The organism is Lysinibacillus sp. FW12 (assembly GCF_050817245.1).
GTDB classification, from domain to species: Bacteria; Bacillota; Bacilli; order Bacillales_A; family Planococcaceae; genus Lysinibacillus; species Lysinibacillus irui.
Genome location: NZ_CP139094.1, coordinates 3,804,263 through 3,861,933, shown reverse-complemented (window position 1 = coordinate 3,861,933; position 57,671 = coordinate 3,804,263). Strand labels below are relative to the sequence as shown.

Sequence of the window (57,671 nt, the reverse complement as noted above, 5' to 3'; positions counted from 1 at the left end):
TTATCGTGAAGATATGACCGCTATTTTTCCAAATGAAGCCTTGATGGAGGCTCATTTACGTCGTGCAATTGAATTTAATGAGTTAAGCCTTCATCTGCAACCACAAATGGATTTAGCAAATAATAGCATCAATAGTTTTGAAGCCTTATTAAGATGGAACAATCGTAAATTTGGTTTTGTATCACCAGCACAGTTTATTCCAATTGCAGAGGCATCGGGCTTAATTATTGAAATAGGGGATTGGATTATTGATGAGGTTTGTCGTTACCAAAGCGAATGGCAGACAAAGGGCTACCGTCCTGTACGAATAGCGGTTAATATATCACCAAAACAATTTAGAAAAGAAAACTTTGCGCGAAAAATTAAAGAAGCGTTGAAGAAATATGATGTTCCTCCAGAATTACTAGAGGTAGAAATTACGGAAAGTTCAATGACCAACGTCCATGAAACATTTTCAATTCTTACAGAGTTAAAGCAATTAGGTGTTTATGTATCAGTGGATGACTTTGGAACAGGCTATTCCTCATTAAGCTACCTTAAACGTTACCCGATTGATATTATTAAAATCGATCAATCATTTATTGCCGATATTGCAAAAGATGATAAAAACGAGGCCATTATTAAAGCAATTATTTCGATGTCTCATAATTTAGGATTAGAGGTCATTGCTGAAGGAATTGAAGAGCCGACACAAGTCGACTTTCTAAAACGTCATCGTTGTCAAAAGGGACAAGGCTATTTATACAATAAACCATTACCAGTTGAAACAATTGTGCAACAATATTTTGTAAGCTGATAAGAAGTAGCACTTCATCATAAAATGGATGAAGTGCTACTTTTTTTACTTATTGCTCTTGAGACCGTTCAAGACAATTGTTGTAAATTGGGACATTTCTGAAGCAAGATCGAAATCTTCGCTGTGTATTAACCAATCATAAACATTGGCGCGCATACAACGTTGAATGATTGCTTGGATGTTAGGAATTGATATATCTTGTCTGAATTCTCCTTGTTGAATACCCTCTTCGATATATGTATTCATAATTTGAAAAATTTTACGTTGAGGGTTAATTAAATAATGATCTTGCTGCACTTGGTTTGTCATTGCAGCTGTATACACAGTACGCAATAAATCCTTACCAACAACATTAGTTAAATACTTCATTTGTTCTTGATACACTAGCAGTATTTTTTCACTTGCTGGTAATGCTCCATCAATATTTTTTTCAACAGTACTATAAAAATGATCAAGCTCCTTAAATTTTTCTAAAATAACATCATATTTAGAAGGGAAGTGTGTATAAAATGTACCTTTTGAAACATTGCATGCTTTTGTAATTTGTTCAACAGATACATGCTCATAACCATATTTATTAAATAAATCTAAAGATGTTTTTAATAATCTTTCACGTGTTTCTAATGCCTTTTTTTGTCTGTTTGTGAGTACTTCCATTGCTGCTTATTACCTCCACTATTAAATATTGTGAAATATTTTATATAAAAAATATTCAGAAAATATTAAATTTTTAATTGACGAGATGGATTTCTATTGATTATGATTTAATTGACCGAAGTCAATGACCGTGGTCATTATAGGTATCTCGTTACTAATGTTACTTTAAAAAATGAAAGTTGGCTAGTGCATCAACAAGCTTTTCTATTGTATTTTCAAGGATTGGGGGAGGTCTAAATGAAGGAGAAATTAGGTTTTATCGGCTTAGGCAATATGGGTTTACCGATGTCTATTAATCTATTAAGAGCAGATTATGAGGTATATGGTTATGATACAAATGCACAGGCAATGGAACAATTCGTAGCAGCGGGGGGCATCGGGCTTGAGTCAGCTAAGGAAATTGCCAAACAATGCGATGTAATTATGACCAGTTTGCCTACCCCACAAATTGTTGAATTGGTTTATCAGTCAGAGCAAGGCATTTTACATCATGCAAAGAAAGGTAGCTTACTAATTGATTTTAGCACTGTAAATCCCGAATTGAATGATTCGTTACATACAGAAGCAAAAGCTTTGGGATTACGATATTTGGGAGCACCTGTAAGTGGTGGGGTCATCGGGGCTGTAAATGCAACATTAACAATTATGGTTGGTGGTGACACAGATGATTATAAAAATGCCGAAAGAATATTCGGAATATTCGGAAAGAATATCTATCACTTGGGCACATCTTCAAGTGTAGGCACACGCATTAAATTACTGAATAACTTAATGATTGGGTTTTACACAGAGGCAGTCGCTGAAACCATTGTACTTGGCGAAAAAATGGGTATTCAGGCAGACACACTATATGAAGTTTTAAGCAATAGCTATGGCCAAAGCCGTATATATGAACGCAATTATTTGGAGTATATGAAAAATGATAATTATGAGCCTGGCTTTTCAACAAATCTACTATTAAAGGATTTGAAGTTAGCTAAGGAGATGGCAGATGAAGCAGGTGTATCACTGCGAATTGGTGAAAAATTAGTGGATCTTTACAGTGAAATTTCTCAGCAAGGCTATGGAGAAAATGATATGTCTGCAGCTTATTTAAGCTTAAAAGAAACATGTAAAATAGAACAATTATAAGAGGAGGAAAAAATATGACGACAGCACAAGAGGTTAAAACATTAACACATTTTATTGGAGGCAAATTGGTTGAAGGGAAAAGTGGACGATTTGGTTCGGTATTTAATCCAACAACAGGTGATGTTATTGCTAAGGTGCCCCTTGCGACAGTAGAGGAAACGCGAGATGCAATCGAGCAAGCTCAAGCAGCATTTCCAACTTGGCGAGATACATCAGTGGCAAAGCGTGCAGAAGTTGTGCTAAGGTTCCGTAATCTTATTACTGAAAATATGGAGGAGCTATTACACATTATTTGCACTGAAAGCGGAAAAACGATTGAAGATGCCAAAGGTGAAATTACACGGGGACTTGAATCTGTTGATTTAGCCATTGGTGCACCTCACTTAATGAAAGGGGAATACTCTGTTAATGTTGGAGGTCAAATCAATGCCTATTCTGCAACATACCCATTAGGAGTTGTAGCGGCAATTTCTCCATTTAACTTCCCAATCATGGTACCCCTAGCACAAACGAGTATGGCGATTGCTGTAGGAAACGCTGTTGTATTAAAGGCTTCCGAGCGCGTGCCAATGACTGCGTTGTATGTTAGTGAGCTGTGGAAGAAAGCCGGTTTGCCTGATGGTATTTGGACAGTCATTAATGGTGATAAAGATGCGGTCAATGAACTTTTAGAAAACCCGACTGTGCAAGCGATTTCATTCGTCGGCTCAACACCAGTAGCTAAATATATTTATGAAACAGGATCAAAGTACGGAAAACGTGTAACTGCTCTTGGTGGTGGTAAAAACAATATGGTCGTAATGCCAGATGCGGATCTTGAACAGGTTGCTAGTGCCTTTATTGGTGCAGCTTATGGAGCAGCATCCCAGCGTTGTATGGCGATATCTACTATCATGCCTGTAGGAAAGGATACTGCTGATCGCCTAGTGGAGATTCTTAAGGGGAAAATTTCTAATCTGAAAGTAGGCCCATATACAAACCCTGATTCAGATTTTGGCCCTGTTATTTCTCAGCAATCAAAAGAAGCAATACTTGCTGCCATTGATCGAGGGGAAGCTGAGGGAGCCTCCGTAATTTGCGATGGTCGAGAGCTTGACATTGTCAAAGAGTCTAAAGGATTTTATGTAGGTCCAACATTATTAGATCATGTAAAGCCAGGCATGGAAGTTTATGAGCAAGAAATATTTGGTCCAGCACGTAATGTTGTTCGTGTTGATTCATTGGAGGAAGCTATTGCCCTTATTAATAAGCATGAGCTAGGTAATGGTGTCACTATCTTTACTAATGATGGGTTAGCAGCTCGTAAATTTACGACGGAAATTGATGTTGGTATGGTAGGTGTCAATGTACCAATTCCTATTCCAGTAGGCTACCATAACTTCGCAGGCTTTAAAGGCTCTCGTTTTGGTGAGGGGCATATGTTCGGTCCGGATCAAGCGCGATTCTTTACAAAAACAAAAACAATTTCAGAGCGTTGGATGGCGGGCAATGCCTCCACTGCATCAACATTTGCATTCCCTAGCAATAACGACTAATACAAACAAAGAGCTGTAGAAACATACAGCTCTTTTTCTAAAAAAGGGGAAGGGTGGGGTGTAAATGTTAGAGTATCTTGGTCTTTTTGGTAGTTTAGCATTGTTAGTTTACTTAACGATGAGAGGTGTAAATTTACTTATTTCAGCACCGTTGACAGCACTGTTAGCAGCCATCACAAATGGTCTTGCGTTTTTTCCTCAAACAGCAGAAGAAAATCAGGCCAACTTCTTAACAAGCTATATGGATGGATTCACAGGGTTTGTTGGTTCTTGGTATTTAATGTTCATGGCAGGTGCCATTTTCGGTAAAGTCATGGAGGACACTGGCGCAGCAGATAGTGTCTCTAAATGGATTGTTGAAACAATTGGGGTGAAATATACCACCTATGCTGTCGTATTAGCTGCCGCAGTACTCACATATGGAGGAGTTTCCGTTTTTATCGTAGCGTTTTCCGTTTATCCAATGGCTATCAGTTTATTTAAACAAGCCAACTTTCCACGACGTTTTATTCCTGCTGCACTAGGTCTGGGTTCTGTCACTTTTACGATGACATCAGCAGGCTCACCTGAAATTCAAAACTGGATACCCATTTCCTACCTTGGTACCACACCATATGCAGGGTGGCAAGTTAGTATTGTTGTCGCTATTTTCATGGCTGTTGGTGGCTCACTTTGGTTGAATTGGATGATTAAGCGGGCTGTTAAAAATGGAGAAATTTTTATTGCACGTTCAACAGATCCAGTAGCAGATGAAAAGCGTAAGCTTCCGAGCCCGCTTCTGAGTCTTGTGCCGTTATTAGTTGTTTTAGTAATTTCTTATATTTTTCACGATTCCCTAGGAACCTCGGCTTTAATTGTGGCATTAACAAGTGGTTGTATTGTGGCGTATATAGTGAGCTTTAAATATGCAAAATCAGTTGGAGCAACGTTAGCAGCAGGCGCAATGGGTGCTATTATTGCCATTGCGAATACAGCTGCTGTAGTTGGCTTTGGAGGGGTAGTAAAAGCAACACCGTCTTTTATTGCAACAGTAGATGTTATGACGAATATCCCTGGTAGTCCGTTAATCGGAGGTGCACTAGCCATTGCTGTTATTGCTGGTTTAACAGGTTCCGCATCTGGAGGACAAACCATTGCGATGCCTTTACTGGCACCACATTATATCGATATGGGTGTAGACACAGAAGCGTTGCATCGGACAATCGCTATCGCATCAGGTTCCCTTGATTCATTGCCACATGGTGGATATGTTGTGACAACCATCAATTCGGTATGTAATGAAAAGCATAAGGATGCCTATATGCCATTTGGAGCATTGACCGTAATTATCCCGATTATAGGTACAATCATTGCGATCATATTATTCTCATTGGGTATGTAGATGTAGGAGGGATGTAGTATGCAAGGAAAAACGGTTTTCATTACCGGGGCAGCTCGTGGCATCGGTCTTTCTATGGCTCAAGCATTTGCTGAACAAGGAGCAAATGTAGTGATAACGGATAAAGATGAACATTTATTAAAAGAGGCAGTTGTACAAAATCCCACTTTAACTGCCTATACATGTGATGTAACAGAGGAACAGGCTATAAAAAAGGCTATCGATTTTACGATAAGTCATTTTTCAACAATAGATATTTTAATCAATAATGCAGGTTTTCAACACGTCTCTCTAATTGAAGAATTTCATACGGAGATTTTTGAGGCTATGCAAAAGGTAATGGTCGTAGCACCCTTTGTCGCGATGAAATATGCATTACCACATATGAAGAAAAATCAATTTGGACGAATTATTAATATGGCATCCATCAATGGCGTCATAGGGTTTGCTGGTAAAGCAGGTTATAATGCTGCAAAGCATGGTGTCATTGGGCTTACCAAGGTAGCTGCACTTGAGGTGGCGACTAATGGAATCACGGTAAATGCCATTTGTCCGGGATATGTTGATACAGAATTAGTACGTAATCAGTTTAGTGATTTAGCAAAGACACGGGGTATTCAGGTAGAGGAAGTGCTTGAACAGGTGTTATATCCACTAGTACCGCAAAAAAGGCTACTGGATGTCTCAGAAATTACGGCACTAGCTTTATATTTAGCAGGTGATACAGCAAAGGGGTTAACTGGTCAGGCCATTTTATTAGATGGCGGCTATACAGCTCAATAGCTTAGGAGGGTTGAAATATGATTCAAACAAAAACAATCTTTACGGTTCATTCGCCAGGCACAATCGTATATGGGCGAGACTCATTTGAAGAAGTGGGCGAATATGCAAAAAAATTAGGCTCCAAGGCATTAATCGTTAGTGACCCAATCATGGATAGCTTAGGTTTTGTTAACCAATGTCGTACGCTATTAAAGACCCAAGGGGTGGAAGCGGTTTCATATTTAGGGGTAGTAACGGAGCCCGATGATACGTACGTAGCAGAGGGATTACAATTATTGCAAAACGAGAACTGCGATGTCATTCTGTCGGTTGGTGGGGGAAGCTGTATAGATACGGCCAAGGCAATTGCAGTAGTGGCTACAAATGGTGGCTACATAGGGGATTATATGAAGATGGCAAAGGTTGCAGAGCAAGCACCAATTCCTCACATAGCCATACCTACGACGGCAGGTACAGGATCGGAAGCAACAGATGCAACCGTTATTACCAATACGAAGAGTGATGTAAAAATGATGATTAAGCAGCAAGCCTTTATGCCAACGGTTGCGATAGTCGATCCTATTTTAACGCTAACATCACCGCCCGCAATTACTGCGGCGACGGGTATTGATGCATTAAGCCATGCAATAGAGAGCTATTTATCACGTTTAGCACATCCCTATTCTAATGTGCTTGCATTATCTGCTATGGAATTAATCGTTAATAATCTAGTAAAAGTCTATGAGCATGGGGATGATGTTGATGCGAGAGAAGCTATGTCATTAGGCTCTATGCAGGCTGGGCTGTCCTTTTCTAATGCGTCCGTTGCTTTAGTGCATGGCATGTCACGTCCAATTGGTGCACTCTTCCATGTTCCACATGGTATTTCAAATGCGATGCTTTTACCAGCAGTTCTGGACTTTTCAAAAGAATCATGCATAGATCGTCTAGCAGATTTAGGTCAGTTTTTTAATGAAACAAAAGAACCCTTATCGCAAGAAGAGCTTGCTCAGCTAGCTATTACGTCCATTAAAGAAATGTGTAAGCATATGAAGATTGGGAATTTAAAGCAATGGGGAATAGAGGAACAAGCTTACTATGATGCCATCCCTAAAATGGCAGAGGACGCAATTGCAAGTGGCAGCCCAAGTAATAACCCAAAGGTACCGACAAAGGAAGAATTAATGGAACTATATAAAATTGCTTATACGTATGAATTTTAATATATGGGGGCTATTCAGTTTACTAGAATAGCTCTCTTTTTTAATAGACAGAAAAATAAACTAGCGATCTGTAGAATTAATATGACATATTCGAGAAAATATAGTAAAATTTTAATGAATCATCATTCATTTTTGATAAAGGGGGAAATGGGATGTTACAAGGGAAAACCATTATTATTACAGGCGGATCAAGTGGTATGGGGCTTTATATGGCGAAGCAATTCGTTGCTGAGGGAGCGAATGTTGTCATCACAGGGCGCAACGAAGAACGACTAGCAGAGGCTAAAAAATTTATTGCTGAGGCTGGTCCTGCTATTGAGACATTCCAAATGGATGTACGTGTGCCAGAGCATGCTGAGGCAATGCTTGCATTTGCTGTTGAAAAATTTGGTCAAGTTGATGGGCTTGTGAATAATGCTGCAGGTAATTTTATTGTCCGTGCAGAGGATTTATCACCAAATGGCTGGAAGGCTGTAGTAGATATTGTGTTAAATGGGACATTCTTCTGTTCTTCAGTTGTCGGTAAGTATTGGATTGAACATAAGATTAAAGGATCTATTTTAAATATGGTGGCAACTTATGCTTGGAATGCTGGAGCGGGTGTTATCCATTCAGCTGCGGCAAAAGCAGGGGTATTGTCATTGACAAGAACATTAGCTGTCGAATGGGGAAAACAGTATGGCATTCGAGTTAATGCGATTGCACCTGGCCCAATTGAACGAACAGGTGGGGCTGATAAGCTTTGGGAATCAGAAGCAGCAGCGGCTCGAACATTAGATTCTGTTCCATTAGGTCGCACAGGCACACCTGAAGAAATTGCTGATTTAGCTACGTTTATGATGTCTAACAAAGCAAGTTATATGAATGGAGAATGTGTCACACTCGATGGTGGGCAATGGCTCAATCAATATCCTTTCTAATAAATGTTGTGCATAATAGAGAGCTTGGTTGACGCATACTAAGGGGAAAGAAAGGAGTTTTGCCTATGGGTATGTGGTTAATACCAGCTATCATTGCCATTGTGATCATTTCTGCTATTTCTTTTGTCTCCACATTAAAAATTGCAAAAATGACTTCTGAACGGAAATCTGAAAATGATACCCCGGTTTCCGAAACAGTGGAAGAATATGCAACAATGTTGAACCCCATTGTTTGGGTATATGCAATTTTTTTGCTTTTTTTAGGTATCATGATTTTTTATTACTGGAGTAAGGCGGGCTATTAAACACCATCATCTTCATTCAGTAAAGAAACAGCTTAGCTGAATGAAGATGTACTTAGTTTTTGTTGTTAGGCTAAAATAATTCATTATTCGTGAAAAACTCTTCTAGTTCTGATCATGGTCATACATAGAAAAATTGTGATATGATGAAAGAGAAGGACTGTTCTACACAGTGAGGACAGAAAAGGAGAAGAAGTTCATGATTTCAACTAACAGCAAAGACTTATTAGCAATGCCAATTAGTGATTTTATCATTTCCTCTGAAAAAGTTGCGCATGTACAAAGTGGAAATAGTGCGGAACATGCACTCCTTGTACTAACACGTACAGGGTACTCGTCCATACCTGTATTAGATTTGAAATATCGACTTCAAGGTTTACTAAGCATGAAAATGATTACTGAATCGATTCTTGGACTTGAGCATATTGAATATGAAAAGCTACCTGATATTAAAGTGGACTCAATAATGGAAAAAGAAATCGCTGTTTTAAAGTTAACGGATACGTTCCAGCGTGCTTTGGATTTAGTTATTAACCACGCCTTTTTATGTGTAGTGGACGAAGAAGGAACATTTGCAGGGATATTAACAAGACGTGTTATATTAAAGCAATTGAAAAAATATATTTATCAAAAAGATTAGTAGCTTAGGGGGACTCAGATGAAAATCATGAGGCCCTCTTTGCTTGTATTGGAGGTTTACAGATTGATGGCAACAGAGGCAGAAATTTTAAAAATTTTAGCTGAAGAACGCAATATGCGAAAAGCAGCAGAACGTCTATTTTTATCCCAACCAGCTCTATCTCAACGTTTGCAAACAATTGAAAAAGACTGGGGTGCACAGTTATTTATTCGTTCACAAAAGGGGTTAACAGCAACACCAGCTGGCGAGCAGGTAATTGCGTATGCAAAGGAGATGCTAACTAAAAAGGAAGAGATTTTTGAAACGATTCAATCCTTAACAACAAAGGTAAATGGGACATTGAAAATTGCCTGTGCCTCTATTGTAGGCCAAAACTGGCTTCCCAAAATTTTGAAGGACTTTGTATCAAAATATCCTGAGGCAAAAATATCTCTTATGACTGGTTGGAGTTCTGAAATTGTGAAAGCACTTTATGAGGGTGAAGCACATGTTGGCATTGTACGAGGGCAGGTTGACTGGAAGGGAGAAAAGATTCATCTTTTTAGAGATACGCTTTATTTAGTGGATAAAGAGGTTAAGACTATTGAAGATGTTCTAAAGACAGACCGTCCATTTATTCAATATAAAAGTGATTCCAACTACTATCAAGAAATTCAACAATGGTGGCAACAGCATTTTGCTTCAAATCCAAGGAAACAAATTTTAGTGGATCAAATTGAGATTTGTAAGCAAATGGCTTTAAATGGTATTGGATATGCTATACTACCCTCCATTACGTTAAATGACCATGATGCAATTCATAAAATCCCTCTAACAAATGATGAAAAAGAGTTTGGTCTTACGCGAGATACTTGGCTAATTGGCTATGAATCCTCCTTTGAATTAAGACAGGTAGAGGCGTTTGTTGAAGTAGTGCAGGATCATGCTCGTTGTTTGTTTGATTATACAAATTAGGAAATAAGGCAGTTCCAAGCTCTTTCGGGATTGCCTTTTTTTCATTATAGAGGACCTAAATTTCTTAAGAGTTTATGAATATTCATGAAGATGTCATAAGAAATGGAACAAACTACAATTTAAATCGTATAATTATGTAACCATCTATTTACATAAAAAGGGGTTGAGCTTTTGAAAAAGACAAAAATCACGGCACTGACCTTATTAATTATGCTTGTAATTAGCTTTATGTTGCCTTCAGCACAAGCAAGTGCTGCTGCTACACTAGAGGTAAAAGCAACAGCAGGTATTTCAGGTAAAGCTAAATATCAATCAGTAGTGCCGCTACAAGTTACGGTAAAAAATAATGGCGCAGATTTTTCAGGAGATATGGCGATTAATTCTGCCAATTCCTATGAGGCTGCATCAGCAATGGTCGTTCCAATTGATATAGCAGCAGGAGAAGAAAAGACATTTACTTTCTATCTGGATGGTTTAGCTGACTATAGTTATTCGGAGGCAGATCTATTTGCTTTTTATGAAGGGAGTATTGAAAAAGGAAAAAAGATTGCCTATAAAGGGACAAAACGTCTACAATCTAACTTTTTAGATCCCTCTTCAACATTTATTTATACACTGACGGATAAAAGTGATCGACTTTCAGCATTTTTACGTTTATCCACTTTTGTCGCTCAAAGTAATGTAGAAGTATTTAATATTAATCAATTAAAAGATTATACATTCCCAGAAGATTCACAGGGACTTGCTATGGCGAATGTAATTGTTGTAGATGAAGTGGCAATCGCCGATTTATCACAAAAACAACAAGAATCCTTACTAAAATGGGTACAAGATGGCGGTACATTACTCTTAGGGGCTGCTGATCAAATCGATGCAACAGCAGGGATTTTAAAAGACTATTTACCATTATCATTATCACAAGAGATGACTTCGATTTCTGCAGAGGCATTAACAAAATTGTCTGGTGGCGGTATTTTTACACAGCCTATTTCAGTTTACGCTGCTAAAACTAATGAAGGAGGTCTACCCGTACTAACTGAAAACAATGCAGTGTTAGCAGCAAAGAAAGCAGTTGGTAGTGGAGAAGTTATTCAAACAGCCTTCTCGTTAGGAGATCAACCACTTTCGTCAATGGATGGCTACGCGGCACTTATAGCTAAAATGATTGATGTTCAGAGCATTTCACAGCAAGGGATGATGAGGCAGGGTCAATCACCATTTGACCAAATTTCTTATGAGCTTCGTAACATTAATGAGTTATTCCCATCCTTTGAAGTATCAGTAGGCTATATGCTAATCGTCATTATTCTTTATATTTTAATCATTGGTCCAATTTTGTACTTTGTCCTAAAAAAAATGGATAAGCGTGAGCATGCATGGTGGGTTATTCCATCCATCTCTATTGTTCTTTCAATTGTTCTCTTTATTGTTGGGGCGAAAGATCGAATTGTTCAGCCACAAGTTCAACAATCTGCATTTTATAAGGTAAATGAGGATAGTAGTGTAAATGGATATTATGTGGAATCTATTTTAACGAATCGTAGTGGTGATTTTGTAGTCAATGCAGATAAAAACACGACTGCCGTTGCGTTAAGAAGTTACAATAATTTTACTGGCACGATGGGAGCTCTACATGAGTCTTCCTATATTAAAGAAAATGCCAATGGTTCAACGCTAACATTACGTGACTTAAGCTATTGGTCCGTGCAATCCTTTGCAGGAAAATCGTCAGCTCAAAATATCGGCAAAATGGATATTGATATCACATTAAAAAATGAAAAGCTGTCAGGAACGGTTAAAAATAATTTCCCATTTGCATTAAAGGATGTCACATTAATCTCTGGTGTGAAAGAAGTAAAATTAGGTGATATTGAAGCGAATGGAACTTTACAGGTTGATAAGGAACTGAAAACAACTGTTCTTCAAAAGCCATCTTCATTTAATAGTTACAACTATAGTTACCCATCGACGAAGGATGAGGTAGATCCAATGCGTATTGAACGAATGAAAACGATGGCGTTGCCACTCGTAGAAAATGATAGACAGCCGATTCTTACTGCTTGGACAGATCAAGCTATTGTAGGGGTTGAACTTGAAACAAGTGCCAATATGTCACCAATTACAATGCTTGTTCAACCATTTAAAGGGAAGGTGGAGCTATCAGGTCCATTTACGATGAAGCGCAATAACTTTAACTATACATTAGCTCCACTATCTGCAAGTGGCTATTATGAAAAAATTGATGAGGAATTGAACCAATGGTATCTATCAGATGGTTTATACGAAGTAACGATGGCAATGCCAGATCAATTTATGGATGCTGTTCAATCACTAAATGAACTGACCATTTCTAATAAGGATGTTAAGCGTATGCAGCTGTCGATATGGAATAATGAAACGAATTTGTACGAGCCTTTAGTGGATACAAAACAAGTATTTTCGGATAACATTTCAAAGTACTTTAACCAAGATGGGGAGCTTCGAATCGAAATCAAATATGGTCCTGATCCATCAGGAGAGCAAACGAAGCTACCAGATATAGAGCTGAAAGGAGTGGCAAAATAATGATTGAAATTCGTGACTTAACGAAACGATACGGCTCCTTTACAGCATTAGATCATTTAAACCTTTCCTTAGAAGAGGGTGTAGTATTTGGTTTTGTTGGTGCCAATGGAGCAGGGAAATCAACAACATTCTCTATTTTAGCTACATTATTATCACCTACTTCTGGTGATGCACTGATTAATGGCAAAAGTGTTGTGAAGGAACCGAAAGAAGTAAGAAAGCAAATTGGTTATATGCCTGATTTCTTTGGTGTATATGATCAGTTAAAAGTAGATGAATATCTAGATTTTTATGGTGCGAGCTACGGTATTCAACTGGCAGAACGTCAAGTGCTAATTCCTCAACTATTAGAGCTTGTGAATTTAACAAGTAAACGCTATGAATATGTAGATTTATTATCTCGTGGGATGAAGCAACGGTTATGTCTTGCCCGTGCCCTTATCCATGATCCAAAGGTATTGATCTTAGATGAGCCTGCATCAGGATTAGATCCTCGTGCACGTGTAGAGATGCGTGATATTTTACGAAATTTAAAGTCAATGGGGAAAACCATTTTGATCTCTTCGCATATCTTACCAGAGCTTGCTGAGATGTGTGATGAAATCGGGGTTATTGATAATGGCAAATTAATTGCGCATGGCAATGTAGCTGCAATTCAAGCCCAGTTACAGGGAGAAAAGCGGATTGTGCTGAAAATAACAGATCGACTAGAAGAAGTCCGTGCATTTTTAGAGGAAGATCCACATGTTTCATCTATTGATGTGATCGACAATCGTTTAGAAATTGCCTTTAACTATCGCGGTACAAATGCCGAACAGATAGCATTACTGAAGAAGGCAATGCTTGCTGATTTACCGATCTATGCATTGAATGAAGAAGAAAAAGATTTAGAGGATGTCTTTATGGCTATTACGAAGGGAGCGGACAATCAATGATGGAGAGATTTTATAATCCAGTACTCGTAAAAGAATTGAAGTTACGCTTCCGTTCTTTTAAAAGTTTCTCAGGTTTAATGTTTTATTTAGCAGTACTTTGTATTTTCATTGCAGGATTTTTATTGCTTACAACGGAGTTTACTGGCAAGGGCTTCTTTAGACCAGATACAAGCTTTATGATGTTTGCTGTACTAACAATTTTACAAATGGCATTAGTTCTTTTTATTACACCGAGTTTGACTGCAGGTGCTATTAGTAGTGAGCGTGAAAAACAAACATTAAATATTTTACTAACAACAACACAAAGTTCGACACAAATTGTAGTTGGAAAATTATTATCTTCCGTAGCATTTCTAGTATTGATGCTGGTGGCAGGATTGCCACTATATAGTTTAGTATTTTTATTCGGTGGTGTTTCACCTTCACAGCTGATTTCCATATTCTTATTTTATTTAGTCACTGTCGTAGCAATAGGTAGTATAGGTGTTATGTTTTCAACGATTACCAAAAGAACGATTGTTGCCATGATTGCCACATATGGCTCTATCATCTTTTTAGGAGGTATTACAGCATTCTTCTTCTTTTTAACGAAGGCCTTTCATCAGATGGGGAACGCTGTTGGTACTAGTACCTCCTTTATGACTTATTTTTGGGCATCCATCAATCCAGGTGCCTTAATGTTAACGCTAATTTCACCAGAGATGGGAGATGCGTTAGCTGAACTTTCTGGTGTGAAATTACCTGTCTGGATTACTTATTTAATCGCTTATGTATTCATCATTGTGCTTTGTTTAACGATAGCGATCAAAAAATTACGTGCCAATATGAAAAGTAACCGATGAGGAGGAATAGTTATGGAGCGGCGTAAGCAATTACGAAAATATATTCAGCGTGCAAAGTCGAGTTTAACTTTTGAAAGAAGCCTTCCTATTGCACAATATGGCTTGTTTTTTGCATTGCTTTCGGGTGCTTCTCTCGTCCTTATTTCACGATTATTTGTCTGGCCATATTATCGTCAAATAGCGATTGGTGTTTTTGTTACCGTTATGATTGTAACTATTGTTTACATATGGTGGAGACGTGTTAACGAGAAAGAGGCTTTGCATACACTCGATCAATATTTTTCACACAATGAGTTAGTTACAGCGCTATCATTTAAAAATGATCAGGACCCCCTTGTTCAATCTTTATTATCTAAAGCCATAGAGAATGTTGAAAAAGCTTTTGCGGATTTTAAGGCTCGAAAGAAAAATATGTTTCGTCCTAAAGCGTTTATCGGTCTATTTATTACAATAGTTGTCCTAGCTATTCTTTATATGTTCCCGGCAGCTACACAAATAGAAGCGATAGAGGTTGAAAAAGAACGAGCTGTAATTGAAGATATGAAAAAAGAAGTTGCAGAACTAGAGAAAAAGGCACAGACAAAAGAAGTAAAAGAGCAATTGCAAGAACTTCAAAATACTTTAAAAGAGACTGAAACAGCAGAAGAAGCTTTACGAGAAGTTGTCAAAAAACAAAAGGAGCTAGCATTAAAGGAGCAGCAATTAAAGGATAAACAAACAGCTAGTCAAGATGGCGCTACAGAAGATCAAGAATTATCGAAGGATGAGATTGAGCAGCTAAAAGAACTTGCTCAAATGCAGCAAGATCTAACAGAAAATGCAAATGCCACACAAACAGCTATGAGTAAGCTTGGTAAACCAGCAAGTAATTCCTTACAAAATGCGATTGCCAATGCTAGTACCGGAAACAGTAACAATCAACAATCATCAAGTAATTCTCAACCAAGTAATCAGCCAAGTCAGTCTGGTCAAAATAATGCCCAAAGTAGTTCCCAACAACCAATTGGTAAGGGTCAAGGCCAAGGCCAGGGTCAAGGCCAAGGACAGGGTCAAGGCCAAGGTCAAGGACAGGGTCAAGGCCAAGGCCAAGGCCAAGGCCAAGGCCAAGGTCAGGGTCAAGGACAGGGCCAAGGTCAAGGAGCAGGTAGTGGTCAGGGTAGTCGAAATCTATTAACGACACCGAATCGGGTTGGAGGATCCAGTGAAACATCTGTGGATGGTGGAACACTAGGAGATGGTACGCATGTTTCTGAACAACAAGGAAATGGCCCCATAACAAAGGGCTCCATTCGACCTTATGAAGAGGTAATTGGTTCCTATAAAGACAGCTATTTAGAAAGCTCAGAGCGTTTACAGTTACCGAAGGATTTACAAAATGTCGTGCAATCTTATTTCACGTCAATTGAGTCGCAGTAGGAGGAAAAGAAATGGCATTTACAGAGCAACAGTATGTTGAAATGAGTACGAAATTACAACAAGTTAAAGAAGAAATTCATCGTTTCATTGTTGGGCAGGAAGAAGCAATTGATTATACATTGTTTGCAGTACTAGCGGATGGTCATGCATTGTTAGAGGGTTTACCAGGTTTAGGGAAAACGATGTTAATTCGTACAATTTCTGAAGTACTTGATCTGTCGTTTTCACGTATTCAATTTACACCAGATCTTATGCCAGCAGATATAACAGGAACGAGTATGATTGAACGTACACCTGATGGTAAGCAGCAATTTACATTTCAACCGGGGCCAATCTTTAGTCAGATGGTGTTAGCCGATGAAATAAATCGTGCAACACCAAAAACACAAAGTGCTTTGTTAGAAGCAATGGGAGAGAAAACGGTGACGATTTTGGGGGATACGAAAAAAATGGCGAAACCTTTTTTCGTATTAGCAACGCAAAACCCAATTGAGATGGAAGGAACTTATCCATTACCTGAAGCGCAAATGGACCGTTTCCTTTGTAAAATTCTTGTACCATACCCTGAAAAAAATGAACTTATGGAAATTATGAAACGAACGACAGGCGCTCAAGAAATTGATTTACAGAAGCTCATGAATACAGAGGCTCTTATCGAAGCACAACAAATGGTGAAGGAAGTAATGGTTGCCGATGAAATGTTAGAATATGCAACTGACCTAGTGGTGGCTACACATCCTGAAAGACCAGATGCTCTTGATGAGGTTAAACAATATGCTATGTATGGCAGTGGTCCACGTGGATTGCAAAGCTTAATAAAATTGGCAAAAGCTAGAGCATTGATGAATGGACGTTTCCATGTTTCTGTAGCAGATATTAAATCCGTGGCAAAACCAGTTTTACGTCATCGGATGTTGTTGAATTATGAAGGGGAGGCTTCAGGAAAAACAACAGATGATGTAATTGATGTTATTTTAGAAAAAGTTCAGCAAGGTATAAGCAAGTGACAGAGAAATACTTATTGCCCGAAGACTGGTTAGCGAAAATCAGTCGTTTCCAAGTAGCGACGGCCTCCAAACTACGTGGGCAACATAAGGGCTCACACCGTTCACAGCGCTTCGGGGCCTCCCTCGATTTTTCAGATTTTCGAGAATATCATTTAGGTGATGATGTTCGTCAAGTAGATTGGAACGTTTTTGCGAGAACAAATAAATACTTTATTAAAAGGTTTCTAGATGAACAAGAGAAGCGTGTCCATATATTGCTAGATACTACCAAATCGATGGGAGAGGAAGCCAAATGGCTATTTGCTCGTCAAATAGTGGCGTCCCTCGGTTTAATGGTACTAGGGCGAGATGATCGCCTATCCTTTTCATTTGTCCAACATGAAGGAAAACCGCCATTTCGACGTAAGGGTGCAATGTATCGCCGTGCTTTTTTGCAGGTAGTGACTGAGATAGAGGAAGCTAGTTTCTCTAGCAGTTTCGCCCAGGGGGCATTAAAAGCTTTACCTAAAGATAGTACTGTGCTATTCATTATCACAGATGGGCTAGAGCCAATTGAGGAATGGGAACAGCTGTTAAAAAGGTTACCACGATATGCAGGCGATGTTCGCATGTTGCAAATTGTAACCCAGGAGGAGCTTTCACCCAATTATTCCGGTGATGTCCGCCTCCTAGATCGTGAAACAGGTAAAGATGTCAATGTAACGATGTCCTCTAAAGTTCTAGAAACCTATCATGCAAGGCGATTATTACATGAAGAAGAGTTAGAGGCCATTTGTCGTCGCTTTGGCGTTCGAAAAATACAATTGAAAGTGGAAGATGGTTTTCAACATGCGATTTTCCAACAATTATTAAAAGCACATTGGATTAGGTGAGGTGAGCCGTATTGGGCTTTAGTCAAATTATATTTAGCTGGACGGCCATCATCCCGGTCATTGTCCTACTTTATTATTTCTTTCGTAAAAAGTATACAGATCAAACTGTCTCTTCAACTTTATTTTGGTCTGAAATTATGCAGGAAACCCGTGTATCGCCTTATTTAAAGCATTTACAAAAAAATGCTTTACTTTATTTACAGCTGCTTGCCTTATTGCTGCTTGTATTGGCACTCATGAATCCGTATGTTAAAAAATCTACGATTGTTGGTGCACAAACGATATTTATCGTTGATACTTCAGCTACGATGCTAGCAGGTAAAGATCAATCAACCTTTGATACACATAAACAGGAAATGTTGTCATTAATGAGCGAGCTAAATGGGAGACCTGTCACATTAATAACAACTGGTGCTACTCCACAAGCCGTTTTACAGCGAGAAACAAACACAAATGAAATTGAAAAAGCGATTAAAAATTTACAAGTAACCTATGAAACCGCAGAAATAAACAAGGCACTTGATGTTGCACAGGCATTTGTTGGTGATACGCCAACTTCTATTTATGTTTTTACAGATACACTTAATAAAAAACAATTACCGATGGACAAAGACTCAGTGAAATGGCTAGTAAGAGGGGCTCCAAAGGACTTAACAAACATCGCTATTACACGATTTGCTGCTACGACAGATGGACAGGTTACGATGGCACTTGTACAGCTACATAACGATACACCTGACGAGCAAAAGGTAACACTAGCTTTGCAAAATGCTGAAGGGAAAGAGGTTGTAGCAGAAAGTGTAGTTGTGCCTCCCAATGAAGCTATTACAAAAACATTCAAAAATTTACCTTTAACAAAGTCAATGACTGCACTTATCGATGCAAAAGATGATTATCAGGTAGATAATCAACAAACCGTTCTACTTCAAACCGAAACTTCAAAAATGGTTGTTGATCAAAGCATGCATCAGTTGATACAAAAAGGCTTTCAAACCGTGAGTAGTGGGGTGAAAATCGTTCCATCACTGCAAGTAGCAGACAATCTGGATGCGAATGTGATTACGAACCAAACGGCTTTATTGGAGAAAATGGAAAAGCCTCTTGTGTTATTTGGTCGTGATGATGCTGAAAAGATGGAAGTAAAGGGCACAATAAGTATTCAAAGTGACGCCTTATTTGCATTTAGTGAACTAAAGGATGTTTTTGTAAGTGCTATTTATCCTGGATTTGCAGATTATCAAACTATTGCTTCTGTGGGGGATGAGCCTTTCATTCAACGTTCTCCGAAAGGGGATATCATTGTTTTAGCCGATATTGCTGATACAGATTGGCCATTACATCCATCATTCCCGCTATTTTTATGGAGTATTGAACAGCAATTATCAGAATCTGTTGGTTCCCTTGGTATTTTCACACCAAATGAGCAGCGTGCGGTTGCTTTAGCACAAGGAGACTGGAGTGTTTATTCACAAGAAGATGAGTTTCAATCATCTATCACGAATGGCATGCTAATTGCACCAAAACAACCAGGTATTTATATGGTTCGTTCAAATAATGAGGAAAAACATTTTATCGTGCAATTACAAGCACAAGAACGTGTCATTGAACAAGGGACAAGCTTTACCTTAGGTGACATCCCAGACAATGGGAAGGAAGAAATATCAAAGGCATCTTTCGTACCTTGGCTTATTATTATTATTTTAATATTGCTTGTTTCAGAGTGGGAGGTGCAACGACGTCGTGGATTTACGAATTGATTGGCCATTAGTATTGTTGCTATTACTTCCATTGTTCTTCTATTTTGGATGGACTTATTTTCGTGAAAGGCAGCGACTAAAAAAGAGTCATGTTGTTGTGCTTGCTATTCGCATAATCGCAGTAGGGTGCTTAGTTTTTGCGTTAGCTGGTCCCTATCTATTATTGCCCATAAAAGAAGAACAAATTGTGTATTTAATAGACCGTTCTGCTTCTATGAATGGTACAGAAGATGAGATGGTTCAGTTTATACAGGAAAGCCTACAATCGAAAAAGGATCAACAGCTTGCAGGGGTGTATTCTTTTTCTTCCACTTTACAAACAGAAGCCATATTATCAAAAACGCTAAAGGAAGTACCGAAGCTTACTGAAATAAAAGCAACCGATCAAACGAATATTGAACAAAGTCTCCAACTGGCAACTGGTATTGTTAATCCAAAAAAAGCAACTCGTTTAGTGCTATTAACTGATGCTAATGAGACAAAAGGAGATGTCTTAGAATTCGCTACAAGGTTAAAAGACTCTAACATTAGTGTAGATGTTGTACCTTTTAGTCAGCCTGTTGTGCATGATGTTTCGCTAAAAAGCTTTGTATCCCCTCAAGTTGCTTATGTAGGGGAGCAGCAACAATTAGTGACAGAGATTTATGCAACAGCAGCAGGTAAAGGTGAGCTGCTATTATATGAAAATGATGAGCTTATTCATCGTGAGTCTATTGAGCTTAATGAAGGTACGAATATGTTTACCTATAAGCACGCAGCGACTGCTGAAGGACTAGTAAAATATGAGGCTGTTGTACAAGTAGGACAGGATGCTATTTTTGAAAACAATAAGTTAACAAGTGTCACAATGGTGCAAAGTGAACCACATTTACTCATTGTCAATGGTTACGAAACAGCCTCACCTATCGCAGCAGCACTTGGTAGTCAATCCATAGCCTTTGATGTTATCGAGCCTAAAAGTTTACCAAATGAACTGTCCAGCTATTTGCAATATAATGCAATCATTTTTGACAATGTTCCTGGCCATTTAGTAGGTGAGGCAAAAATGAGTGTTATTGAGCAAGCTGTCAAAAACTTTGGTGTAGGTTTCACCATGGTTGGAGGGGAAAACAGTTTTGGTTTAGGGGGCTATTTCAAAACGCCAATTGAAACTTTATTACCTGTAGAAATGGAAATAAAGGGAAAAGAGCAACTACCTTCATTAGGATTAGTCATTGTACTCGATCGTTCTGGCAGTATGTCTGGGTCCAAGCTCGAGCTTGCTAAGGAAGCTGCTGCACGTTCAGTAGAAATGTTGCGCGATGAAGATACATTAGGATTTATCGCCTTTGATGATCGGCCATGGGAGATTATAGAGACAGCGCCTCTGAGTAGTAAAGAAGAAGCAGTAGATACGATTTTATCCGTTACACCAGGTGGCGGAACAGAGATTTATAGTTCACTTGCAAAAGCCTATGAAAATCTTGCAGATCTAAAGCTGCAACGTAAGCATATTATTCTCTTAACAGATGGGCAATCACAGTCAGGGAATTATGAAGATTTAATTGCTGATGGGAAAGAGAACGGTATCACATTATCGACTGTTGCGATTGGTCAAGATGCCGACGCAAACTTACTAGAAGCGCTAAGTGACATGGGCAGTGGTCGTTTCTACGATGTTATTGATGAGCAAACCATTCCTTCTATTTTATCTCGTGAAACAGCTATGATTTCCCGTACCTATATTGAGGATAACCCATTTTATCCAGCAATCTATAATGCGGCAGGTTGGAATACACTGTTTGCTAATGGTGTCCCTCAAATGAATGCATATATTGGGACAACAGCTAAACAAGGAGCTACCGTCATTGCAGAAAGTGAGAAGGAAGATCCTGTGTTAGCACAGTGGCAATACGGTCTAGGTAAAACATTCGCCTTTACATCCGATTCTACCGGAAAATGGACAGGAGATTGGGCAAGATGGCAGGATTGGGGGACATTTTGGCAAACACTTATTTCACAAATGCTTCCTAGTTATAATGATGTTGCCTACGATGTGAGATTGGAAACAGATGGTTCCTTTATGATTACAGATCCTACAAATGAAGCAGCATTTTTAGATATTGTAGCAGTTAATGAAGCAGGTGAAGAGCTAGAAACACAACTTGAAACCATTTCGACCTCTCAAGTTCGAGCTACTGTACAGGCTGAACCAGGATTAATTTTCTTCCGTATAGCTGATGAAAAGCAGGCCATATATCAAGCAGGACTAAGCGTTCCTTATAGTGCTGAATATGAACTACTTCCTGTAAATGAACATTTAGTAGAAGAATTAACCAAACAAACTGGTGGATCTGTCTTAAAGGAACCACAAGAAGTTTTCCGTGACTTTGCAAAAAAAGGAGCGGACCGTCAAAACATTGCCTCATGGCTTCTCCTAGCAGGCATGCTACTATTCTTTATTGATATTACAATAAGGCGTTTTGGCTGGAGCTTCCTCACAAAACCGAAGAAAAAAGAACAGCTCGTTGAGGAAAAACCTGTACAGGCAGAAGACACCAATGTTGCCCAATTATTAAAGGGTATGAAAAAAAGATCGTAATATAGTAGAAGCAGTACAAAACGAAACAGTTTTGTACTGCTTTTTTATATTCTTTGAGGTGAATGAAAAAGTAGTCCTCGATTGAGCGGTGAGGGCGAGTTCACTGCAAAGAAGTGTAACTGCATAGAGTTGAGGAAAACGCACCAAGAAGGGGGATCCTCGCTCGAAAAGTGGGGGAAAGCGCTCCAAGGGGTGTTGTATCCGCTCCAAAAGTAAGGGAAAGCGCTCCAAGAAGTGGTGTATCCGCTCCAAAAGTAAGAGAAAGCGCTCCAAGAAGTGATGTATCCGCTCGAAAAGTAAGGGAAAGCGCTCCAAGGAGTGGTGTATCCGCTCGAAAAGTAAATGGAAAGCGCTCCAAGGAGACAGGTCTCCGCTCGAAAGTAAGGAGAAGCGCTCCAAGGAGTGGTGTATCCGCTCGAAAAGTAAGGGAAAGCGCTCTAAGGGTTGGAGTATCCGCTCCAAAAGTAAAGGAAAGCGCTCCAAAAAGTGGTGTATCCGCTCATAAAGTGAAGGGAAGCGCTCCAAAGAGTGTTGTATCCGCTCCAAAAGTAAGGGAAAGCGCTTCAAGGGTGTTGTATCCGCTCCAAAAGGAAGGAGAAGCGTTCCAAGGGTTGGAGTATCCGCTCCAAAAGTAAAGGAAAGCGCTCCAAAAGCAAATGTCCCCGCTCTAAAAGAACAAACAAAGTTATCATCAGATATAATGGAATTTCTCCATCTAATACTATATAAAAACACAGAACCCGTTCACTCAATAAAGTGAAGAATTAAAGCTCTTTACTAGGACGGTCTTCCGCAAACTGTTAGCAATCACTACGCCTAAAAGAGCACCAATAGTACTGGATGTTAAAAAGGCTGGCATGAAGAATAAGGCAGCTACGGAGGTCCCCATTAGTAACTTTGCATAAGGTACAGCGATCAGTGAAGCAAGAATTCCTGTTCCAATGATTTCGCCAATGCCAGCTAACCACATTTTACTGCTGTATTTATAAGCGAGAGCAGCACATAATGCGCCAATAACACTGCCAGGGATCGCTAATAATGATCCTGTCCCTGTAAGGATTCGAATGATGGCAGTAACAAAGGCAATTAGGACTGTAGGAACTGGCCCTAATAGAATTGCACCTACCACGTTAATTGCATGCTGGATGGGAAAGGCACGTGCAATTCCTGTCGGGATGGAGACAAAGGTAGAGCCTGCTACGGCAATAGCTACTAATAAAGCCATGACCGTTAATTTACGAATTGACATCAAGTTCACTCCTTTTGATAAAGTTTCACTAGGGAAATAAAAAGGCCGCTACCTAAAAACAATAGGAAGCGGCCTCGCGTATACAATGATAATAGCAAGTAGCGCCACTTCCCTCCGCTAGTATGAACTAGATCAGGTTCAAAGGGTCCGTATCTAAACATATACGTCTCAGCCTTTTAAAGACTCCCCTAGTGGTTAATTTTATTTAATTAGTTTACCAACACTAATGTAACATACTGCTAAAAATAGTCAATGATTTTTCAGACTACTTTGTATCTGGATGCATTAAATGAGGTGCTTTTTTCAATGTCCAGACAAGAGCAAGGAAGAAACATGCTAATAATATGATGGAGCCAAAAATATACGGGCTGTTCATATTCCAGTCGAATAATAGACCTGCTAATGCTGGTCCAATCATATTACCAAGACTCATATAAGCATTATTCAAGCCTGCAGCAAATCCCTGTTCTTTCTCTGCAAGCTTTGAGATTAGCGTATTAACAGCTGGTCGAATTAGTGTTGTTGCTGTAGAGAAAATAGTTGCTACAACTAATATAAGGGCAAAGCCAGAAACGAATAATATTAAGAAAATAGCAACGGATGCAATAAATAAATTGACTAATACGACTTTCATTTCACCAAAACGATTAAATAGTGGTGTAATAATAAACATTTGTACAACGACCCCAAAAGCACCACCGACAACTAAAATAATCGCGATATCTACGGGTGTGTAATTAAACTTTTCTGTCACGAATAAGGACAAAGTCGTTTGGAAATTAGCAATGCCGAACGAGAACACGAGCATAATTATGAGCATAACAAAATAAGGCATATGTATGGAACGAGCCATTTGCTTCGCCAGATTGTCTTGCTTTTGTTTCTGCTGAGCAGTGTTTGGTTTGGTAGAAGGTAATAAAAAGTAAGATAAAATAGATGCTACAATGGCAGCAGCTCCAGCTGTGAAAAATGGGAAGTGTAAGCTTACCTTTGCCAAAAAGCCACCAATACCAGGTCCTATCATAAAACCAAGAGACATAGCAGCACCTAACATACCCATTCCTTTCCCACGTTCTTCATAGGTTGTGACGTCGGCTACAAAAGCCATAATAGGAGGTGCAACAAATGCAGAACCAAGACCACCTAAAAAGCGTGCTAGAAAGAGCATCCATACGTCTGTAGCAAGGCCAAAGCCGATTTGTGCAAGACCTGTCACGATAAGACCGAAAATAATTAAATTTTTTCGACCATACTGATCCGAAAGATTCCCAGCAATTGGAGAAAATACGAATTGAGCTAAGGCGAACGTTGCAATAAGCATACCTAGAACTTGTCCTGCTGCACCGAATATTTTTAAGTACTCAGGCATGACAGGAATAATAATCCCAATACTCCCCATTGCGATAAACATGTTAAACATTAAAATATACAAAGCCGCCTTATTGGACTTCTGCTGGGTCATCGAATAAACCCCCTTTTTTTGTAATCAAATATAGTACAGTCTATCATAAAGAATTATCGCTTGGCTATTAGTTAAGATTATTGAAGTGGTTCGATATTTAGAATGGTTTTCCACAAAAGTTTTCTTCTTAGGTTATTTAAGATGACATGTGATGCTATATTTCTAAGTTTTAAATAATAAATTATTCATTTGACAATTGCATGATAGAAGGGGTATGTGAAAATGTGGTCATATACTAAAGTTTCTGTGACAGAAAGAACTGAATTGTTTTTTAACTATAATGAATATGCATGCAGATAAAAACTAGCGAATTGGTGTGTGAACCAATTCGCTAGTTTAAATTATCGTATACTCATTTTAAATTCTAAAAACAATTCATTATATTTTCCTAAATAGTCTGGCCCTAAGTTTTTATAGACCTCTAATGTTTCTCGTTGTTCCTCTGAAGGGTAATAGCGTTCATCAGAAACAACTTCTTCGTCCATTAAGTCCATCGCTGCAATATTAGGCGTAGAATAGCCCACATAATCGGCATTTTGAGCACCAGATTCAGCACTTAGCATAAAATTGATAAAGGCATGGGCACCATCGATATTTTTCGATGTTTTGGGAATAACCATATTATCGAACCATAAATTCGAACCTTCGTCAGGTACAGCAAAATCTAGTTCCTCATTTTCATACATCATATCGGCTGCTTGCCCAGACCAAGTGAGGGCTACAGATGCCTCATTATTGATCATTAATGGTGTAATTTCATCACCAATAATGGCTTTTACATTGGGTGCTAGTGTGATTAACTTATCAGTCGCTTCACGTAGTTCGTGATTATCTAATGAGTTCAGTGAATAGCCTAGACTGTTTAAGCCCATTCCAATGACTTCACGAGCACCGTCTACTAAAAAGACTTTACGCTTTAATGAAGGATCCCATAAATCTTCCCAAGAAGAGAAATCTAAATTACCAACAAGACTCGGATTATAAACAATGCCTACTGTTCCCCAAAAATAAGGAACGGAATATTTATTGTCATCATCGAATGGTAAATCTAAGAAGTAAGGATCGATATTTTTTAAGTTAGGGATTTTCGTTTTATCTAAAGGAATCAATAAATTTTCTTCCTTCATTTTTTCAATCATATATTCAGAAGGGACAGCAATATCGTAAGCTGTTCCGCCCTGTTGAATTTTTGTCATCATGGCCTCATTGGAGTCGAACGTTTCATAGATGACATGAATACCTGTTTCTTTTTCAAATTGCTTTAATAGGTCAGGGTCGATATATTCTCCCCAGTTAAAGATCGTTAAAGTGTTTTTTCCACTTTTACCGCCACCTGCACTTAAGGCGTCCGCCGCATAGAATAAAAGGGCTGAAACAACAAGAATGGCGATGGTTGCTTGAATTAAAGACTTCATCGTTGCCCCTCCATTCTTTTACTTGTACGACTTGTAATGAAATAATACCCTACGACGATTAAAACAGTAACAAAGAATACTAAACCAGAAATAGCATTAACCGTTAGAGAAATTCCTGCACGCGCCATTGAGTAGATTTCAACCGATAATGTACTGAAGCCATTACCAGTAACGAAAAATGTCACGGCAAAATCATCTAATGAATAAGTAAGAGCTAGGAAGAAGCCTGCAAAAATACCTGGTTGAATATAAGGTAAAATAACACGCATCATGACATCCTTTTTTGTTGCCCCTAAATCTAATGCTGCATCAATTAATGATTTATTCATTTCAAGTAGTTTAGGTAGAACCATTAATACAACAATCGGTACACTAAATGCGACATGTGCTAATAAAACAGAAGCAAAACCTAATTTAATGCCAACCATTGTAAATAAAATTAAGAAGCTTGCCCCGATAATAACGTCTGGGCTGACAATTAAGACATTGTTTAACGATAGTAAAGTATTGCGCATTTTTGAGTCTTTGACTGTGACAATACCAATGGCCCCGAGCGTCCCAATAATAGTAGAAATTAAAGCAGAAAGTAATGCAACAATTACAGTATTAATTAAAATAACGAGTAGACGTGAATCCTCAAAAACGGCCTGGTAATGCTCTAATGTAAAGGATTCGAAATTATTCATGGAACCGCCACTATTGAATGAGTAAAAGATTAAATAGAAGATTGGTGCATACAGAACGATAAAAACAATCGTTAAATAGACTTTGGCTGATGTAGATAGTTTGTTCATCGTACGCGACCTCCTTTATCTTTTTGTCCCGTAATTAGCATAATGATTACCATGAATAAAATTAAAAACACAGCAATAGTTGAACCCATGCCCCAATTTTGTGTCACAAGGAATTGCTGTTCAATCGCTGTACCAAGTGTAATAACACGGTTCCCAGCAATTAATCGCGTAATCATGAACAGTGATAGAGCAGGAATAAAGACGACTTGAATCCCAGATTTAACGCCATCCATTGTCAGTGGTAAAACAACACGACGGAAGGTAGTAAAGGCAGATGCTCCTAAATCACGGGATGCATAAATAAGTGTTGGGTTTAAACGATCTAGCGAGTTGAAGATCGGTAAAATCATAAATGGAATAAAAATATAGACTGACACAAAGACAAAGCTAATATCCGTAAAGAGCATTTGCTTTGGATCGAAGCCAAAAACTTCGATAAATGCATTAATTGGTCCGTATAAACCAAAGATACCGATAAAGGCATATGTTTTTAACAATAGATTAATCCATGAAGGAATAATAATTAGCAGTAGCCAAAGTTGCTTATGCTTTGTTTTCGTTAGAAAATATGCAGTTGGGTATGAAATTACTAAAGTAAAGAATGTAATTAAAAATGCATACCAAAACGAACTCAATGTCATCTTTAAATAAACAGAAGTAAAGAACGCTTTATAGTTATCGAGCGTGAAATTGCCATGTAAATCGAGTAGGGAGTAATAAACAACGAGTGCAATTGGCGCGATAACGAAAAAGGCAATCCATAAGACATATGGAAATAACGCTGATTTCGATGTCTTAGTTTGCATCTTCGTCGTCTCCATATGACTCTAATCGTTTATCGAACTCTTCCTCTGTTTCGTTTAAACGCATTACATGAATCGCCTCAGGATCAAAGTCTAAGCCGATTTCTGTCCCTACTTCTGCTTTTTTCAATGAATGAACTAACCATTCATTGCCATCCTTGTCGTACGTAGATAATTCATAATGAACGCCACGGAATAGTTGAGTATCCACTTTTACGACAAGTTTGCCTCTTTCAATTGTTGTCATTTCTAAATCTTCAGGACGAATGACAATATCAATTTTTTCATTTGGCTTCATCCCTTGGTCGACACATTCGAAAATTTTGCCAGTAAACTCCACTTTGAAATCTTCAATCATTACACCAGGCACAATATTAGATTCACCAATAAAATCAGCTACGAAGCGATTAATTGGTTCATCATAAATATCTACTGGTGTACCAGATTGCTGAATTTCCCCTTCACTTAAGACAAAAATTTCATCACTCATCGCTAGGGCTTCTTCTTGATCGTGAGTGACAAATACAAAGGTTTTACCAAGACGTTGCTGCAATTCACGTAATTCATATTGCATTTCAGTACGTAGCTTTAAGTCTAATGCTGACAATGGTTCATCCAGTAAAATGACTTCAGGATCATTGACAATGGCACGTGCAATCGCCACACGTTGACGTTGACCACCAGACATCTCGGAGATTTCTCGGTTGCCGTAGCCTGCTAAATTGACAAATTTCAGGGCTTCAGCGACACGTTCTTTTATTTCAGTTTCAGGCAGCTTCTTAATGCGTAGTCCAAATGCAACATTTTCAAAAACGTTTAAATGCGGAAACAGAGCATAATCTTGAAAAACCGTATTGACCTGACGTTCATTGGCAGGCACTGCATTAATTTTTTTATCGTGGAAAAACACATCACCTGTTGTTGGTTCTGTAAAACCTGCAATAATACGTAAAATCGTTGTTTTCCCGCAACCAGATGGACCAAGAAGTGTATAAAATTTACCTTTTTCAAGCTCTAAGTTAATATTTTTTAAGACGACAGTACCGTCACTATAGGCCTTTGAAACATTTTCAAAGCGGATAATTGAATTCGTTGTCATTGATGCGCCTCCTTAGCTATAAATATGAATCCGTTGCAACGAGCAAAATTTTCGTTTCTGCAGCGTGAGCATTAAAAATTTGATGATGGTCTGTCGCGTCAAAATAAAGGGCATTACCTTCACTTGCGATATACTGTTCATTCCCTAAAACGAGACGAATACGCCCTTTGACCACATAAATAAAAGTTTCTGAGAGCGATGGCTCAAACTGTTTAAACTCACCATTAGCAGCAAACGTTAAGAAAATGGGCTCCATTTCTTTCTCATTGGATGTGGGGATCAGCCATTGAATTTCATATTTTTTTTCTTCATCTGTATAGGTAGATTGATCTTCCTCTGTATAAACAACCTTCTGTTCAGGTGATTCATCATCAAAAAAGTCCTTAGGTGTTGACCCTAAAACTTCTAAAATCGAAAATAATGTTTCAATAGAAGGTGAGTTCAAATCACGTTCTAATTGGGATATATATCCTTTGCTTAAATCTGTACGTTCTCCAAGTTCCTCTTGGGTAAGACCCTTTTTTAAACGAAGCGCTTTAATTTTTGCTCCTATTTGCATCTTTTCCCTCCTAGAAGAAGTTTAGCAATCATAAACTTTAGAAATATGAAGTTTACTTTAACGAAACTTTTAGTTTACTAAAACCATTACAATTATACATAATAATTAAAAATTTGCAATCGTTTTTGGTGAAAAAAATGGCTACTATTTGTAAAAAAATTAGGCATAAAAATTAAGGAGAAAATTTTTGTATAGAGTAGAATAATATTGTTAAAAATAGCTAATAGATAAGCGGTAGTAGAAATTCCAACTGTGTATTTGACGAATTTTTGTCAATCCACTTTAATCGTACAAACAGGCGGAGTTTACTTGTTTGAAAAACAACGATTACTCTGCTATCGTAGTAGACGAGTTCGCTTGTGCGAATGGAACATATAATCTACATATTTATTCGGAGGGATTTATTATGGCAGAACGCATGGTAGGTAAACAAGCACCTGACTTTACAATGGAAGCAGTACTTCCAGACAAATCATTTGGAAAAGTATCTTTAGAAGATATTAAATCACAAGATAAATGGACAGTTCTTTTCTTCTATCCAATGGACTTCACATTCGTTTGTCCAACAGAAATCACTGCAATGAGCGATCGTTATGACGAGTTCGAAGACTTAGATGCAGAAGTAATCGGTGTTTCTACTGATACAATCCACACTCACTTAGCATGGATTAACACAGACCGTACGCAAAATGGTCTTGGAGAATTAAAATATCCATTAGCTGCTGATACTAACCACCAAGTATCTAAAGAATACGGTGTTTTAATTGAAGAAGAAGGTATTGCACTACGTGGTTTATTCATCATTAACCCAGAAGGCGAATTAAAATACCAAACAGTATTCGATAACAACATCGGTCGTGATGTTGATGAAACATTACGTGTACTGCAAGCATTACAAACAGGCGGCCTTTGCCCAGCAAACTGGCGTCCAGGTCAAGCAACTCTATAATCAAAACAGAGTCCAGCTATTAGTTAACAAATTAAGAGTCCCCACGACAAGCTTGTGGGGACTTTTAACTGAATTTTTGTGTTTAGGAAGGTTTATAGACCGTTATTTATCTATCCGAAAACAATGTATATATTAGAGGAGGATTTCTTATGAAACTTCGTGAACAAATGCCCGAACTAGTAGGCGCAACAACATGGTTAAATGGTGAAGTATCAAAAGCTGATTTAGTTGGCGCAAAACCAACATTAATCCACTTCTGGTCAGTAAGCTGCCATTTATGTAAAGAGGCAATGCCAGATGTTAACAATTTCCGCGATCAATATAAAGATGAATTAAATGTTGTAGCAGTACATATGCCACGTTCTGAGGCAGATACTGACTTAGACACAATTAAAGCGGTAGCTGCAGAGCATGATATTGTACAGCCTATCTTTGTAGATAGTGAAATGAAACTAACAGATGCTTTTGAAAACCAATATGTACCAGCATATTTTGTGTTCGATAAAGATGGTCAGCTTCGTCATATGCAAGCTGGTGGTAGCGGTATGAAAATGCTAGAAAAACGTGTAAACCGCGTACTAGATGAGATGCGTAACGCTGAATAATAAAATATGGGGAGACGGGGATCTAGATCAGGTCCTCGTCTTTTTTCATTGTCCTCTATTGTCGAATCGTTCTCGTTTTGACAATACATATCGCAGAGAATACGCTACAATGGTGTTATAGTAGTTTTCGGAGGGATTTTTTATGATGAAAAAAGAGTTTGCGGTCATAGGGCTTGGACGATTTGGTGGAAGTATTGTTCGTGAATTAATGAGTCAGGGCGCACAAGTAATGGCGATTGACCATTCTTCAGAGCGTGTAGACGAATTTGCTTCTATTGCTACTCAAGCTGTCATTGCAGATTCAACAGATGAATCGGTACTGAATTCACTAGGTATCCGAAATTTTGAGCATGTGATTGTAGCAATAGGTGAAGATATTCAAGCGAGTATATTAACAACAATCATATTAAAGGAGATTGGTGTTGAGCAAATTACGGTGAAGGCTCAAAACGATTATCATGAAAAGGTTTTGCGTAAAATTGGTGCTGATTTTGTTGTCCATCCAGAGCGAGATATGGGTATTCGTATTGCCAACAATATGTTATCGAATACAGTGCTAGATTATTTAGAGCTATCAGATGAACACTCTATTATGGAATTGAAGGCAAATGACGCAATCGCGGGATACTCTATTATGGATTTAGATATTCGTGCGAAGTATGGCATTAACATTGTGGGTCTTAAACGTGGTGCTGATATTATTGTATCGCCTCAGGCAAGTGATAAGATTTTATTAGGGGATATCATGCTTGTGATTGGTGCCGATGTGGATATAAATCGATTTGTTAAAAAGGCATTGAATGGGTAAGAGAATGACGAAACGAAGATGGAGACTTGTCATATTTGCAGCAATTATATTAATTGGTGCCTTTACGATGCAATATAGAGAAAAAAATGAAGATGAGGCTATCTCCCAGATTTTAGATCATGCAAACGAAATTGACGCCATTGAATTAATACAGGGGAAAAAGACTTTATTTCAGGCTACCAACGATGAAGCAAGAGACTTTATTGAGGATTATCCATTAAGCCATGTCAGAGACCTTTCTAAAAAAGAAAGAACCATTTTTGAAGAACAACCAGCTTATCATATTGTTTATAAAATAAAGGATAAGCCACTCTATGAGGTCGATCTATTAAAAGTTGCCATTAGTTCAGAATTAGATGAAGAATTGCAAGAAATGGTCTTCACCATTGGTGATGGACAATATTTGATCTATTGGGCCAAAGAGAAAAAAGCACTCGAACAATCAACCAAAACACAACGTTTACTTGAACGGTACGGACAATAATTACTAGGTAGTGATACAGCATTTAGTGCTAATCACTACCTTTTTACATACCTTAAAGTAATATTTGGAAAAAATGTTTGATTTCTGGATGATCATTGCATTACACTTTGACATAAAGAAGGGGAGAAGAAAAATGAAGTTTAAAACAAATAATTGTGTCATTGAACGATTGCAACCGCATCACTACAAAGATATTCACACGCTATACTCCAATACACAAGTTAGAACCTATCTTGGAGGTGTTCCTGATGATAGCTATATTGAGGCTTCCTTTAAGGGCATGGTGGAAGCACCATTTCCTAATACATATTTTTATATTACCTTAAGGACGACAGGTGAATTTATAGGTCTTGTCTCAATCGATGAATATCATGATAAGGATTTATATGAGCTATCCTATCAATTTTTACCTCAGTATTGGGGGAGGGGGTTGGCGTTTGAGGTTCTTACTGAAGTGATTGAGGAGGGTATGAATTGTCTGAATATACCATCTATTGTAGCGGAAACACAAACAGCTAACAAGGCATCTTGTCTCTTACTCGAAAAGTTAGGAATGCAAAAAGTCCAGGTATTAGAACGATTTGGTCATGAACAAGCAGTATATGAATTACGAAAAAACAAGGAGATATCTAGACAAATAATAGCGCTATCTGGTGGAGGTTTTTCACAACATTTTCCTTCATTTATCGATGATTATATTTTACGGCAATGTAAATCAAATGAACGACTCAATATTTGTTTTATTCCGACGGCAAGTAACGATGCTCAGGGATATATCGACAGGTTTTATTCAGCGTTTCAGCATTGTGAAGCAACTCATATTTTGCAAAATGATATGCGTGATAAAAACATTCGGGAAAGAATCCTTGCCCAACATATTATTTATGTAGGTGGGGGCAATACAAGTTTTCTACTCGAAAAGTGGCGTCAATATTGTTTTGATGATGTATTAAAGGAAGCTTATCAAAATGGAGTTATCTTAGCTGGCATCAGTGCAGGGGCGATGTGTTGGTTTGAAAAGTGTTTCAGTGAAAATAAAGATAATATCTATGAAGAATGTGACGGACTAGGAATATTACCTGGCGCATTTTGTCCACATTACGAAGATGATGAGCGGAAACAAGCATTTAATAACTGGAAGGAAAGTCAACCTACACTACCAACCTATACACTTATTGATACAGAAACATTACACTTTAAGGATGAAAAATTAGTGGCTAAAATTCAAACCTATTAAAAGGGGGATGGAAAAACTGTGAGAATCCCACCAAAAATTAGCCTTTGGAGATGAAATACGTATTATGGCTCCAAGTCTAAGTGCTAAAGTATTAACTTCAGAGATGATGGAGCTAACTAAGAATATATTGGAGGAATTGGGGTTTATCGTTACATTTGGTCACCATATTTTTGAAAGTGATTTTCAACAATCTTCATCTATAGTGCAGCGTGTGGCAGATATACATGATGCCTTTCTGGATCCTCAAGTAAAGGCCATCTTAACGGTGCTTGGAGGATACAACTGTAATGAGGTTTTACCGTATTTAGATTATCGAATGATTGCTGAAAATCCAAAAATACTTTGTGGGTTTAGTGATATCACAGCTTTAGCAACTGCTATTACTAAAAAATGTGACTTTATTACGTATTCAGGTCCTCATTTTTCTAGCTTTCGTATGGAACAAGCCTAGGAGTATCAGCTTTCCTATTTTCAAAAGTGTTTAATGGGCGATAAACCATTTCTTTTAAGATCCTCTAGTGTATGGAGTGACGATGCCTGGTATATGGACCAGAAGCATCGGCGCTTTGAAGCAGCAAATTGGAAAGTTTATTCTGAAGGGGAGACAAGTGGTCAGCTTTATGGTGGAAATTTGTGTACGTTAAATTTACTGCAAGGAACAGCTTACATGCCTGATTTATCGGATTGTATTTTATTTTTGGAAGATGATGAGTTGGTGAATCCTGCTATCTTTGCACGGGACTTAACGTCGATACTGCAAACAACAACTCGAATAAAGGGATTAGCAATAGGGCGCTTTCAGCGAGCCTCTGATATGACAGAAGAACAATTACATTTCATTTTAAACAAGCATCCAATGTTGAAAACAATACCTGTCCTATATGATGTGGAGTTTGGGCATACACAGCCTATTTTTACCTTCCCTATTGGAGGGAACATCTACATGAATACAAAAGATATGTGGATGCGGGTGAATATATTCTAGAAAGAGAGTGTGTAGATAATGCAAATACGACAAGCAACGGGAAATGATAGTGAACAAATTATAGCGGTCATGACAAATGCAGAGGCATCCAATTTTATGTTATTCGGACCAGGAGAGCGAAAATTACAACCTGAGCAATTTGCACAGTATATAGACAAGGTCCATGATAGCCACCATTCAGCTTTATTCGTAGCTGAAATCGATGAGAAGGTAGTTGCTTATTTAATCGTACAAGGCAATGAACCTACAAGAATTGCCCACCGTGCTTATCTTGTCATAGGCATACACAGTGACTATAGAGGAAGAAAAATTGGCACAGCATTATTTAAGCATGTAGAAAATTGGGCGAAAGAAAATGGTATACATCGTCTGGAGTTAACGGTTTTGGAGAATAATGAGGCTGGGATTGCCTTATATAAGAAAATGGGTTTTGACATTGAAGGAACAAAACGAGATTCCTTGTATGTTGATGAGCAATATATCAATGAATATTACATGTCAAAGTTATTATGAGAAAGGACTATATTGATGATTTATAACGTATTTGAATCTTGTACTGTGATAGCTCTTACAAAGAAGCTATCTGTTTTCAAAATAGATAATTTCATTTTTCACCTTCTCTACATTAACTAAAAAGTCGACCTTATAGTGAATTAGGTCGACTTTTTATGAATTATTATGCTTAATTTTTTTATCAATAGCGCTTATCTGTTGCCGAGGAATCCTTTGTTTTAGATTTATGTTGTTCATCTTTTACTTTTTCATTGAGTTCTTCGACAGGTATTGGATCAACTGTTTTCATGTCCTCGTGTTTATCAAAAATACTTTCTTTATCTGTATCCAATACATCAGGGTTATTAGTATAACGTGTTTTCGCTTGTTTTTTATTTGTCATGTCCTTCACCTCTTACTATATGCTTTCACCTTTTTACTAGAGTTTAAACATGATTGTTTTTATTATCCTTGGATAAAAAATAAATCCTACGCCATTGATTACTTATGTGAATTCAGCTAAATGTGAGTAACTGTTTCAGATTTGAAAATAAGAAGGGTAGTGAAACAGCCATGGCTGTCATCACAACCCTTTTTCTTATGATACAATAGTAGCCTTTCCTTGAAGTGCACGTTCTTCCATCGTTACATCAAATTCTTTTTCAGATTTGGACACTACAACACATGCTACGCCATTACCAATTAAATTTGTGACAGCACGAGCCTCCGACATAAAACGATCTACACCGATTAAAAGCGCTATCCCTTCCACTGGAATCATTGGGAAGGCAGCTAAAGTTGCCGCTAATGTGATAAATCCTGACCCAGTTACGCCCGCTGCTCCTTTAGAAGTAATCATTAAAATCCCAAGTAGTGTAAGTATTTGAACCCAAGTTAGTTCCATTCCATATGCTTGTGCAATAAACAAAGCAGCCATTGATAGGTAGATGGAAGTCCCATCTAGATTGAAGGAGTAACCAGTAGGAACGACTAAACCTACAACCTGCTTTGAGCAACCATAATTTTCAAGTTTTCGCATCATAGATGGTAGAGCTGATTCAGAAGAGGATGTGCCGATTACTAAGAAAATCTCATCTTTGATGTAAGCGATAAATTTAAAAATGTTGAATCTAAAGAACTTTGCAATCACACCTAAAATAAAGACGACAAATAAAAACATTGTAATATATACTGCAGCCATTAATAGACCTAAATTACCTAAAGATTTTAAACCAAAATTCCCAATTGTATAGGCCATGGCACCAAAAGCTCCGATTGGTGATATTTTCATAACCATACTGACAATCTTGAAAAAGATTTCTGCTACTTGCTCAAAGAATGTGATGACTGGTTTTGCAGGTGCTCCGATTGAAGCAGCTGCTAAGCCAAATAAAATAGCAGAGAATAGAACTGGTAATAGTTGACCAGTCGCCAATGCGCCAACAACATTTTCAGGAATAATACTAGAAATAAATGCACCCAAGCCCTGCTCAGATTCAGCAGCAGCAGTTGTATATTTTGAAATATCAGCATCAGATGCACCTGATGTATCTAAACCTGTACCAGGACTTACAATTAAAGCCACAGCAATTCCGATTGCTAAGGCAATTGTAGAAACTATTTCGAAGTAAAGTAATGCTTTACCTCCGATTTTCCCGACCTTTTTCATATCTCCCATACTGCCAATTCCAATAACCACTGTTAGGAAGATAATTGGGGCAATTAACATTTTAATTAATTTAATGAATAGGTCTGCTAAGATTTTCAAGCTGGCACCGAACTCGGGGAAAATGGACCCTACAATAATCCCAAGGATAATAGCTGCTATAACCTGAACAGTTAAATTTTTCAATAACCTCATTTTTTGCTACCTCTTTTCTAAATTTTCTCTTTGATATCGCTTTCACTAGAATCATCATAGCGAATATTTCTTAAAATAAGAGATTTAGAAAATAAGAAACATAACGTTCATTAAGTACATTTTATTCCATTATATATAAATATAGTAATATTAATAACATTGTCTGTTAGGTACGCTATATTTAATGCATTATTGTTATAATACAAAAACATAAAGTAATAAAAAAGTTCAGTTGTAAACAATCAATCTGTAATATTGTTCATTAAATTCAATATTTTCTGCTAATTATATAGATTAAAGGTGTTGTCAAAAGAATTTTTTGCAGATAATCTTAAAGTCATATCATAAATAAGTGTACCACTAACAATGAGAGTGCGGATTTGAAAGGAAGGAATTACTGAATGATGAAAATGCCTGTGAACGGCAAAATACTGTTAGTGACATTTTTAGTCATTGCATTCTCCTTTTTACTAGGTGGTATTTTTGTACTCGGTAACTTATTGTCTGAACAGGAAAAAAATTTTGGTCAGCGGGCAATGCTAGTAGCACAAACTGTATCAAATGTACCAGAGCTTAGTGTGCATTTGGAAAATGAAAATATCAAAGAATCTGCAAAAAATATTAATAAAATTGTAGATGGCATTAGGATTATTAATAAGGCAGATTATATTGTTGTGATGAATATGGAACGTATTAAACTATCACATCCAGTAAATAAGGAATTAGGGCAGCGCAGTGAGTCGCAGGATTTAAATGCAGCATTTAGTGAGCATTATTATGTTTCGAAGGCACGTGGAGAATCGGGTGTTATGATACGCGCTTTTGTACCCATTATAAATGATAAAAGGGAACAAGTAGGCATTGTAGTAGTTGGCTATGCATTACCAACCCTGCTAGAAATGCTACAAAGCTATGAGCGAGAAATTATGATAACTATAGTTATCTCGTTAATTTTCAGTATTTTCGGTGCATTTACACTTGGACGACATATAAAAAAACAAATGTTTGGGCTTGAACCCCATGAAATTGCAAAAATGTATGTGGAAAGAACAGAAACCTTTAATGCCATGCATGAGGGAATAATAGCTGTTGATAAGGAAATGAATATAACAATTTTTAATGAGAAAGCTGCTGATATTTTAGGTGTTACTAGGAAAATAGAGGATTGTATTGGACAAAAGATTTATGATGTTCTGCCGGATACCCGTCTGCCTGAAATTGTTGAAACAGCAACACCTGTTTATAATCAAGAGCTTTACATTAATCATCATAGTATCTTAAGTAATCGTGTACCCATTATTGTAAATGGCGAGCTAGTTGGTGCAGTTGCTATGTTTAAGGATTTAACAGCTGTGAAAAAGCTTGCAGAGGAAGTTACAGGTGTAAAGGCCTTTGTTCAAGCATTACGTGTACAAACCCATGAGCATAAAAATAAAATTCATACAATTGCAGGACTATTGCAATTGGGACATACAAAGCAAGCACTTGAATATGTTACAGTCACTACTGAAAATGAAGCATCATTGACGAAGTTCTTAAACGAACGCTTTCATAATGAAAATATTTCAGGTTTGTTGTTAAGTAAAGTAAGTTATGGAAAAGAACTAGGTATTGAGGTTGAAATTGATCGGAAAAGTCATTTTAAACGCTTTCCTCCTTTATTAGATCACCATGATTTTGTTGTTTTACTCGGCAATTTAATTGAAAATGCTTTTGAGGCATTAAATGTTCTTTCTAAGGAAGATAAATATGTAGCCATCTCTGTAGACGAGCATGATGGAGTCTTAGCGATAGCAGTTTCTGATAATGGGATTGGCATGTCCAAAGAGGTACAGGATCGTATGTTTGAAAATGGATTTTCGTCAAAAGCTAGTGAAAATCGGGGCATTGGCTTGCATCTAGTCTATGAAATTGTAAGAAAGGGCAATGGAGATATAGAAGTAGTGAGTGAATTTATGAAAGGAACAAGTTTCTTAATTTTATTTGAGTTAGGAGAAGTATAGATGGATGTAATAACTGTTTTATTAATTGAAGATGATCCAATGGTACGAGAAGTGAACAGGCAATTTATTGAGCAAATAAAAGGTTTTTCATTAATCGGTTATGCAAGTAATGGCATTGAGGGAATTAATAAAATTAAACAATTAACTCCAGAACTTGTCTTTATGGACATTTTTATGCCAGAGCAAGATGGCATTATTACGTTAGGAAAAATTCGAGAGGAGCATCTTCCTGTCGATGTTATCGCTGTAACTGCTGCAAATGATATGCCTACTGTACAGCGTATTTTACATTTAGGTGTGTATGATTATATTATGAAGCCTTTTACATTTGAGCGGATTGAGCAAACATTAAAAAATTATCAAAGCTACAGGAAAAAAATAAGTGGTATGCAGGATTTAACCCAACATGATGTGGATCATTTAATGCAGCAACGTCTTCCTGAGCAAGTTGTTGTTACAAAGACAGGAACAAAGGCAATAACGGTAGAGGAGCTACCAAAAGGATTTAATCGAGCTACTTTAGATAAGGTGCTTGCATATATTCAAACAAGTGAAGGGGCAGTATCGGCGGAGGAGGTCTCTACTTATATAGGTACAGCACGTGTTACAGCTAGACGCTATCTTGACTTTTTAGAAAAGCAAAATCTATTAAAAGTAGAAATACAATATGGAAGTGTAGGACGTCCTATTCATCGTTATTATATTTAATAATTAGTTACCTTTGATGTAAAGGTGGAATAGTAATTGTCTTTACATGTATGTAACTTTGTAAAAAGTCAGAGTCAATTTGGCGTTTTCGGTAACACTGTTTATTTAACAGGAGTGTCCTTATTAACATGGATTATGTATATATTATGTTGGGATTTCACGTTGCTCAATGAATACGATGACAAACTATTAGCATTATTAGTGTTTATTTCTAGTGTTATTTTCTGCAGTTTATTATTATTCACTATCGAACAAATTACGTTGTTAATAGGACAGGGGAAAAAGTATGTAAATTCAGATATTGTGTAAAGAAAGATTCTAAAGCACAATTGATTATTCTTAGGAAGTGGATAAAGACGAAAAAGCCCTGGATAAGGGCTTTTTTAGCGTCTGTATGCATTTAGGGTTGTTTATAAGCTAGGGTTTTAATTATTTTTTATCATCAGCAATAATCTCTTATACAAAATCTTCACTTTTTTGCAAGATTGTCAACATCTATTTGCTCGGCAGTAGATCTGCCAGCTTTTAATAAGACTTTACTGCCCAGAAGGAAAAATCCTTGGATAAATAATAGGATTCCTGTCCCGATGAGTAGCCATTCGATGGCAATCATATCAGCTATCGGACCGAAAATAAGCATACCTAACGGCATCATAGAGGTGGATATCATACTAAGAATGCCAAATACCCTACCCATATAATCACTTTCAACTTTTTCTTGTAATAACACCGTTGCGGGTGTATTAAAGATTGGCATAGCTATTCCGGTAACTGTCATGATTACGAGATACAGCCAAAAAACAGGAATAATGCCGAGAGCCATTGTACAAAGTCCAAATAATAATGCAGATAATGTCATCGTATGCACTTTATTTTTAAAGCCACCCCATGTTGCAATTGCGATACCACCTATTAACATTCCAATGGCAAAGGCCATCTCGATAACAGTCAAACGCCAGACATCATCGCCAAAGCTACGGGTTACTTGCAAAGGTGTTAAAAAGGCTGCAGGTGCAGCAAGCAGCATGAAAAAGGCGAAGAACAAAAACAATTGTTTTAAGAAAGCATGCTCTTTAATGTAAATGAAGCCTTGTTTCATATCACTAAAATAGCCTGTTGTTTGTGGCTGATTTGCTTTCGCATGTGCAGGAATATGCAGAAATAATAAGAAGATCGCAATGGCGATAGCAGCCGTCGCTACATCAATAAAGAAAATAGATTCGATGGAAGCCATCGTTAATAATGCACCACTTGCCATCGGTGCAAGAATCATGATAAAAGCTTGAATACTACTATTTGCACCATTGACCTTCATCAAATGCTCTTCAGGCACAAATTGCGGTAAAATAGCGCCTACAGCGGGTGTTTGAATACCTGCACCCATGGCACGTACCGCCGAAATAACAAATAGTAGCCAGAGCTCATCATAGCCGATTAAAAATAAAATGGCTAAGATTAGCGTGGATAAGGCAATCATGCCATCTGCTAAAATAATGAGCCATTTACGATTATACCGATCTGCCCAAACACCAGCTATTGGTGCTAAGAAGAAGGTTGGTAAAAAGCCGCAAATTATCGCAATGGTCATCATACTGCCTGATTGCGTTGTAAGCGTGATATACCATGTTATGGCATACTGCACAAGAGCAGAGCCAAAAAGTGAAATCGTTTGACTGCTTAAAAAAAGTATCGTATTACGTTTCCAATGTTCCAATTTCGTCATCCCTTTCTAACAGTAGTGCCTGTGTGGAAAGTTAAAGACAACAAAAAAGAGGGGAGTTGAAGTCCCCTCTTTTCCAGTATTCCTAAAACAGACTAGACCTAATTCCATTTTCCTTGCACAGCAGGCAAAGTGTACACATATTTAATTAGTAAAGTGAAATCGTAGTCTAATTGAAGCTGTCATTTGGAATACCCTCCGTTCTACATAAGTTGTGTTGATTGTAGCATACAGTTCATTACTGCGTAAAGAATGAATTAAACATAAATTAGTTGAAATTTTAAAATATGGAATATGGAAGAGTGTTTTTTGGGGTGATTAAAGATATTTATTTTAGAAGGAGTTGGTACATTTATTAAGTGTGCATCATGGAAAAGAATTATTTTATTTTAGTCATGTTTTCTCTAATTAAAAGGAATGGGGACGTGCATATAACAAGAAGTTATCATATACTAAAATAGAAAAATAGTAAAGGGAGGAAATATGAGAAATAATAATAGTAAATTGAAAATTTTAACTTTAGTCTTGATGATTTTGGTGTTATGCCTATCGACAATCCCTGCTAATACAGCGAATGCAAACACGACACAGCCGAAAAGGGAAATGCGGGCTGTCTGGATTTCAACGGTTCTCAATCTTGATATGAAAGCTGGTATGAATAAGGAGCAGTACACGGCTTGGGCACGCCAAACTTTGGATCAATTAAAAGCCAATAAATTTAATACTGTTATTTATCAAGTAAGACCAACAAATGATGCAATGTATGCGTCTGAGCTAGCGCCTTGGTCGTCGTACATAACAGGGAAAAAGCAAGGTACAAATCCTGGTTTCGATCCTCTTGAGATAATAGTAGAGGAGGCGCATAAACGGGGAATGGAGCTGCATGCTTGGATGAACCCTTATCGTGTAACAATGTCTGGACAAAAGCTAACCGACCTTTCTGCCGATAATGTGGCTAGAACACATCCAAACTGGGTTGTTAAATATGGCAAACAATATTATTTAAATCCTGGCTTACCCGAAGTGCAAGACTATTTAGTTGAAATAGTAAGAGAGCTAGTAGCCAATTATGATGTTGATGCCGTGCATATGGATGATTATTTTTATCCATACAAAATTGCTAATGAAGTTTTCCCGGATCAAGCAGCATTCAAAACATATGGTACTTCCTTTAAAAAGGTAGAGGATTGGCGAAGAGATAATGTTAACAACCTTGTAGAAAATCTTTACACAGCTATTAAAGAGACAAAGCCATATGTACAATTTGGTATTTCACCATTTGGTGTATGGCGTAATAAATCATTGGATAAAACAGGAAGTGACACACGAGCTGGTGTCAATAATTACGATGATTTATATGCAGACGTCAGAACATGGATTCAAAATGGCACAATTGATTACATTACCCCACAAATTTATTGGTCAAGGACATTATCTGTTGCCAAATATGGGACATTGCTAGATTGGTGGAGCCATGAAGTACAAACATATGCAAAAACGCACCCTGTCCATCTATACATTGGACTTGCTGATTACAAGGTTGGCAATGACAGTGATGCAGCATGGAAAAATAAAATGGAATTGCCAAATCAAATACTAGCAAATCGTTCTGAAAAGGTAGCAGCCGAAGGACAAATGCATTTCTCTTTACGAAGTTTTCAAAACGATAAATTAGGCTACGCAACGATTGTTCGTCAACAACTATATAATTATACAGCACTGACACCAGTAACCACTTGGGATGATAATACAGTGCCAAACACGCCTACTTTTGTACAAGTGACAAAGGAAGCTGCTGGTCGTAAGATTGAAATAATTGACGACAATGAAACACAGCCACGTAAATATGTTATTTATCGTTTTAATGGGAACAAAGAAGGTTCTTATGATGACCCTCAAAATATAGTAGATGTTGTTTATAATAAGGATGGCATCACTCAATACTTGGACAAGTCAGCTCTTGCTAAGCACAGTTATACATACGGCATTACGGCTGTATCTGCTACAGGTGTAGAAAGCAAGGAAGTTTTTGTAGTGAAAGAAAATCAATAAATAGAAAAACAGCTACTCAAGCGAATCGCATGAGTAGCTGTTTTCTTATTAATTTTCTTCAATATCTTTACGGTTTTTCTTTAACATCTTAGATAGCATTTCATAAACAATTGGTACTACAACTAATGTTAATAGTGTTGAAGATAATAAACCACCAATTACTGTAATAGCTAAATCTTTAGAAATTAAACCACTACCGCCAGAACCAAGAGCCATCGGAATCATCGCACCGATTGTTGCAATGGCTGTCATAAGGATTGGACGTAAACGAGTTGCCCCTGCTTCTAGGATAGCTTCACGCATGGCAAGACCATCATGTTCCATATGGATAATACGGTCGACTAATACAATAGCATTTGTTACGACGATACCAATTAACATCAGAAGTCCCATCATAACAGAAACAGAAATAGTTTGACCTGTGACAAAAAGACCGACAAATGCACCAATTACGGCAAAAGGTAGTGAGAATAGAATAGCGAATGGCGCTAAACCTTCGCCGAATGTTACCACTAAAATGAAGTAGACAATGGCAATTGCCGCTAGCATAGCAACACCTAGCTTAGTAAATGTTTCTTGCATATCTGCAGCAACGCCAGCAACACCAGTTGTTACGCCTTTTGGTAAATCTAATTTATCAATCTTCTTATCGGCAGCTGAAGTTGCTTTGGAAATATCGTCATCGGTAATCGTACCAGATACTGTTGCGAAATATTCACCTTTTGAACGAGATAATGAGTTAAGTGTCGTACCTTCCTCAACATCTACTAATTCACCGATTGTCATTGTTGTGCCTAATGCCGTTTTAATTTCAGTTGCTAAGACATCATCAAGTGAAGTAGCAGCTACTTTGGCATCACGTTGTACAATAACATCAATATCATTCCCATCATTTTTAACTGTTGTTAAAACTTCTTGGGATGTATTCGAATTTAATGCCATCACAATTTGAGCAGTAGTTAAGCCATATTGAAGGACATTTTTTTGTTCAACTTTAAGGACATGCTCTACATAAGGATCTTCGTTATCAGATTTGATATCCTCTAAGCCATCTACTTCTTTTAGAGCACCCTCAACTTGACTTACTGCTTCTCGAAGTTTATCTAAGTCATCACTGTATAGTGTATAGCTTACTTCATTTGAAGACATAGACATTGATGAGAAGTTTTGAGACTTCCATTCTCCTGATTGGCCAATATTAAACACATAGTTTTCTACTTCTTCACGAGCTTTAGGGAAGTCCTCCATATCCGGATCAAAGATAAGGTACATTAAGGCACCGCCAGCGCCTCCACCCATCATCATTGCTGAAGGGTCAACATTATTGGAATCCGTTATGGAAACTTGTAAAATATCAACATCTTTACGTTTCATTAATTCTTTTTCTACTTTTTCAACGTTTGCTGCCGTTTCATCTGCTAGCTCACCTGTAGCAGGTGTATACGTTAAGTACATTACTTTTTCTTCTTGTGATCCCATAAAACTAAAACCTATTAAAGGTGTTAATGCAAGGGAACCTGCAAGTAATACAATCGCAATGATTGAAGTAATAATTTTATGGTTTAATGCTTTTTCTAAGACACCCTTATACCAATTAGCTAACTTACCAACTTCTTTATGCTGGCTTTCCTTTTTCTCACCGTATAATTTTTTACGGAATAGGAAGTGAGATAAAGCTGGTACGATTGTGATGGCAACGATTAAGGAAGCACCTAGTGCAAATGTCATTGTTAGGGCAAATGGCATGAATAATTCGCCAACCATACCGCCTACGAAAATAAGTGGGGCGAATACGGCAACCGTTACTAATGTTGACGAAAGAATAGGTTTAAACATTTCAATCGTTGCTTCACGAATTAAGGCACGACCTGTTAATTTTTCTTGTTTTAAATGAATTCGTCGATAAATATTTTCAACAACTACAATCGAGTCATCGATAACACGACCTATTGCGACGGTAATCGCACCTAGCGTCATAATGTTTAATGTGATATCCATCCAGTTTAATAGTAGTAATGCCATGAAGACAGAAACTGGGATAGAGATAATCGAGATAATTGTTGATTTGAAATCACGTAAGAATAGTAAAATGATTAATACGGCAATTGCACCACCAAATACTGCCTTTTCGATCATGGTGAAAACAGAATCTTCAATTGGGGCACCTTGGTCTAGAGAGATGTCAACGTTTAAGCCGTCTAAACGTTTTTCTTCATCTTTCATAAGGTCTTTTACTGCATTAACTACTGTTACCGTATTCGCATCTTGACCTTTTACGATTTGAATGGCAATAGCATCCTTACCGTTTGTACGGGATACAGATTGTACTTTACCTTCTACTTCAATCGTTGCAATATCACCTAGACGAACGAATGGTGAAGGATTTGTAGCTGAAGGTGTGACAGGAATTAATAAATCTTTTAGTTCATCTACAGATTTTACTTTACCATCAACTGAAACTGCTTGTTCACCAACGGTAAATTGATATAAACCAAGTGATAAAGACATGTCACTTGCTTGGATCATTTGCTTGACTGTTTCTTCAGTTAACCCTAGTGCAGCCATTTTTTCTTCATCATATTTAAAAGAAACTTGTTCAATATGCTGACCAGTAATAGTTGCAGAAGCAACACCATCAATTTTTTCAATTTTTGGAAGTAAAACGTCCTCAACTGTTGAAGTAAGATCTACAATATCTTCCTTCGAGCTACTTACAGATAAAGCTACTACTGGCATCATGTTCATGCTGATGGCCATAATACTTGGTTCTTGTGCACCTTCAGGTAGTTTAATATTATCTAAAGCTGCTTCTAACTGACGTTTTTTCTCATCCATATCAATGCCATAGTCATATTCAACTTGAACTTGTGCTACGTTGGAAGAGGATGTTGAATAAACTGCTTTAACATCTTCCAAGCTTTCTATGGATTTCTCAAATGGAATGGACAGTTCATTCATTACTTGTTCAGGCGTTGCGCCAGGGTATACACCCATAACAATTAAATATGGGATGGAGATATCGGGTATTGATTCCATTTTCATTCTTGTACCGGAATAAATACCAGAGACAGTGATGATAATTGTTAATAACCACACTGCCAATTTGTTTTTCAATACGAAATTAACTAAACCTTTCACCTTCACACCTACCCTTTATTGACTATCTAAATTCAATTATTTATACTAATGACTAATCGGTCATTTGTCAACGAAATGCATTAGGAGAGAGTTAAAAATATGTTAAAAAAGCAATTAATTATGGAGAAAGCATTAGAACTGTTTTCTGAACAGGGTTTTGAAGCTACATCTGTACAGCAAATAACGGAACGTTGTGGAATTTCAAAAGGTGCATTTTATTTATCCTTCAAAACAAAAGATGAGCTTGTTATTTCAATGGTGGACTACTATTTACAGCAGTTTATTACGGATGTTGACCAAGTAGTCAGAGGCACCTATAATAAAGAAACGGTTTTAGTTGAATTTTATAAAAGCATCTTTCAAGCATTCAAAGACCATTCTGCATCCGCTCGTGTGTTCTTTAACGAAAAGGTCTTTTTAACAAAAAAAGAACTTTTTCATAAAATAACCGCGTATGAAGCAGAAATGTCTAAATCCATTCTCTATATGCTGGAACAACTTTATCAGGATAAACTCCAGGAAATGAAATACGATGTTATGTACTGTATTAAAGGATTTATGAAGAGTTATGCTGAGCTGTTTATTTTTTCAGATATGCCTCTTGATTTAGAGCAACTAGCTAAATCATTAGCAGAGAAGACAGATATCATTGCACATCATACAACCATTCCTTTTATCACAGAAGATCTTGTGCCATTTATTGCAAGGCCATGTGAACAAGATGTGTCAAAGGATGCTCTGTTACAATTATTTGAGCAAAATATCATTCATACAGAAGATTCAATTGCAAAAGAATCATTACTGCTATTAAAACAAGAAATAGAAAAACCAACATATAGTAGAGCCATTATTAAGGGTTTAATTGAAAATTTGCGTCAAGATCCAGCGTATCATTGGATTGCCTATGTAAGTGCTAAATACTTTAATAGTTGAATTGCAGGATAGAATTGTTCACGTGGACAGATGAACAATTCTATTTTTTTAGCTAAATATCTGCTAACTGTGGTATAGATTGCAGTGCTACTAATGCACTTGGAAATGGTTCTTGAATCCATAATAATCGTTCAAGAAAATCTTGCACGGCAATCGGTAACTGCAATTCCTGCTGCCAAGCTTTTTCTTTTTTATTGCTTGGCTTGTAGTTTGAGTAAAGTAAAAATAATAAAAAATGACCGACAAAATAAAGATCACTAATATGATTTTCTGCACGTTTAGGGTTTTCAATGGTAGAAAAATCGATTTCCTTTTGATAAGTGGTAGCGAGACCAAAGTCAATAATATGCAATTGCTGTTCTACTAGCAGTATATTAGGAATACGTAAATCGCGATGTACAATACCGTGATTGTGTAATTGTGTAATTTGTTCTAAAAGCTGTTTAGTAATGGCAAGTGATCGAACGATGGTAAACTGGGCGCCATCTTGAAAAATAAGCTGCTCAAACGTTTGGCCATTAACGTAGTCCATGATGAAAAATGGACAATCATCAATTGTTCCTGTTAAATGGATGGCAGGAACATAAGGCAGTGATAATTGTTGAAGTATGTGTATCTCTTGCTTAAATTTATAAATGGTTTTCTTGTGGTGACGATGTTTAGGACGTAAGCATTTTAAAACAAATAGCTTTTTAGATGAACAATCTTCAATTAAATATGCACGGCCATATGAGCCATAGCCGAGAAATTTTTTAAAAGAGAAATCGGGATGTTCAGCTATAAAATGCTCTACAATTCGATCAAAGTTTTTTTCGGAAATTCTTTTCCACCACATTAGCTACTAAAGAAACTCATTGAGCTGAAAAAACTACGTGAACTTTTGCGAGAGCTACGTTTATAATGCTTGTGACCATAATAATTATGTCGTTTTGAATATCTGCGACGGCTACTAGAGGAAGAATAATGACCTTTTGATTTTCCGTTGAGTAAGGAATGAAGAATTTTATCTAGCATAAAAACGCTCCTTTTGATGTTGTTATTACTATATACGCAAAAATAAAAAGAGAGGTTTCAAAAAATAGAAAATAAAAAAAGAAGCTATGTAAATATTTACATAGCTTCTTTACAGGAGGTTAAACCTCCATAATAATTGGTAAAATCATCGGTCGACGTTTTGTCTTTTCAAATAGGTAAGGACCTAAAACGTCTGTAATTTCATTTTTTAATTCTGTCCATTGTGGTGTTTTGCTTTGAATTGTTTCGTTAAGGTGACGATTGAGCATCTTCTGTGCTTCGTTAATCATCGTACCTGATTCACGCATGTAGACAAAGCCACGCGAAATGATGTCTGGGCCGGAAACAATTTTTTGGTTTTCCATATCAACACTTACGACAACGATAACCAAACCTTCTTCCGAAAGAATGCGTCGATCGCGTAAGACGATATTGCCAATGTCACCAATACCATTACCATCAATATAAACATCACCAGAAGGGATACGGCCAGCAACATGTGCTTCATTGGCGCTTAAGGCCAATACATCACCATTTTCCATAACAAATGTATTTTCTAATGGAACATCGCAATCTTCTGCTAGATGTGTATGCATTTTTAACATACGGAATTCACCGTGGATAGGCATAAAGAATTTAGGCTTCATTAAACGAAGCATCAATTTTTGCTCTTCTTGTGATCCGTGACCAGATGTATGGATATTATTTAATGCACCATGAATGACTTCTGCGCCAGCGCGGAACAATAAATTGATAATTTTGTTTACGCTCACAGTATTACCTGGTACAGGTGATGATGAAAAGACAACCGTATCGCCAGGTTGGATTTGTATCTGACGGTGTGTACCATTGGCAATGCGAGATAAGGCAGCCATTGGTTCACCTTGAGAGCCTGTACATAAAATCATTACTTCATTTGCAGGAAGTCGATTAATGCTTTGGGCATCAATAAATGTATCCTTAGGCGCGTTGATATAGCCAAGCTCACGACCAATTGTAATGGCATTGTCCATTGAGCGACCGAAGACAGCAATTTTTCTTCCGTATTTTACGGCAGCGTCTGTTGCTTGTTGTAGACGATGAATATTTGACGCAAATGTAGCAAAAATAATACGACTATCAACTTTGCGGAAAATTTCATCAATACTCTTTCCGACTGTGCGCTCAGACATGGTGAAATTAGGCTTTTCAGCGTTAGTACTATCTGATAGTAAGCAAAGCACGCCATCTCGTCCGATTTCTGCCATCTTCGTTAAGTTGGCAGGTTCGCCCACAGGTGTAAAGTCAAATTTAAAGTCACCTGTATGAACGATATTACCAGGTGGTGTTTTAACAACAATACCATACGCATCAGGAATACTGTGAGTTGTTCTAAAGAAGCTAACAGATGTTTTTCTGAATTTAATAACATCCTCTTCTTTTATTTCAATAAGCTTTGTTGTACGTAGTAAGCCATGTTCTTCTAATTTATTACGTAATAAGCCAAGTGCAAGCTTACCACCGTAGACAGGGATATTAACCTGACGTAACAAATAAGGGATACCTCCGATATGATCCTCGTGTCCATGAGTAATAAATAGTCCTTTGATTTTGTCAACGTTACGTACTAAATACGTATAATCAGGAATAACATAGTCAATGCCCAGTAAGTCGTCTTCTGGAAATTTAATGCCAGCGTCAATTAAGATGATTTCATCTTGAAATTGAACGCCGTAAGTGTTTTTGCCGATTTCGCCCAGTCCGCCGAGCGCGAAAACAGCTGCTTGGTCATTTTTAACAAACTTCATGTTTGTTAAATTTCCTCCAAGACGAAGTTCGGGCTAGCTTGTTCGTACTCTAAATAGTTACCTTCAAGCAGTTGAATGAACTCGATGTTGTAGTTTCGGTCTTTTAGCTTTTGACGTACTTCGCGTTCTGAAGCAGCTTCAAGGTATAGACTTTTAGTATTTTCGCGAACTGGAATCTCATTTGCATTTTCTTGATAATAAACTTTGTAAATCATAGTTTGCTCTCCTTTAATTGCGTACATTTTTCTTGCACCTTTGACTACTACCACACACGTGCTACAAGAAAACAACGAATTTCTTTTAAAGAAGAAATATACATTTGTAATCCTTGTATCTCAATGCTTCAGTTGTGCACTATGTTTTAAAATTATATAGGAAGTAGTGAGACAGTGGTTGCGTATAGCCAAATAAATGCATTTCCTTTATATTATCACGCAGTTCCTCTAAAATAAAGAAAAGCCCTTCAAATAATGAAGGGCAAATGTTAGGCAATTGATTTTTTTCCGAGTACGCCGCGAAGCTGCTTCAACAATTTCCGTTTTAGTTTCTTCAGCATGGCACATCACTCCTTAGGATCATTATAATAAAAATTATTGTCTATGTAAAGCTATTAGCCTTGAAAGGGTAATATTGATGGAAAGGGATATTAAAATGAACAAAATTTTATTTTTTGATGTAGATGGTACTCTTTATAACAGTGAAAAAAAATTACCTGCATCAGCAAAAGAAGCACTTCTTGCAGCTAGACGTAATGGCTATGAATTGGCAATTGCTACTGGTCGAGCCCCTTTTATGATTGATGCTTTATTAGAGGAGCTGGATATTGATACGTATGTTACCTTTAATGGACAATATGTTGTTTACAAAGGTGAGGTTGTCTATACAAACGGTATTGAAAAAGAAGAATTGGCGAAAATCATTGCCTTTGGTGAAGCACGTAATGAGCCGGTAGTATTTTTAGATGACAAACGTATGATTGCATCTGTTGGTGATCATAATATGGTTGCTGAAAGTCTAGATACGCTTAAATATCCATACCCAGAATTAGATTCTTCTTATTATATGCAGAACGCTGTATATCAAACACTTATATTTATGGAAGAAAAAGATGAACCTTTATATTGCGAAACATTCCCAAATGTACAATTTGTACGTTGGCATCGTTATTCTTGTGATATTTTGCCAAAGGGCGGCTCAAAGGCAGTAGGTATTGAAAAGATTCTTGAAAAAATGGGCATTACGTTACAAGATGCCTTTGCTTTTGGAGATGGCATAAACGATATCGAAATGCTACAAGCTGTAGGTACGAGTGTTGCGATGGGAAATGGACATGAGCGAGTAAAGGCTGTTGCACATCATATTGCTGATCATGTAGACGAAAATGGTCTCGCAAAAATCATGCGTAAGCTAGCAATTATCTAAAAATAAAGAAGCAACTAGTTGCGCACTTCGCGACTAGTTGCTTTTGTTTTGTAAAAGATATTCCTTAGTCAAAGGTGAAAGAGGTTTTGATTCCCAAAAGTCTTATCTTAAAGTTGTTCATTACTCATTTTATTAATGGTTGTTGTGAATTTATTAAAAGTAAGTGCATATCCTTTTCTCTAATAATAGAAATAAGGAGCTATTTGTTCACTATTACTTGATATTTTTTATGCATAGTTGATTGGAGTGGAGCCAGCGTCACTCCTAGGGGATTAGCGTCACAGATGAGACCCTGGAGCGAACGTAGTGAGTGAAGCGGCTCATCGGACGCCCCCTGGAAAGGACGCTGGCGGAACAGAAATCAACCCTCGCCTTGCGAAATGATTGTTAAAATCACTTTTTTAATCCTCATCTGCGTTAACCACTTTTATTGGAATGCCATTATCCGCAAAATGCTGAATCGTAGTTTTAGGTAGGGCGTCATCTGTGATAATGCCATCTATATCTTTGACTGGACAAACTTGAATGGCTACATCTTTATTAAATTTTGAAGAATCCGTAGCCACATAGACAGTTTGAGAGATGGAAATAATTTGTTTCCTTGTGATGGCTTCCTCTAAGCTAAAATCTGAAATGCCTTTTTCGATTGAAACACCGCTAGCACAAATAAAAGCCTTATTGATATTAAGGTGTTCAAAGCGGAACAAAAACTCATTGGACGTTACTGATTTTTCCGAGTGGCGTACTTTACCACCGATTAGTATAACCTCGATAGTGGAACCAATTAAATCAAATGCTACAGGCAATGAGTTTGTTACCACTGTTAATTTTTCCTTCTCCTTTAAAAATGGTGTCATTTGATATGTAGTTGTCCCGCTATCTATAAAAATACACTCCCCATCTTGAACAAGCGAAGCGCAAGCTTTAGCAATGGCGATTTTCTCAGTTATCTGCGTATGAAGTCGTTGGTCAATTAATCCCTCAACTGGCTCAATATATTTAACGCCCCCATAAAATTTCTCTATCTTCTTATCTTGCATCAATTGTTGGACATCACGACGAATTGTTTCCATTGAAACGTTAAATTCTTTTGTGAGTGTCACTAGTTTTACAACCTTATGTTGTCGTACAAATTGCAAAATTTGCTGTTGCCTTTCTATCATATACATTTCATCACCTCTACTACTATTTACTCAAAGTAAGCATAAGTTTGTCAACAGTTGGTCAGAATTTACTCAACATTTACACAAAAACGCATTTTCCTTTACAAATTGCCACTATACTAAAGCTAGGAACTGAGAGAGGTGAACAATTTGTTAGAACTAAAAAATATCTCGAAAAGCTATAAAAATAAGAAAGTTTTAGAAGATATCAATATAACCATCGAATCAGGTGAGATCATTTCATTATTAGGGCCAAGTGGTTGTGGGAAAACAACTTTGCTTAATATTATCTTAGGCCTTACAGATCAAACAGCTGGTCAGCTTGTTTACAATGGCCAAGATATATCAAAGCAATCGATGCAAGAAAGAGGATTTAATATTGTGTTTCAGGATTTTGCGTTATTTCCTCATTTGAATGCATATGACAATATCGTTTATGGACTGAAAAATAAACAAGAGCAAATGTCTAAGGGGGATATACAAGAATATATTGACTTTTTAGAGCTGACACCACATTTACATAAAAAGATTCACGAATTATCAGGTGGACAAAAGCAACGTGTTTCCATTGCCAGAACACTTGTGATGCAGCCAAAAATTTTATTGCTGGATGAGCCGTTAAGTGCATTAGATGGCGTCATTAAAGAATCGATAAAGGAACGCATTAAATCCATTGCTCGTGAATTTAATTTAACGACTATTATTGTCACACATGATCCAGAAGAAGCCTTAACACTTTCAGATAAAGTCATGATTATTAATGATGGAACAGTTGCTCAATTTGGCACACCTCATGAAATAGTAACAGCACCAAAAAATCAATTTATTGAGGATTTTATCTTAAGACAGCTACATATTAAGCGACACAATATCTATCAATTATTTGGAGAAACGTATGCTTAAAACGAATAAAATGATGAAATTAATTTTTCTGCCCATTCTATTATTTTTCCTATTGTTTTTAATTGTGCCATTACTTTATATGTTTTGGCAGTCTTTCAAAATAGGAAATGTGCTGACCTTTCAAAATTATATAGATGCTTTAAGTAATATAGAGCTTCGTGAAGCTTTTATTAATAGCTTTAAAGTTTCTTTTGTAGCATCAGTAGTTACCACTATTTTAGCTTTTTTATTGGCATATGCTGTTCATTTTACAACGATCCATCGCCATACGAAAAAGCTAGTACAGGTTGGAATTACTTTACCAATGTTACTACCAACCATCACCTATGGTTTCGTGTTGATTTATACATTTGGTAATCAAGGAATTCTAACAAAATTAATCGGTCAACCTCTTTTTACAATCTATGGGTACAACGGTTTAGTGATAGGTTACGTTTTATATACATTACCGGTTGCTTTTATTTTAATGCAAAATTCCATGCAATATATCGACAAACGATTCTTACTTGTTTCGATATTGATGCGTGATCATTCGCTCCGTCGATTTTATCATACTGTATTCCGTCCAATGCTAGGAACAATTGGTGGGGCCTTTATTTTAACGTTTATATTAAGCTTCACTGACTTTGGGATCCCTGCATCAGTCGGGGGGAATTACAGGGTGATTGCTACGGAGCTTTATCAAGCGATGTTAGGTTCAATTGTCCATTTTGAACGTGGAGCCGTAATTTCTGTTTTTATGCTTGTACCAGCAATACTCGGTGTAGTTATGTTAACGATTTTAGAGCGCTTTAATTTTCAGTATAAACAAGTCGGACAAAGTGAACTTGTCAAACATCGTCTACGTGATGTGTTGTTTACTGTTTATTCAATGGTCTGTGTAGCTGTTGTCTTGTTCGTTTTTTCAACAATGTTTATCGTGCCTTTTACGAAAGGCTATCCCTATGACCTAAGCTTCACATTAGAGCATGTCCAAAATGTACTTGCTGAGAAAGATTTAACAAAGGTTTATATCAATTCTCTGATCGTAGCGGTTTTAACTGCCGTATTAGGGGTAGTTATTACATTTATGTCAGCCCTCCTTAATGCAAGGACACCACTAAAAGGAAAGAAAAGTTTGGATGTAGCATCTATGATCACCAATACAGTACCGGGGATGGTGCTTGGGTTATCCTATTTGTTTTTCTTTAATGGAACGTCCTTGAAAGGTACCTTTTTCATCATTATCGCTTGTAATATTGTGCATTTTTTTACAACTCCGTATTTAATGGCGAAAAATTCTCTGCAAAAGATGGACCCTACTTGGGAAGTGACAGCGGAGCTATTAAGGGACTCGTGGTTGAAAACCATTGTACGTATTATTTTGCCAAATATTAGAGCGACGATTTATCAAATGTTTAGCTATTATTTTTTAAATGCGATGGTTACTGTCAGTGGCGTTATTTTCCTTGTTAGCACGAAAACAATGCTTGTATCGACACGGATAAAAGAGCTTCAGCATTTTGCGAAATACACCGATATTTTCGTACTATCAATATTTATTTTATGTACAAACCTCATTGTGAAATTAGGTTGTGATTATATAACAACTCATAAAGAAAAAGTGGAGGAGATCTCAAAATGAAAAAATCAACAGGCATGATGTTAGGGACAGTTAGTGCAGCGGCAATCGTTTTAGCTGCATGTGGAGGGGCTGAAGCAAATTCCGAAGAGCAGGTCATTATTTATTCAAATGCTGATGATGAAGCAATTGAAGTTATGGAGTCTACATTAGATGACAAGGGCTATAAAGGAAAGTACTTAATCCAATCCTTTGGTACTTCGGAATTGGGTGGGAAAATGATGGCTGAAGGAACAGATATTGAAGCAGATGTGGTGACGATGGCTTCTTATTTTATAGAAAGTGCACAAACCACTAAATCCATGTTTGTGGATATTTCTTCAGACTTAAAGCCTCTTGATGGCGGTGTGACGTATGCACTGCCGATTTTAGGAAATGTAGGTTCTATTTTTATTAATACAGAGGTGTTACAACAAAAAGGTCTACCTGTACCGCAAACGATTAAGGATTTGACAGACCCTGCCTACAAGGATTTAGTGTCATTCCCAAATATTATGGATTCCTCAACGGGATGGCTATTAGTACAAGCTATCATTAAGGACTATGGTGAGCAAGAAGGTCAAAAGGTTTTAGCAGATTTAATTAGTAATGCGGGCCCACATATTGAAAGCTCGGGCTCAGGACCAATAAAAAAAGTGAAAACGGGTGAAGTTGCAGCTGGATTTGGTTTACGTATTCAGGCCATAGATGCCAAAAATGAAGGGTTGCCAATCGATTATATTGACCCGACAGAAGGAAACTTCACATTAACGGAATCTGTGGCTGTAGTAGATAAAGAGGGAGATGAAGCGTTAGCTAAAGAAATCGCTAAGGTCATTGCAACAGAGGCGCGTGGTGGTCTATTAGAGCAATATCCTGTTGCTCTTTATGAAGGGGAACAAGTGAAAGATGAACATGTTCCTGCTTATCTCAAAAAGTGGGACTCTACATTAACGGTAGATTTATTAGAAAAACATCAAGCTTTCTTTAAAGAAGCACAACGATAAGGAGTTTTAACAAATGAGTAACTATAAATTATTGACACCAGGACCATTAACAACAACTGAAGCAGTAAAACAGGAAATGTTAAAAGATCGTTGTACATGGGATGATGACTATAAAAATGTTACACAAGTAATTCGCAAGCAACTTTTGGCGTTAGCTCAAGTCGATGAGCCGGATTACACAGCGGTCCTTATGCAAGGTAGTGGTAGCTTTGTAGTAGAATCTGTTCTCACAACAGCTATAAGTGAAGACGATAAAGTGTTAATCATCACAAATGGAGCTTATGGTGAAAGAATGGTTGAAATGGCCAAAGTACTAAAGCTACAGCATGTTGTTTACAGTGTTCCTTATGATGAGCAGCCATCATCAATAGCTATTCAAGATTTACTTGAAAAAGATGCGAGTATTACGCACGTGGCTGTCGTGCATTGTGAAACAACAACAGGTATTTTAAATCCAATTAAAGGAATTGGGGAAGTTGTTCATTCGTTCAACAAAACATTTATCGTAGATGCAATGAGTAGCTTCGGTGGAGTGCCAATGAATTTATCAAGCTTGCATATAGACTTTTGTATTAGTAGTGCCAATAAATGTATTCAAGGCGTGCCGGGGTTTGGGTTTGTTATTGCTAAAACAAATGTATTAGAGAAATGCAAAGGTCAGGCTCGTAGTGTTGCATTAGATTTGTATCATCAATGGGAAGTGATGAAGCATGATGGCAAATGGCGCTTTACTTCTCCTACGCATGTAGTGGCAGCTTTTGCGAAGGCGCTAGAAGAGCTAGACGAAGAGGGCGGAATCAACGCTCGCTATAAGCGCTATGCGGATAATAATCAAATACTACGCTCTCGTTTATCAGTGCTTGGCTTTGAAGCGTATATTGCGGAAGAGCTACAATCACCTATTATTACAACATTTTTGTTCCCATATAAAGAGTTTTCTTTTGAGCACTTTTATGAGGAAATGAAAAAAGCAGGTTTTGTTATCTATCCTGGTAAGCTGACAGATGTGGATACATTCCGTATTGGCAATATCGGTGATATTCATGAGGAAGATATGCAAGCGTTATGTGAGATAATAGAAAATTATATGGTGGTGAAAAACAATGAAAATTGAAACGGTTATTTTGGATTGGGCAGGAACAGCAG

General features: G+C 37.4%; 53 protein-coding genes and 1 riboswitch (2 of these 54 running past the window's edge). Of the genes, 37 read left to right on the top strand and 16 right to left on the bottom strand.

What is annotated here, in order from left to right; all coding sequences use genetic code 11:
- Nucleotides 1-796, top strand: the end of a protein-coding gene (locus SJW71_RS19905) for a putative bifunctional diguanylate cyclase/phosphodiesterase (protein ID WP_274795750.1). The gene continues 1,211 nt to the left of window position 1, outside the view; 796 of the gene's 2,007 nt are visible here — the last part of the coding sequence; its start codon lies beyond the left edge, outside the window; it ends in the stop codon at nt 794-796.
- Nucleotides 797-841: 45 nt separating this feature from the next.
- On the opposite strand, the gene SJW71_RS19900 is transcribed toward SJW71_RS19905, so the two are convergent.
- Nucleotides 842-1,453 carry a TetR/AcrR family transcriptional regulator gene (locus tag SJW71_RS19900; protein ID WP_274795751.1) on the bottom strand — a complete coding sequence of 204 codons (612 nt, stop codon included), beginning with the start codon at nt 1,451-1,453 and terminating at the stop codon, nt 842-844.
- 237 nt (nt 1,454-1,690) lie between these two features.
- Between SJW71_RS19900 and SJW71_RS19895 the strand changes: the two genes are divergently transcribed.
- The 17 genes from SJW71_RS19895 (at nt 1,691) to SJW71_RS19815 (ending at nt 22,273) form a co-directional block, all read left to right on the top strand.
- Nucleotides 1,691-2,584 carry an NAD(P)-dependent oxidoreductase gene (locus tag SJW71_RS19895; RefSeq protein ID WP_431811368.1) on the top strand — a complete coding sequence of 298 codons (894 nt, stop codon included), beginning with the start codon at nt 1,691-1,693 and terminating at the stop codon, nt 2,582-2,584.
- Nucleotides 2,585-2,598: 14 nt separating this feature from the next.
- Nucleotides 2,599-4,119: a CoA-acylating methylmalonate-semialdehyde dehydrogenase gene (locus SJW71_RS19890; RefSeq protein WP_431811367.1), complete on the top strand. Its 1,521-nt coding sequence runs from the start codon at nt 2,599-2,601 to the stop codon at nt 4,117-4,119.
- 64 nt (nt 4,120-4,183) lie between these two features.
- Nucleotides 4,184-5,500 (top strand): GntP family permease, encoded by a 1,317-nt coding sequence (locus SJW71_RS19885; RefSeq protein ID WP_431811366.1) that lies wholly within the window; start codon nt 4,184-4,186, stop codon nt 5,498-5,500.
- 18 nt (nt 5,501-5,518) lie between these two features.
- On the top strand, nt 5,519-6,280 hold the full coding sequence (locus SJW71_RS19880) for a 3-hydroxybutyrate dehydrogenase (protein WP_274795755.1): 762 nt from the start codon (nt 5,519-5,521) through the stop codon (nt 6,278-6,280).
- Between the two features lie 17 nt (nt 6,281-6,297).
- Entirely contained in the window at nt 6,298-7,482 is a 1,185-nt protein-coding gene (locus SJW71_RS19875; RefSeq protein WP_341385650.1) for an iron-containing alcohol dehydrogenase, read from the top strand.
- 152 nt (nt 7,483-7,634) lie between these two features.
- Nucleotides 7,635-8,402, top strand: a complete 768-nt coding sequence (gene fadH / locus SJW71_RS19870; RefSeq protein ID WP_274795757.1) for a 2,4-dienoyl-CoA reductase — start codon at nt 7,635-7,637, stop codon at nt 8,400-8,402.
- A 65-nt stretch (nt 8,403-8,467) separates the two neighbouring features.
- A complete protein-coding gene (locus tag SJW71_RS19865) occupies nt 8,468-8,707 on the top strand; it encodes a short-chain dehydrogenase (protein ID WP_274795758.1) in 240 nt (79 codons plus the stop codon).
- A 196-nt stretch (nt 8,708-8,903) separates the two neighbouring features.
- Entirely contained in the window at nt 8,904-9,344 is a 441-nt protein-coding gene (gene cbpB, locus SJW71_RS19860; protein WP_274795759.1) for a cyclic-di-AMP-binding protein CbpB, read from the top strand.
- 66 nt (nt 9,345-9,410) lie between these two features.
- Nucleotides 9,411-10,298, top strand: a complete 888-nt coding sequence (locus SJW71_RS19855) for a LysR family transcriptional regulator (RefSeq protein ID WP_274797272.1) — start codon at nt 9,411-9,413, stop codon at nt 10,296-10,298.
- 171 nt (nt 10,299-10,469) lie between these two features.
- Nucleotides 10,470-12,863 (top strand): DUF7408 domain-containing protein, encoded by a 2,394-nt coding sequence (locus SJW71_RS19850; protein WP_431811365.1) that lies wholly within the window; start codon nt 10,470-10,472, stop codon nt 12,861-12,863.
- On the top strand, nt 12,863-13,798 hold the full coding sequence (locus SJW71_RS19845) for an ABC transporter ATP-binding protein (RefSeq protein WP_274795762.1): 936 nt from the start codon (nt 12,863-12,865) through the stop codon (nt 13,796-13,798). The genes SJW71_RS19850 and SJW71_RS19845 overlap by 1 nt, the downstream gene beginning before the upstream one ends.
- On the top strand, nt 13,795-14,640 hold the full coding sequence (locus SJW71_RS19840) for an ABC transporter permease (protein WP_431811364.1): 846 nt from the start codon (nt 13,795-13,797) through the stop codon (nt 14,638-14,640). Before SJW71_RS19845 ends, SJW71_RS19840 begins: the two co-directional genes overlap by 4 nt.
- A 12-nt stretch (nt 14,641-14,652) precedes the next feature.
- Nucleotides 14,653-16,056, top strand: a complete 1,404-nt coding sequence (locus SJW71_RS19835; RefSeq protein ID WP_431811363.1) for a hypothetical protein — start codon at nt 14,653-14,655, stop codon at nt 16,054-16,056.
- Nucleotides 16,057-16,067: 11 nt separating this feature from the next.
- Nucleotides 16,068-17,063, top strand: a complete 996-nt coding sequence (locus SJW71_RS19830; protein WP_274795765.1) for an AAA family ATPase — start codon at nt 16,068-16,070, stop codon at nt 17,061-17,063.
- Nucleotides 17,060-17,935 (top strand): DUF58 domain-containing protein, encoded by an 876-nt coding sequence (locus SJW71_RS19825; protein ID WP_431811362.1) that lies wholly within the window; start codon nt 17,060-17,062, stop codon nt 17,933-17,935. The genes SJW71_RS19830 and SJW71_RS19825 overlap by 4 nt, the downstream gene beginning before the upstream one ends.
- 11 nt (nt 17,936-17,946) lie before the next feature.
- Nucleotides 17,947-19,692 (top strand): vWA domain-containing protein, encoded by a 1,746-nt coding sequence (locus tag SJW71_RS19820; protein ID WP_341385653.1) that lies wholly within the window; start codon nt 17,947-17,949, stop codon nt 19,690-19,692.
- Nucleotides 19,676-22,273, top strand: a complete 2,598-nt coding sequence (locus tag SJW71_RS19815; RefSeq protein WP_431811361.1) for a VWA domain-containing protein — start codon at nt 19,676-19,678, stop codon at nt 22,271-22,273. Before SJW71_RS19820 ends, SJW71_RS19815 begins: the two co-directional genes overlap by 17 nt.
- 748 nt (nt 22,274-23,021) lie before the next feature.
- Here SJW71_RS19815 and thiW read toward each other — a convergent pair.
- From thiW to SJW71_RS19780, 7 genes are all read right to left on the bottom strand, one after another.
- Nucleotides 23,022-23,522: an energy coupling factor transporter S component ThiW gene (thiW, locus tag SJW71_RS19810; RefSeq protein ID WP_274795769.1), complete on the bottom strand. Its 501-nt coding sequence runs from the start codon at nt 23,520-23,522 to the stop codon at nt 23,022-23,024.
- A gap of 92 nt (nt 23,523-23,614) precedes the next feature.
- A riboswitch (TPP riboswitch) is annotated at nt 23,615-23,722 on the bottom strand.
- A gap of 65 nt (nt 23,723-23,787) precedes the next feature.
- On the bottom strand, nt 23,788-24,984 hold the full coding sequence (locus tag SJW71_RS19805) for an MFS transporter (protein WP_322611373.1): 1,197 nt from the start codon (nt 24,982-24,984) through the stop codon (nt 23,788-23,790).
- A 341-nt stretch (nt 24,985-25,325) separates the two neighbouring features.
- Nucleotides 25,326-26,399 carry an ABC transporter substrate-binding protein gene (locus tag SJW71_RS19800; RefSeq protein WP_274795772.1) on the bottom strand — a complete coding sequence of 358 codons (1,074 nt, stop codon included), beginning with the start codon at nt 26,397-26,399 and terminating at the stop codon, nt 25,326-25,328.
- Nucleotides 26,396-27,193 (bottom strand): ABC transporter permease, encoded by a 798-nt coding sequence (locus tag SJW71_RS19795; RefSeq protein ID WP_274795773.1) that lies wholly within the window; start codon nt 27,191-27,193, stop codon nt 26,396-26,398. Before SJW71_RS19795 ends, SJW71_RS19800 begins: the two co-directional genes overlap by 4 nt.
- Nucleotides 27,190-27,999 carry an ABC transporter permease gene (locus tag SJW71_RS19790; protein WP_274795775.1) on the bottom strand — a complete coding sequence of 270 codons (810 nt, stop codon included), beginning with the start codon at nt 27,997-27,999 and terminating at the stop codon, nt 27,190-27,192. Before SJW71_RS19790 ends, SJW71_RS19795 begins: the two co-directional genes overlap by 4 nt.
- Complete coding sequence (locus SJW71_RS19785) at nt 27,989-29,095, bottom strand: ABC transporter ATP-binding protein (protein ID WP_312504765.1); 1,107 nt, start codon at nt 29,093-29,095, stop codon at nt 27,989-27,991. Before SJW71_RS19785 ends, SJW71_RS19790 begins: the two co-directional genes overlap by 11 nt.
- A gap of 16 nt (nt 29,096-29,111) precedes the next feature.
- On the bottom strand, nt 29,112-29,654 hold the full coding sequence (locus SJW71_RS19780) for a helix-turn-helix domain-containing protein (RefSeq protein ID WP_274795777.1): 543 nt from the start codon (nt 29,652-29,654) through the stop codon (nt 29,112-29,114).
- A gap of 406 nt (nt 29,655-30,060) precedes the next feature.
- Here SJW71_RS19780 and SJW71_RS19775 point away from each other — a divergent pair, with 406 nt between their 5' ends.
- The 8 genes from SJW71_RS19775 to SJW71_RS19740 all read left to right on the top strand — a co-directional run bounded on the left by SJW71_RS19775 (nt 30,061) and on the right by SJW71_RS19740 (nt 35,235).
- Nucleotides 30,061-30,603, top strand: a complete 543-nt coding sequence (locus SJW71_RS19775) for a peroxiredoxin (RefSeq protein WP_274797273.1) — start codon at nt 30,061-30,063, stop codon at nt 30,601-30,603.
- 149 nt (nt 30,604-30,752) lie between these two features.
- Complete coding sequence (locus SJW71_RS19770) at nt 30,753-31,208, top strand: TlpA family protein disulfide reductase (protein WP_274795778.1); 456 nt, start codon at nt 30,753-30,755, stop codon at nt 31,206-31,208.
- A 145-nt stretch (nt 31,209-31,353) separates the two neighbouring features.
- Complete coding sequence (locus SJW71_RS19765; protein ID WP_031418843.1) at nt 31,354-32,016, top strand: potassium channel family protein; 663 nt, start codon at nt 31,354-31,356, stop codon at nt 32,014-32,016.
- A gap of 4 nt (nt 32,017-32,020) precedes the next feature.
- On the top strand, nt 32,021-32,500 hold the full coding sequence (locus SJW71_RS19760) for a hypothetical protein (RefSeq protein WP_312504763.1): 480 nt from the start codon (nt 32,021-32,023) through the stop codon (nt 32,498-32,500).
- 133 nt (nt 32,501-32,633) lie between these two features.
- Nucleotides 32,634-33,737, top strand: coding sequence for a GNAT family N-acetyltransferase (locus SJW71_RS19755; protein WP_431811360.1), 1,104 nt, complete (start codon nt 32,634-32,636; stop codon nt 33,735-33,737).
- A gap of 64 nt (nt 33,738-33,801) precedes the next feature.
- Nucleotides 33,802-34,188 carry an LD-carboxypeptidase gene (locus tag SJW71_RS19750; protein WP_431811359.1) on the top strand — a complete coding sequence of 129 codons (387 nt, stop codon included), beginning with the start codon at nt 33,802-33,804 and terminating at the stop codon, nt 34,186-34,188.
- 93 nt (nt 34,189-34,281) lie between these two features.
- Nucleotides 34,282-34,722 (top strand): hypothetical protein, encoded by a 441-nt coding sequence (locus SJW71_RS19745; protein WP_431811358.1) that lies wholly within the window; start codon nt 34,282-34,284, stop codon nt 34,720-34,722.
- An 18-nt stretch (nt 34,723-34,740) separates the two neighbouring features.
- Nucleotides 34,741-35,235: a GNAT family N-acetyltransferase gene (locus SJW71_RS19740; protein WP_312504761.1), complete on the top strand. Its 495-nt coding sequence runs from the start codon at nt 34,741-34,743 to the stop codon at nt 35,233-35,235.
- 181 nt (nt 35,236-35,416) lie between these two features.
- Here the strand turns inward: SJW71_RS19740 and SJW71_RS19735 are convergent, their stop codons facing one another.
- Both SJW71_RS19735 and SJW71_RS19730 read right to left on the bottom strand, forming a co-directional pair.
- Nucleotides 35,417-35,617 carry a hypothetical protein gene (locus SJW71_RS19735; RefSeq protein ID WP_274795782.1) on the bottom strand — a complete coding sequence of 67 codons (201 nt, stop codon included), beginning with the start codon at nt 35,615-35,617 and terminating at the stop codon, nt 35,417-35,419.
- 195 nt (nt 35,618-35,812) lie between these two features.
- Nucleotides 35,813-37,075: a dicarboxylate/amino acid:cation symporter gene (locus tag SJW71_RS19730; RefSeq protein WP_274795783.1), complete on the bottom strand. Its 1,263-nt coding sequence runs from the start codon at nt 37,073-37,075 to the stop codon at nt 35,813-35,815.
- Nucleotides 37,076-37,476: 401 nt separating this feature from the next.
- Between SJW71_RS19730 and SJW71_RS19725 the strand changes: the two genes are divergently transcribed.
- From SJW71_RS19725 to SJW71_RS19715, 3 genes are read left to right on the top strand one after another with little or no spacing between them, the layout of a single operon-like run.
- Complete coding sequence (locus SJW71_RS19725) at nt 37,477-39,078, top strand: ATP-binding protein (protein WP_274795784.1); 1,602 nt, start codon at nt 37,477-37,479, stop codon at nt 39,076-39,078.
- The gene (locus tag SJW71_RS19720; protein ID WP_274795785.1) at nt 39,079-39,786 is read left to right on the top strand and encodes a response regulator; all 708 of its coding nucleotides are present in this window, start codon (nt 39,079-39,081) and stop codon (nt 39,784-39,786) included. It begins immediately after the preceding gene.
- 36 nt (nt 39,787-39,822) lie between these two features.
- Entirely contained in the window at nt 39,823-40,095 is a 273-nt protein-coding gene (locus SJW71_RS19715) for a hypothetical protein (protein WP_431811357.1), read from the top strand.
- A 160-nt stretch (nt 40,096-40,255) separates the two neighbouring features.
- Here the strand turns inward: SJW71_RS19715 and SJW71_RS19710 are convergent, their stop codons facing one another.
- On the bottom strand, nt 40,256-41,509 hold the full coding sequence (locus SJW71_RS19710; protein ID WP_431811356.1) for an MFS transporter: 1,254 nt from the start codon (nt 41,507-41,509) through the stop codon (nt 40,256-40,258).
- A gap of 480 nt (nt 41,510-41,989) precedes the next feature.
- Here SJW71_RS19710 and SJW71_RS19705 point away from each other — a divergent pair, with 480 nt between their 5' ends.
- Nucleotides 41,990-43,558 carry a glycoside hydrolase family 10 protein gene (locus tag SJW71_RS19705; RefSeq protein ID WP_431811355.1) on the top strand — a complete coding sequence of 523 codons (1,569 nt, stop codon included), beginning with the start codon at nt 41,990-41,992 and terminating at the stop codon, nt 43,556-43,558.
- 48 nt (nt 43,559-43,606) lie between these two features.
- Here the strand turns inward: SJW71_RS19705 and SJW71_RS19700 are convergent, their stop codons facing one another.
- Nucleotides 43,607-46,696, bottom strand: coding sequence for an efflux RND transporter permease subunit (locus tag SJW71_RS19700; RefSeq protein WP_429979579.1), 3,090 nt, complete (start codon nt 46,694-46,696; stop codon nt 43,607-43,609).
- 99 nt (nt 46,697-46,795) lie between these two features.
- On the opposite strand from SJW71_RS19700, the gene SJW71_RS19695 reads away from it, so the two are divergent.
- A complete protein-coding gene (locus SJW71_RS19695; RefSeq protein WP_312504751.1) occupies nt 46,796-47,629 on the top strand; it encodes a TetR/AcrR family transcriptional regulator in 834 nt (277 codons plus the stop codon).
- A gap of 52 nt (nt 47,630-47,681) precedes the next feature.
- On the opposite strand, the gene SJW71_RS19690 is transcribed toward SJW71_RS19695, so the two are convergent.
- From SJW71_RS19690 to SJW71_RS19680, 3 genes are all read right to left on the bottom strand, one after another.
- Nucleotides 47,682-48,464: a serine/threonine-protein kinase gene (locus SJW71_RS19690; RefSeq protein ID WP_312504750.1), complete on the bottom strand. Its 783-nt coding sequence runs from the start codon at nt 48,462-48,464 to the stop codon at nt 47,682-47,684.
- Nucleotides 48,465-48,762: 298 nt separating this feature from the next.
- Nucleotides 48,763-50,430 carry a ribonuclease J1 gene (gene rnjA, locus SJW71_RS19685; protein ID WP_274795790.1) on the bottom strand — a complete coding sequence of 556 codons (1,668 nt, stop codon included), beginning with the start codon at nt 50,428-50,430 and terminating at the stop codon, nt 48,763-48,765.
- Between the two features lie 5 nt (nt 50,431-50,435).
- Nucleotides 50,436-50,645, bottom strand: coding sequence for a DNA-dependent RNA polymerase subunit epsilon (locus tag SJW71_RS19680; RefSeq protein WP_274795791.1), 210 nt, complete (start codon nt 50,643-50,645; stop codon nt 50,436-50,438).
- Between the two features lie 436 nt (nt 50,646-51,081).
- Here SJW71_RS19680 and SJW71_RS19675 point away from each other — a divergent pair, with 436 nt between their 5' ends.
- The gene (locus SJW71_RS19675) at nt 51,082-51,852 is read left to right on the top strand and encodes a Cof-type HAD-IIB family hydrolase (protein WP_431811354.1); all 771 of its coding nucleotides are present in this window, start codon (nt 51,082-51,084) and stop codon (nt 51,850-51,852) included.
- 401 nt (nt 51,853-52,253) lie between these two features.
- Here the strand turns inward: SJW71_RS19675 and SJW71_RS19670 are convergent, their stop codons facing one another.
- Nucleotides 52,254-53,015 carry a DeoR/GlpR family DNA-binding transcription regulator gene (locus SJW71_RS19670; protein ID WP_396631758.1) on the bottom strand — a complete coding sequence of 254 codons (762 nt, stop codon included), beginning with the start codon at nt 53,013-53,015 and terminating at the stop codon, nt 52,254-52,256.
- Nucleotides 53,016-53,165: 150 nt separating this feature from the next.
- On the opposite strand from SJW71_RS19670, the gene SJW71_RS19665 reads away from it, so the two are divergent.
- The 5 genes in view from SJW71_RS19665 to phnX are tightly spaced (at most 13 nt apart) and all read left to right on the top strand, a layout consistent with a single transcriptional unit that may run on beyond the window.
- Nucleotides 53,166-53,918 carry an ABC transporter ATP-binding protein gene (locus SJW71_RS19665; RefSeq protein WP_312506827.1) on the top strand — a complete coding sequence of 251 codons (753 nt, stop codon included), beginning with the start codon at nt 53,166-53,168 and terminating at the stop codon, nt 53,916-53,918.
- Nucleotides 53,911-55,542, top strand: coding sequence for an ABC transporter permease subunit (locus SJW71_RS19660; protein ID WP_322604684.1), 1,632 nt, complete (start codon nt 53,911-53,913; stop codon nt 55,540-55,542). The genes SJW71_RS19665 and SJW71_RS19660 overlap by 8 nt, the downstream gene beginning before the upstream one ends.
- Nucleotides 55,539-56,525: an extracellular solute-binding protein gene (locus tag SJW71_RS19655; protein ID WP_322604683.1), complete on the top strand. Its 987-nt coding sequence runs from the start codon at nt 55,539-55,541 to the stop codon at nt 56,523-56,525. Before SJW71_RS19660 ends, SJW71_RS19655 begins: the two co-directional genes overlap by 4 nt.
- 13 nt (nt 56,526-56,538) lie before the next feature.
- Entirely contained in the window at nt 56,539-57,639 is a 1,101-nt protein-coding gene (gene phnW / locus SJW71_RS19650) for a 2-aminoethylphosphonate--pyruvate transaminase (protein ID WP_322604682.1), read from the top strand.
- Nucleotides 57,629-57,671: the 5' portion of a phosphonoacetaldehyde hydrolase gene (gene phnX / locus SJW71_RS19645; protein ID WP_431811353.1), read on the top strand. It continues 749 nt past the right edge of the window; the window shows 43 of its 792 coding nt (coding positions 1-43); its start codon is at nt 57,629-57,631; its stop codon lies beyond the right edge, outside the window. The genes phnW and phnX overlap by 11 nt, the downstream gene beginning before the upstream one ends.

Bases quoted from the DNA above. Each gene is read 5' to 3' on its own strand.
- SJW71_RS19900 (WP_274795751.1), bottom strand. From the start codon at position 1,453: ATGGAAGTACTCACAAACAGACAAAAAAAGGCATTAGAAACACGTGAA.
- SJW71_RS19895 (WP_431811368.1), top strand. From the start codon at position 1,691: ATGAAGGAGAAATTAGGTTTTATCGGCTTAGGCAATATGGGTTTACCG.
- SJW71_RS19890 (WP_431811367.1), top strand. From the start codon at position 2,599: ATGACGACAGCACAAGAGGTTAAAACATTAACACATTTTATTGGAGGC.
- SJW71_RS19885 (WP_431811366.1), top strand. From the start codon at position 4,184: ATGTTAGAGTATCTTGGTCTTTTTGGTAGTTTAGCATTGTTAGTTTAC.
- SJW71_RS19880 (WP_274795755.1), top strand. From the start codon at position 5,519: ATGCAAGGAAAAACGGTTTTCATTACCGGGGCAGCTCGTGGCATCGGT.
- SJW71_RS19875 (WP_341385650.1), top strand. From the start codon at position 6,298: ATGATTCAAACAAAAACAATCTTTACGGTTCATTCGCCAGGCACAATC.
- fadH (WP_274795757.1), top strand. From the start codon at position 7,635: ATGTTACAAGGGAAAACCATTATTATTACAGGCGGATCAAGTGGTATG.
- SJW71_RS19865 (WP_274795758.1), top strand. From the start codon at position 8,468: ATGGGTATGTGGTTAATACCAGCTATCATTGCCATTGTGATCATTTCT.
- cbpB (WP_274795759.1), top strand. From the start codon at position 8,904: ATGATTTCAACTAACAGCAAAGACTTATTAGCAATGCCAATTAGTGAT.
- SJW71_RS19855 (WP_274797272.1), top strand. From the start codon at position 9,411: ATGGCAACAGAGGCAGAAATTTTAAAAATTTTAGCTGAAGAACGCAAT.
- SJW71_RS19845 (WP_274795762.1), top strand. From the start codon at position 12,863: ATGATTGAAATTCGTGACTTAACGAAACGATACGGCTCCTTTACAGCA.
- SJW71_RS19840 (WP_431811364.1), top strand. From the start codon at position 13,795: ATGATGGAGAGATTTTATAATCCAGTACTCGTAAAAGAATTGAAGTTA.
- SJW71_RS19835 (WP_431811363.1), top strand. From the start codon at position 14,653: ATGGAGCGGCGTAAGCAATTACGAAAATATATTCAGCGTGCAAAGTCG.
- SJW71_RS19830 (WP_274795765.1), top strand. From the start codon at position 16,068: ATGGCATTTACAGAGCAACAGTATGTTGAAATGAGTACGAAATTACAA.
- thiW (WP_274795769.1), bottom strand. From the start codon at position 23,522: ATGTCAATTCGTAAATTAACGGTCATGGCTTTATTAGTAGCTATTGCC.
- SJW71_RS19805 (WP_322611373.1), bottom strand. From the start codon at position 24,984: ATGACCCAGCAGAAGTCCAATAAGGCGGCTTTGTATATTTTAATGTTT.
- SJW71_RS19800 (WP_274795772.1), bottom strand. From the start codon at position 26,399: ATGAAGTCTTTAATTCAAGCAACCATCGCCATTCTTGTTGTTTCAGCC.
- SJW71_RS19795 (WP_274795773.1), bottom strand. From the start codon at position 27,193: ATGAACAAACTATCTACATCAGCCAAAGTCTATTTAACGATTGTTTTT.
- SJW71_RS19790 (WP_274795775.1), bottom strand. From the start codon at position 27,999: ATGCAAACTAAGACATCGAAATCAGCGTTATTTCCATATGTCTTATGG.
- SJW71_RS19785 (WP_312504765.1), bottom strand. From the start codon at position 29,095: ATGACAACGAATTCAATTATCCGCTTTGAAAATGTTTCAAAGGCCTAT.
- SJW71_RS19780 (WP_274795777.1), bottom strand. From the start codon at position 29,654: ATGCAAATAGGAGCAAAAATTAAAGCGCTTCGTTTAAAAAAGGGTCTT.
- SJW71_RS19775 (WP_274797273.1), top strand. From the start codon at position 30,061: ATGGCAGAACGCATGGTAGGTAAACAAGCACCTGACTTTACAATGGAA.
- SJW71_RS19770 (WP_274795778.1), top strand. From the start codon at position 30,753: ATGAAACTTCGTGAACAAATGCCCGAACTAGTAGGCGCAACAACATGG.
- SJW71_RS19765 (WP_031418843.1), top strand. From the start codon at position 31,354: ATGAAAAAAGAGTTTGCGGTCATAGGGCTTGGACGATTTGGTGGAAGT.
- SJW71_RS19760 (WP_312504763.1), top strand. From the start codon at position 32,021: ATGACGAAACGAAGATGGAGACTTGTCATATTTGCAGCAATTATATTA.
- SJW71_RS19755 (WP_431811360.1), top strand. From the start codon at position 32,634: ATGAAGTTTAAAACAAATAATTGTGTCATTGAACGATTGCAACCGCAT.
- SJW71_RS19750 (WP_431811359.1), top strand. From the start codon at position 33,802: ATGGCTCCAAGTCTAAGTGCTAAAGTATTAACTTCAGAGATGATGGAG.
- SJW71_RS19745 (WP_431811358.1), top strand. From the start codon at position 34,282: ATGGACCAGAAGCATCGGCGCTTTGAAGCAGCAAATTGGAAAGTTTAT.
- SJW71_RS19740 (WP_312504761.1), top strand. From the start codon at position 34,741: ATGCAAATACGACAAGCAACGGGAAATGATAGTGAACAAATTATAGCG.
- SJW71_RS19735 (WP_274795782.1), bottom strand. From the start codon at position 35,617: ATGACAAATAAAAAACAAGCGAAAACACGTTATACTAATAACCCTGAT.
- SJW71_RS19730 (WP_274795783.1), bottom strand. From the start codon at position 37,075: ATGAGGTTATTGAAAAATTTAACTGTTCAGGTTATAGCAGCTATTATC.
- SJW71_RS19725 (WP_274795784.1), top strand. From the start codon at position 37,477: ATGATGAAAATGCCTGTGAACGGCAAAATACTGTTAGTGACATTTTTA.
- SJW71_RS19720 (WP_274795785.1), top strand. From the start codon at position 39,079: ATGGATGTAATAACTGTTTTATTAATTGAAGATGATCCAATGGTACGA.
- SJW71_RS19710 (WP_431811356.1), bottom strand. From the start codon at position 41,509: ATGACGAAATTGGAACATTGGAAACGTAATACGATACTTTTTTTAAGC.
- SJW71_RS19705 (WP_431811355.1), top strand. From the start codon at position 41,990: ATGAGAAATAATAATAGTAAATTGAAAATTTTAACTTTAGTCTTGATG.
- SJW71_RS19695 (WP_312504751.1), top strand. From the start codon at position 46,796: ATGTTAAAAAAGCAATTAATTATGGAGAAAGCATTAGAACTGTTTTCT.
- SJW71_RS19690 (WP_312504750.1), bottom strand. From the start codon at position 48,464: ATGTGGTGGAAAAGAATTTCCGAAAAAAACTTTGATCGAATTGTAGAG.
- rnjA (WP_274795790.1), bottom strand. From the start codon at position 50,430: ATGAAGTTTGTTAAAAATGACCAAGCAGCTGTTTTCGCGCTCGGCGGA.
- SJW71_RS19680 (WP_274795791.1), bottom strand. From the start codon at position 50,645: ATGATTTACAAAGTTTATTATCAAGAAAATGCAAATGAGATTCCAGTT.
- SJW71_RS19675 (WP_431811354.1), top strand. From the start codon at position 51,082: ATGAACAAAATTTTATTTTTTGATGTAGATGGTACTCTTTATAACAGT.
- SJW71_RS19670 (WP_396631758.1), bottom strand. From the start codon at position 53,015: ATGATAGAAAGGCAACAGCAAATTTTGCAATTTGTACGACAACATAAG.
- SJW71_RS19660 (WP_322604684.1), top strand. From the start codon at position 53,911: ATGCTTAAAACGAATAAAATGATGAAATTAATTTTTCTGCCCATTCTA.
- SJW71_RS19655 (WP_322604683.1), top strand. From the start codon at position 55,539: ATGAAAAAATCAACAGGCATGATGTTAGGGACAGTTAGTGCAGCGGCA.
- phnW (WP_322604682.1), top strand. From the start codon at position 56,539: ATGAGTAACTATAAATTATTGACACCAGGACCATTAACAACAACTGAA.